This is a genomic window from Streptomyces sp. 142MFCol3.1, assembly GCF_000424945.1.
GTDB classification, from domain to species: Bacteria; Actinomycetota; Actinomycetes; order Streptomycetales; family Streptomycetaceae; genus Streptomyces; species Streptomyces siamensis.
This window is the reverse complement of sequence record NZ_AUKV01000051.1, coordinates 1-43388: the sequence shown is the minus strand read 5'-3', so window position 1 is coordinate 43388 and position 43388 is coordinate 1. Positions and strand designations below refer to the sequence as shown.

General features: G+C 67.8%; 40 protein-coding genes and 10 pseudogenes. 27 read left to right on the top strand and 23 right to left on the bottom strand.

The genetic code is table 11. From position 1 onward, the window contains the following. Nucleotides 1-381, bottom strand: a 381-nt coding sequence (locus H305_RS53750; RefSeq protein WP_028805544.1) for a hypothetical protein, incomplete at its 3' end; no start/stop codon positions are given. A gap of 262 nt (nt 382-643) precedes the next feature. After that, nucleotides 644-1126 carry a MarR family winged helix-turn-helix transcriptional regulator gene (locus tag H305_RS48580; RefSeq protein ID WP_037766984.1) on the bottom strand — a complete coding sequence of 161 codons (483 nt, stop codon included), beginning with the start codon at nt 1124-1126 and terminating at the stop codon, nt 644-646. 255 nt (nt 1127-1381) lie between these two features. Between H305_RS48580 and H305_RS48575 the strand changes: the two genes are divergently transcribed. From H305_RS48575 to H305_RS55475, 3 genes and pseudogenes are all read left to right on the top strand, one after another. Further along, entirely contained in the window at nt 1382-2110 is a 729-nt protein-coding gene (locus tag H305_RS48575) for a histidine phosphatase family protein (RefSeq protein ID WP_234021412.1), read from the top strand. Nucleotides 2111-2530: 420 nt separating this feature from the next. After that, a pseudogene (locus tag H305_RS56555) lies at nt 2531-3274 on the top strand (PQQ-binding-like beta-propeller repeat protein); the annotation flags it as partial. A 65-nt stretch (nt 3275-3339) separates the two neighbouring features. Further along, a complete protein-coding gene (locus H305_RS55475; protein WP_028805543.1) occupies nt 3340-3750 on the top strand; it encodes a PQQ-binding-like beta-propeller repeat protein in 411 nt (136 codons plus the stop codon). 4 nt (nt 3751-3754) lie between these two features. On the opposite strand, the gene H305_RS48570 is transcribed toward H305_RS55475, so the two are convergent. The 3 genes from H305_RS48570 to H305_RS0140810 form a co-directional block, all read right to left on the bottom strand. Then, nucleotides 3755-4042 carry an Imm7 family immunity protein gene (locus H305_RS48570; RefSeq protein ID WP_234021411.1) on the bottom strand — a complete coding sequence of 96 codons (288 nt, stop codon included), beginning with the start codon at nt 4040-4042 and terminating at the stop codon, nt 3755-3757. Between the two features lie 251 nt (nt 4043-4293). Then, nucleotides 4294-4695 (bottom strand): hypothetical protein, encoded by a 402-nt coding sequence (locus tag H305_RS0140815; protein ID WP_028805542.1) that lies wholly within the window; start codon nt 4693-4695, stop codon nt 4294-4296. 940 nt (nt 4696-5635) lie between these two features. Then, nucleotides 5636-5977 carry a hypothetical protein gene (locus tag H305_RS0140810; RefSeq protein WP_028805541.1) on the bottom strand — a complete coding sequence of 114 codons (342 nt, stop codon included), beginning with the start codon at nt 5975-5977 and terminating at the stop codon, nt 5636-5638. A gap of 887 nt (nt 5978-6864) precedes the next feature. Here H305_RS0140810 and H305_RS0140805 point away from each other — a divergent pair. Beyond that, complete coding sequence (locus tag H305_RS0140805; protein WP_028805540.1) at nt 6865-7527, top strand: Type 1 glutamine amidotransferase-like domain-containing protein; 663 nt, start codon at nt 6865-6867, stop codon at nt 7525-7527. Nucleotides 7528-7811: 284 nt separating this feature from the next. Here the strand turns inward: H305_RS0140805 and H305_RS0140800 are convergent, their stop codons facing one another. Then, the gene (locus H305_RS0140800; protein ID WP_028805539.1) at nt 7812-8117 is read right to left on the bottom strand and encodes a hypothetical protein; all 306 of its coding nucleotides are present in this window, start codon (nt 8115-8117) and stop codon (nt 7812-7814) included. 121 nt (nt 8118-8238) lie between these two features. Here H305_RS0140800 and H305_RS55470 point away from each other — a divergent pair. Then, a pseudogene (locus H305_RS55470) lies at nt 8239-8386 on the top strand (IS701 family transposase); the annotation flags it as partial. Nucleotides 8387-8419: 33 nt separating this feature from the next. Here H305_RS55470 and H305_RS0140795 read toward each other — a convergent pair. Both H305_RS0140795 and H305_RS0140790 read right to left on the bottom strand, forming a co-directional pair. Next, the gene (locus H305_RS0140795) at nt 8420-10645 is read right to left on the bottom strand and encodes a SpoIIE family protein phosphatase (RefSeq protein WP_051371527.1); all 2226 of its coding nucleotides are present in this window, start codon (nt 10643-10645) and stop codon (nt 8420-8422) included. A 149-nt stretch (nt 10646-10794) separates the two neighbouring features. Beyond that, nucleotides 10795-11682 carry a universal stress protein gene (locus H305_RS0140790; protein ID WP_028805537.1) on the bottom strand — a complete coding sequence of 296 codons (888 nt, stop codon included), beginning with the start codon at nt 11680-11682 and terminating at the stop codon, nt 10795-10797. Nucleotides 11683-11828: 146 nt separating this feature from the next. On the opposite strand from H305_RS0140790, the gene H305_RS53745 reads away from it, so the two are divergent. Further along, nucleotides 11829-12308, top strand: coding sequence for a hypothetical protein (locus tag H305_RS53745; protein ID WP_158690670.1), 480 nt, complete (start codon nt 11829-11831; stop codon nt 12306-12308). Here H305_RS53745 and H305_RS0140780 read toward each other — a convergent pair. Together H305_RS0140780 and H305_RS0140775 are read right to left on the bottom strand one after the other, a co-directional pair. Then, nucleotides 12295-12618: a hypothetical protein gene (locus tag H305_RS0140780; RefSeq protein WP_028805535.1), complete on the bottom strand. Its 324-nt coding sequence runs from the start codon at nt 12616-12618 to the stop codon at nt 12295-12297. The genes H305_RS53745 and H305_RS0140780 overlap by 14 nt on opposite strands. Before the next feature lie 444 nt (nt 12619-13062). Further along, nucleotides 13063-13398: an ankyrin repeat domain-containing protein gene (locus H305_RS0140775; protein ID WP_028805534.1), complete on the bottom strand. Its 336-nt coding sequence runs from the start codon at nt 13396-13398 to the stop codon at nt 13063-13065. A gap of 286 nt (nt 13399-13684) precedes the next feature. Here H305_RS0140775 and H305_RS0140770 point away from each other — a divergent pair, with 286 nt between their 5' ends. Next, nucleotides 13685-14242 carry an SMI1/KNR4 family protein gene (locus tag H305_RS0140770; protein WP_028805533.1) on the top strand — a complete coding sequence of 186 codons (558 nt, stop codon included), beginning with the start codon at nt 13685-13687 and terminating at the stop codon, nt 14240-14242. A 24-nt stretch (nt 14243-14266) separates the two neighbouring features. On the opposite strand, the gene H305_RS53740 is transcribed toward H305_RS0140770, so the two are convergent. Then, nucleotides 14267-14593 carry a hypothetical protein gene (locus H305_RS53740; RefSeq protein WP_158690669.1) on the bottom strand — a complete coding sequence of 109 codons (327 nt, stop codon included), beginning with the start codon at nt 14591-14593 and terminating at the stop codon, nt 14267-14269. A 90-nt stretch (nt 14594-14683) separates the two neighbouring features. Here H305_RS53740 and H305_RS0140765 point away from each other — a divergent pair, with 90 nt between their 5' ends. After that, the gene (locus H305_RS0140765) at nt 14684-15247 is read left to right on the top strand and encodes a DinB family protein (protein WP_028805532.1); all 564 of its coding nucleotides are present in this window, start codon (nt 14684-14686) and stop codon (nt 15245-15247) included. A 583-nt stretch (nt 15248-15830) separates the two neighbouring features. On the opposite strand, the pseudogene H305_RS56230 reads toward H305_RS0140765, so the two are convergent. Beyond that, nucleotides 15831-16169: pseudogene (locus H305_RS56230) on the bottom strand (helix-turn-helix domain-containing protein); the annotation flags it as partial. A gap of 69 nt (nt 16170-16238) precedes the next feature. Between H305_RS56230 and H305_RS0140750 the strand changes: the two are divergent. Then, the gene (locus H305_RS0140750) at nt 16239-16766 is read left to right on the top strand and encodes an SMI1/KNR4 family protein (RefSeq protein WP_037766978.1); all 528 of its coding nucleotides are present in this window, start codon (nt 16239-16241) and stop codon (nt 16764-16766) included. A 122-nt stretch (nt 16767-16888) separates the two neighbouring features. Here H305_RS0140750 and H305_RS0140745 read toward each other — a convergent pair whose 3' ends face one another. Continuing rightward, nucleotides 16889-17614: a hypothetical protein gene (locus tag H305_RS0140745; protein ID WP_158690668.1), complete on the bottom strand. Its 726-nt coding sequence runs from the start codon at nt 17612-17614 to the stop codon at nt 16889-16891. A 430-nt stretch (nt 17615-18044) separates the two neighbouring features. Further along, complete coding sequence (locus H305_RS0140740; RefSeq protein WP_028805528.1) at nt 18045-19301, bottom strand: PucR family transcriptional regulator; 1257 nt, start codon at nt 19299-19301, stop codon at nt 18045-18047. Nucleotides 19302-19622: 321 nt separating this feature from the next. Here H305_RS0140740 and H305_RS0140735 point away from each other — a divergent pair, with 321 nt between their 5' ends. The 8 genes from H305_RS0140735 (at nt 19623) to H305_RS0140700 (ending at nt 29784) form a co-directional block, all read left to right on the top strand. Then, nucleotides 19623-21452, top strand: a complete 1830-nt coding sequence (locus H305_RS0140735) for a GMC family oxidoreductase (RefSeq protein ID WP_051371519.1) — start codon at nt 19623-19625, stop codon at nt 21450-21452. A gap of 163 nt (nt 21453-21615) precedes the next feature. After that, nucleotides 21616-22158 (top strand): TetR/AcrR family transcriptional regulator, encoded by a 543-nt coding sequence (locus H305_RS48560; RefSeq protein WP_234021409.1) that lies wholly within the window; start codon nt 21616-21618, stop codon nt 22156-22158. A 101-nt stretch (nt 22159-22259) separates the two neighbouring features. After that, nucleotides 22260-23180: a TauD/TfdA dioxygenase family protein gene (locus tag H305_RS0140725; protein WP_028805526.1), complete on the top strand. Its 921-nt coding sequence runs from the start codon at nt 22260-22262 to the stop codon at nt 23178-23180. A 53-nt stretch (nt 23181-23233) separates the two neighbouring features. Further along, nucleotides 23234-24538, top strand: a complete 1305-nt coding sequence (locus tag H305_RS48555; RefSeq protein WP_037766951.1) for an MFS transporter — start codon at nt 23234-23236, stop codon at nt 24536-24538. Nucleotides 24539-24575: 37 nt separating this feature from the next. After that, nucleotides 24576-26282, top strand: coding sequence for an aldehyde dehydrogenase family protein (locus H305_RS0140715; protein ID WP_028805525.1), 1707 nt, complete (start codon nt 24576-24578; stop codon nt 26280-26282). An 18-nt stretch (nt 26283-26300) separates the two neighbouring features. Next, nucleotides 26301-27782 carry a long-chain-fatty-acid--CoA ligase gene (locus H305_RS0140710; RefSeq protein ID WP_028805524.1) on the top strand — a complete coding sequence of 494 codons (1482 nt, stop codon included), beginning with the start codon at nt 26301-26303 and terminating at the stop codon, nt 27780-27782. A 134-nt stretch (nt 27783-27916) separates the two neighbouring features. Further along, nucleotides 27917-28135 (top strand): hypothetical protein, encoded by a 219-nt coding sequence (locus H305_RS48550; RefSeq protein WP_234021408.1) that lies wholly within the window; start codon nt 27917-27919, stop codon nt 28133-28135. Then, nucleotides 28132-29784 (top strand): cation acetate symporter, encoded by a 1653-nt coding sequence (locus H305_RS0140700; RefSeq protein ID WP_078629492.1) that lies wholly within the window; start codon nt 28132-28134, stop codon nt 29782-29784. Before H305_RS48550 ends, H305_RS0140700 begins: the two co-directional genes overlap by 4 nt. Nucleotides 29785-30385: 601 nt before the next feature. Here H305_RS0140700 and H305_RS56550 read toward each other — a convergent pair. Beyond that, a complete protein-coding gene (locus H305_RS56550) occupies nt 30386-30910 on the bottom strand; it encodes a DDE-type integrase/transposase/recombinase (protein ID WP_420708210.1) in 525 nt (174 codons plus the stop codon). Beyond that, nucleotides 30855-31193: an integrase gene (locus H305_RS53730; RefSeq protein ID WP_158690666.1), complete on the bottom strand. Its 339-nt coding sequence runs from the start codon at nt 31191-31193 to the stop codon at nt 30855-30857. Before H305_RS53730 ends, H305_RS56550 begins: the two co-directional genes overlap by 56 nt. 231 nt (nt 31194-31424) lie before the next feature. Between H305_RS53730 and H305_RS51710 the strand changes: the two are divergent. Further along, a pseudogene (locus H305_RS51710) lies at nt 31425-31705 on the top strand (transposase); the annotation flags it as partial. A 136-nt stretch (nt 31706-31841) separates the two neighbouring features. Here the strand turns inward: H305_RS51710 and H305_RS51700 are convergent. Then, nucleotides 31842-32171: pseudogene (locus tag H305_RS51700) on the bottom strand (transposase); the annotation flags it as partial. 270 nt (nt 32172-32441) lie between these two features. Here H305_RS51700 and H305_RS0140680 point away from each other — a divergent pair. After that, nucleotides 32442-32963: a DinB family protein gene (locus H305_RS0140680; RefSeq protein WP_028805521.1), complete on the top strand. Its 522-nt coding sequence runs from the start codon at nt 32442-32444 to the stop codon at nt 32961-32963. A gap of 234 nt (nt 32964-33197) precedes the next feature. On the opposite strand, the gene H305_RS48535 is transcribed toward H305_RS0140680, so the two are convergent. Beyond that, nucleotides 33198-33467, bottom strand: coding sequence for a cadmium resistance transporter (locus H305_RS48535; RefSeq protein ID WP_267880816.1), 270 nt, complete (start codon nt 33465-33467; stop codon nt 33198-33200). 357 nt (nt 33468-33824) lie between these two features. Here H305_RS48535 and polX point away from each other — a divergent pair, with 357 nt between their 5' ends. Together polX and H305_RS51695 are read left to right on the top strand one after the other, a co-directional pair. Continuing rightward, nucleotides 33825-35552 (top strand): DNA polymerase/3'-5' exonuclease PolX, encoded by a 1728-nt coding sequence (gene polX, locus H305_RS0140670; RefSeq protein WP_028805520.1) that lies wholly within the window; start codon nt 33825-33827, stop codon nt 35550-35552. 95 nt (nt 35553-35647) lie between these two features. Next, nucleotides 35648-35779, top strand: coding sequence for a CBS domain-containing protein (locus H305_RS51695; protein ID WP_078629491.1), 132 nt, complete (start codon nt 35648-35650; stop codon nt 35777-35779). Nucleotides 35780-35803: 24 nt separating this feature from the next. Here H305_RS51695 and H305_RS0140660 read toward each other — a convergent pair whose 3' ends face one another. Both H305_RS0140660 and H305_RS0140655 read right to left on the bottom strand, forming a co-directional pair. After that, entirely contained in the window at nt 35804-36268 is a 465-nt protein-coding gene (locus H305_RS0140660; RefSeq protein ID WP_051371514.1) for a hypothetical protein, read from the bottom strand. After that, nucleotides 36265-36617, bottom strand: a pseudogene (locus H305_RS0140655) (transposase); the annotation flags it as partial. The gene H305_RS0140660 and the pseudogene H305_RS0140655, both read right to left, overlap by 4 nt. Here H305_RS0140655 and H305_RS48530 point away from each other — a divergent pair. Next, nucleotides 36615-36962, top strand: a pseudogene (locus H305_RS48530) (SAM-dependent methyltransferase); the annotation flags it as partial. The pseudogenes H305_RS0140655 and H305_RS48530 sit on opposite strands and share 3 nt — an antisense overlap. 161 nt (nt 36963-37123) lie before the next feature. Beyond that, on the top strand, nt 37124-37657 hold the full coding sequence (locus H305_RS0140645; RefSeq protein WP_028805516.1) for a TerD family protein: 534 nt from the start codon (nt 37124-37126) through the stop codon (nt 37655-37657). 129 nt (nt 37658-37786) lie between these two features. Here the strand turns inward: H305_RS0140645 and H305_RS53030 are convergent. Together H305_RS53030 and H305_RS55460 are read right to left on the bottom strand one after the other, a co-directional pair. Continuing rightward, nucleotides 37787-37906 (bottom strand): annotated as a pseudogene (locus H305_RS53030) (PucR family transcriptional regulator); the annotation flags it as partial. A gap of 424 nt (nt 37907-38330) precedes the next feature. Beyond that, nucleotides 38331-38453 (bottom strand): annotated as a pseudogene (locus H305_RS55460) (transposase); the annotation flags it as partial. A gap of 252 nt (nt 38454-38705) precedes the next feature. On the opposite strand from H305_RS55460, the gene H305_RS53725 reads away from it, so the two are divergent. Continuing rightward, nucleotides 38706-39266 carry a hypothetical protein gene (locus tag H305_RS53725; RefSeq protein WP_158690665.1) on the top strand — a complete coding sequence of 187 codons (561 nt, stop codon included), beginning with the start codon at nt 38706-38708 and terminating at the stop codon, nt 39264-39266. A 278-nt stretch (nt 39267-39544) separates the two neighbouring features. Here H305_RS53725 and H305_RS0140635 read toward each other — a convergent pair whose 3' ends face one another. Further along, complete coding sequence (locus tag H305_RS0140635) at nt 39545-40429, bottom strand: universal stress protein (RefSeq protein ID WP_028805514.1); 885 nt, start codon at nt 40427-40429, stop codon at nt 39545-39547. Nucleotides 40430-40782: 353 nt separating this feature from the next. Here H305_RS0140635 and H305_RS48525 point away from each other — a divergent pair, with 353 nt between their 5' ends. The 3 genes and pseudogenes from H305_RS48525 to H305_RS0140620 all read left to right on the top strand — a co-directional run. After that, nucleotides 40783-41169, top strand: a complete 387-nt coding sequence (locus H305_RS48525; RefSeq protein WP_078629490.1) for a cyclic nucleotide-binding/CBS domain-containing protein — start codon at nt 40783-40785, stop codon at nt 41167-41169. 368 nt (nt 41170-41537) lie between these two features. Further along, on the top strand, nt 41538-42248 hold the full coding sequence (locus tag H305_RS0140625) for a CBS domain-containing protein (RefSeq protein ID WP_028805513.1): 711 nt from the start codon (nt 41538-41540) through the stop codon (nt 42246-42248). Between the two features lie 701 nt (nt 42249-42949). Continuing rightward, nucleotides 42950-43388, top strand: a pseudogene (locus H305_RS0140620) (hypothetical protein); the annotation flags it as partial.

Below are 43388 nucleotides of genomic sequence, written 5' to 3'. Positions count from 1 at the left end.
GGCGGTCCACTGTCCGTGGTGGCGGTGGTAGACGCGGTGGCCGTCGTAGCGGAGCTGGTGGCCGTTGTCGTCGGAGCGCCAGTACGCGTAGCCCGAAGCGTCCCGCACGCCGTGCCATTCACGCTGCCCGTCCGAGAGGGACCATCCCTTGCCGATGCGGGAGAGGCCGCCGTGCTGGGCCACGCTGGCCGCGTGATCCTGGGCCGCGGCCTGGGCGGGGGTCGCGGCGGGGACGGTGACGACGGCGGTGGTGGGGCGAGCGTTGTGCTGGGCCGCGGGCAGGGTGGCTGCCGAGGCGGGGCCGGTGACGGCGACGAGGGTGCTGCCGGTCATGGTCACGGTGGCGGCGGCGAGGGCGAGGCGGGTCGTCAGCTTCTTCATGGTGGTGTCTCCTTGCTTCGCCCGGTGTGTGGTGCGGGCGGTGAACGATCGACGTGCGAGGCCGCGGGGCTCGTGGCCGGTACGGCTGAGCAACGTCATGCATTGACGCTAGCAGATCGTTGAGGCACGTCAATGAATGAGCGGGTGTGACTGTCGACTCACCGAAACCAAAACTGCCCGGGATGCCGCGGATCTGCGGAAGGGGGCATGGCAAAGGGGCCACGGGAATGCCCGTGGCCCCTGATTGCCTGGTGGCGGTCGGTCAGGTGCAGACGATCTCGCTCCCCGACGTCCTGACGCTCTTGGGTGTCCTGACCCGGGAGAGGAGGTTGCGGAGGGTCGTGAGCTCTTCGGGCGTGAAGTCGGCGAAGAGTTCCTTCTCCACGGCGGTGATGGCCTCCTGGGTCTGCGCCAGGACGCGGCTGCCTTCGTCGGTGAGTGCCACGATGTGGCGGCGCCGGTCGGCCGGATCGCGCCGGCGCTCGACGAAGTGCGTGTCCTCGAGATCGTTCAGGATCCCGCACAGGATGCTGGGATCCACCTCCAGGACCTCCGCCATGCCCTTCTGGCTCATGTGCCCCGACTCGCCCAGCAGCACCAGCGTCGCGCCTTGGCGGGGTGTCAGTCCGCACTGCTTGAAGGCGTGCTCGGTGCGGGCATAGGCGATGGCGCCGTGCCGGGCGAGCAGGAAGCCGAGGCGGTCGAGGGGTTCGGCCTCGACGGTGCCGGTCAGGTCCGCAGTCATCGTCACCCCACTTACCTTGTCTGTCGGCAAACTATTGCGCCAACGTAATCATCTATCGACATCGATGGTAGCAGCGCCTCAAGCCGCGTCATCGACCACCGCTACTCGGAGTAACACGTGGTGGCGCAGCGATGCCACTTGCCGAGGGCGGCTGGGTGGCGGGTCCCGTCGGCCGGTCGGCGGGTATGGTTCCGGCCGCCTGACGGATGTTGCAGCGGGAGGCTTTCACCGATCCTGGTGCGCATGAGTCACGGCGTGGCGCCGGGCCAGGAGGAGGTTGGTCTTATGACGATCCGCCTGACGTTGGTGAGTGCGCCCGGTGGCGACGCCGCCGTGGATCCACTCCTCGGTGACGCTCCTCTGGGTGAGCGCAGTGCGCGTATGGCCGGCGCCGGGGGAGCAGTGCTCCCTCTCCACGAGCTGGCCGTCCGCGCGCCCTCGATCCGTTGCTCGCAGACCGCGGACGCCCTCGGCCTGGTGGCAGCGGTCGAACCCGCGCTGCGCGATCTCGACCTCGGCACATGGTGCGGTCGCACCGTCGATGAAGTCGCCGCAGCCGACCCCGACGGGTTCAGCGCCTGGCTCACGGACCCGGATGCCACGCCACACGAAGGCGAGTCGGTGCGCCGGCTGTGCCGCCGCACAGCCGACTGGCTGAACAGCGTGACGCCCGACATGGGCCACGTAGTGGCCATCACCGAAGCAGCCGTGGTCCGGGCCGCCCTCATTCATGCTCTGGCCGTACCGTCGAGAGCCTTCTGGCATCTGGCTGTGCCGCCGCTGTCCCCGGTCTCTCTCACCTGGCGAGGTAGCCACTGGGACGTCCGGCTCGGCCACGTCACTGGCGCTCAGAGCCGGCGACGGGTCCTCGCGCCATCAGCGACGCTTGTAAGCGGCGGAAGTGATCAGTTCGCGGCGGCCCACCTGGGCGGCCGGAGACGATCGAGTTCGTTCCGGGAGACGGCTTTCGTCGGCTGCCGGTAAGCCCTCACGAGGGCACTCCGTCGTTCCCCAGGCGATCCACTCGGTCACGATCGGTTGGTGGGTGATCGACTGGCACAGCGCCCATGATGCGGCCGGCCGCCGGCCCGCGAAGACGGACTCGAGCGCGGCCCGGCGGCCCGCAGGGCCCCTCCGGCATAGGTCGGCTCCCACACCTGCTCAGCGTTCGGGAGCCGTCCACCTCGCTCGGCATACACCGTTTGCACAGCGGCCCGACTTGCCTGGCTCCTGCGCGGGGCGAAGATCCGTGGGCCGCCGGGTCACCGTGGCAGGTGGCAGGGCTTGGGGGGCAGTGATGGTGCGACGGATGAATCTGTTGGGTGAGCCGGGGGTGGGCTTGTCGGGTGGACCGGGCAGGCCAGTGCCGAGTCGTGAGGATGTGCAGAGGGCCCGCGGCCGGGTGTGGGGTGTGTTCCTTGTGCTGGTCCTCCTCGTGATCGGTGGGCTGGTGGACTGGAGTCGCGGTACGTGTTCACCGGAGCCCGCGGCCCCTTCCCGGCCGCGCTCGCCGCCGGTGCCCCGGTCACGCCTGGACAGGTCATACGGCGGCCGGGGGGTGAGCAGACCTTGGTGCACGGGCTGTCCCTGCGGTGGACGGATTCCGGTATGGCGGCGATGAACCTGCGGACCGGCAAGGAGTACCGGCGCTACGAGCGACGGGACTCGAACGACCCTGCTGTGTGGTCGTTCGGCGTGTCGGAGCGCACCGTGGCGGCTCGCTTCACGGACGGGAAGCTCGTCGCCATCGATCTGCGTACGAGCAGGCTGCTGTGGCAGGCGGAGATCAGGGCTGGCGACCGCCACAGGTCCGTGGAGCTCGTCGACGGCCAGGCAGTCACCGAGGATCCCGGCGCCGTACGCGCCTTCGACGAGCGGGTCGGCCGAAGTCTGTGGACGGCGCATACGCCTGACTCGTGTCCCGAGGTATTCCTCCATTCCGTGCACGCCCTAGCAGGCCACCTGAGCGCCGTCCACGTGATGTGCAATGCATCGTGTCGCGGCGACCGGGACGAGTTCGGACTGCTGCTCGGGGTCGACAACCGCACGGGCAAGGTTCTGTGGCGGCAGCGCACCGTGGACCCCGAGCAGACGGCCTGGGGCGGGCACACTCTCGTCGCTGCGGGCCCGGACCGCACGCAGACCGTGCAGTCGCTCGACATGAATCGTCAGAAGATCTCTTCACGCGCACTCTCCGGCGTGACGGGTGAGACGTGGTCGCTGCGGGCAGCGGCACCGTACTGGCCGGCACCGACCCGAAAGACGGTTCTGGGGACCACGACACGGTCCTGCGGGCCTACGACATCCGTGACGGACAGTCCTCCTGGCAGTTGCGGGCGCCGACCGGCCAGGAGTACGGGTTCCCGAAGATCGCCGACGGCCGGGTGTACGTCGTACGCCAGCCCTTCCTCACCGAGGGGGACACAGGCCGTCGGATACACGGCGACCTGCTCGTCCTCGACGCGGACACAGGGCGCCTGCTCCACACCCTGCGGCTGCCGTCCATGACCACGCCGGACGACTATGACTACTTCGTGAAGCTCGCCGTCGTCGATATCGCCGACGGCGCGGTGAGCATCGGCTGGCGAGACGGCGAGGGCGGCCTGCTGATCGCCACGGACTGATGCCTCAGTCCGTAATGGGATCTTCCACCGTCGGGATGTACGGGGACAGCAGCGCCTCCGTGTGCTGCGTGACCATGCCTCGAACGAGCTTCAGCACGCGCACGTTGTTCTCGTGACCCGGTTCCTCGTCATCGCGAAAGTGGAGGAGCCCGTAGGAACCTGGGGCTACCACGGCGACATGCTCGAACAGTTCGACCACGTCAGGCGACGAGCGGTGATTGGTAGAGCCGCCGGGGTGGATGAACGGCTCGCCGTTCATCCACCTGAGGTCAATCAAGTACGGGCTGTCCATTTGGCCAATGAAAAGGCGGGCTCATCGACGATCTGTCGCAGCCTAGGCTCATCGTCGTCATTGGCCGGGTCTCCCTGAGCGTGATCCACCCGTGGTACTCAAACATCCCACGATCGTAGTGAAATGGCCCGCTTCACCGTTCCGGCCGCAGCATGATCCCCCGGACACGCTTTATTGACACCCTCTGAGTGGGACCGCTCAAGACAAGCCGACGACCTTCACGCGACGCGCGGCCACCGGAGCGGAGGTAGTCAGTACCGGGCCTTCCAGCGGCTGCTGAGCGCGATCGCCCTCAGTTGGGGAATGGACAGCAGAGGCACGGCGCGAGTCGCCGGGAGGCCGAACGCCGGGGCGTTGACCTCGCTCACCACGATGCGCAGCCCGTCGGTGACGAGGACGTCCGCATCCCACTGGAAGGTGCCGCCGGCGCCACCGGCGACAGGGAGTCTGCGGGTCAGGACGCGGGTGCCATCGGGACGGACCGCTGCTCCGGCGAACAGCTGGGCGATCTCCGGGGAGCCGGGACTCCAGCGCTGGACGGTGACCGTGAGCAGACACTTGCCCTGCCCGTCGTTCACGGTCATGGAGGCGTATCCCTTCTCGGCACCGTATTCATCGGCAGCCTGCCAGCCTCTGGGCAGAAGCTGCTGCATCGCGGACAAGATCTCAGATCCCGACAGCACCGCGGTTACAGGAGGAGACGACTTCGGCGGGATCGGTACGGCATCGAGCACCGGTGACCACAGTTTCGACGTGACTATGGAGACAAGACGGCTCATGGGCAGCGCAAGGTTCGGTCGTACAGGAGAGCCGGTTGCGGCACTCGACTCGGTCACGCCGATCTGGCCGCCATCGCGGGTGGTCAAGACCGCCAGCCAGCGCCGCGCACCCTTCGGGTCGACCGCGTTCACGTAGCCCCGATTCGCCAGAAGGGTCGCACCGTGCGGCAGTTCGGAGCGGGTGCAGCGGTCATACGGGTAGCGGGCCCGATCCAGACAGTCCCTTGTATTCGGCGGTACGGGCAGGGACACACGCCCCACGGTGACCGAAATCCTGACCGCGCCCCGCCCATCGTCGTAAGTCAGGCCAGCGGACGGCCGGCCGCTCGCCTCGCTTCCCCGACCGGACGTCTGACTGATCTCACCGGGTGGGAGCAGCTGGCTGAGCAGTTGCACCATACGGGTGCCGGGTATCGGTCGGCGGGACTCCTCGGCCGCTCCACGCGCGGCGTAGGCCGCTGCCAGCGACACCACAATGGCGGTGGCGACGACAAGGGGCCTGCTCAGTAGTTGTCGTCTCGAGCGCTTCTTACTCAAGTTGCCAAGCCACTGGGACGTACCAGTGCCGACCGTGGCCGGCACCTGTGCTTTACGTTCGGACAACCTTCTCTGCCGTTCTAGTGTGCGCACACCAGGCTGTGCTGGCCGGTCGAATGACGGGACGTGCCCATGCCGGGCGAATAGGGGAGACGACCCCGGCCGCTGTAAGCCAGGACCGGGGCCGGCCCACAGCGGCCTCCTCGGCGCCCACGATCAGGACGGCGCCAGTCTCGTCGGCCCCGTGTTGGAGGTCATGCGAGGCTTGGGACCCGTGCTAGCACTTGACGACGTAGGTCAGCGGGTGGGAGCTGTTGAACGGACTGCCTACGTAGGCCCAGGAACCGCCGGACCAAAAGGTGTAGTTATAGGACTGGTCGCCTGCGTAGAACCCGCAGAACCTACTCCCGGTGTGATTGATCACGGAGTTGATCGGCGGGTAGTACTTGTACCACTCCGGATCCCCCACGTAGAACGAGTGCTGGGACCCGCTGTAGTAGGTGCCCTCGTACCAGTATGAGTACGACTCGCTCCAGGCATTGGCCGAAGGTGCCGCAACCAAGAGCCCGCCGAGGGCCAGGGAGGCCGCGGCAAGCAGGGATGTCAGCCGTTTGTGCATGAGTGTCCTTCCGGTGGGTGTTGAGTGTCGAGTGGCTCCTGCACGATCGGATCGCGCGGTGTTCCGTGAGCACAGAAGCAGCCACTGCGCTCAGGGCTCCGGACGATGCCGATGTCCTGCGCGCGGGCTACGAAGCCGTTCGGCGACCGCCAGGGAGATCAAGGCATCTCGGACGAGCGCTCAAACCGAGCCGGGCATGGTGGCGACGCTGCCCCCACCCGGAACGGATCCCCGGCCGAGGCCGAACTCTTGATCACTGTGCACCGTGGCGACGGCTGACCTGCGCGATTGCCAGCCTGCATTGCCCGATGGGGAAGAGATCAGGGGACGAAGAGGCAACGTTCCCCTCGGATTCGGAGTCCTTGGGCGCAGTGCTGGAGGGTGGGAAGACCAACAGGCCGTGCGCAGCGGTCGGCCGCACCGTATGGGCATCCGAAAACGGCACGAAGCGTGTCCGCCCATTCCGTCTCGCCCGTAAGCGCCGGCGTCCGTCCGCTCCCGGCTGTCACGGCGCCGCACCGCGCGTCCAACGCGCTGCGGCGGGCCGTCCAATCGGTCAGCCGAACCGATGACGCACTGCGTGTCCTTCAACGTGAAGGTGTCCAGACCGAAGTCGAACGATCTGCCGGCCACAGCCGCTTGCCGCGCTACGCCAAAGCAACACCTCGGCGTCCGTTCATGCGGATGAGCGGACGCCGTGCCTGCGCATCCTGGGTGCGTCGGTCGGTTGCACGTGCTGTACGGGACAGGACCGGGTGGAGAGATTGGGGGAGAATCACGCCCGGTGACCCGAGGGCCTCGGCAGAGGTGCCCGAACCACGATGAGTTCCAGCACGGTTTCCGGTCTTCAGATACACCCACCTTCCGCGTGCGAATTTGGAGACACCTTGAAGCTCTTGCTTACGTCAGGCGGCGTCACAAACACAAGCATCCACTCGGCGCTCGTGCAGCTTCTCGGCAAGCCCATCGCCGAGTGCCACGCTCTCTGCGTCCCGACAGCACAGTGGGGTCACCCGATGTGCGGTCCGACATCGGTGCGGGGCTTCGTGGCCGCCGAGTCCAGGTGGCAGCACCTGTCCGGCCTGGGCTGGGCATCGCTCGGTGTCCTCGAGCTCACCGCACTGCCCACCATCGGCGAGGAGCGATACGTCCCCTGGATCCGGGAGGCCGACGTGCTCCTGGTCGACGGTGGCGACGCGACGTATCTGTACCACTGGATGCGAGAGTCCGGGCTCGCCGATCTGCTGCCTTCGCTACCCGACACGGTCTGGGTGGGAGTGAGCGCCGGAAGCATGGTGATGACGCCCCGGATCGGAAGGTACTTCGTCGAGTGGCCGTCCGCGTCGGACGACCGCACACTGGGAGTCGTCGACTTCTCGATCTTCCCGCACCTGGACGCTTTCCCGCAGAACACCCTGGCCGACGCGGAGCGGTGGGCCGCAGACATCGGCGGGCCGGCCTACGCCATCGACGAACAGACGGCGATCAAGGTCGTCGACGGCTCAGTCGAGGTGGTCTCCGAAGGACAATGGACGAAGTTCGGGTCATAGCCGCCCGGCGTTGTGCTGCACTCTTGTCCGCGGCAGCACTCCCGGGCTTCGAACAGGCAAGGCGCGCGTGCTGCGCTGCCCGGGCCCGGTTGATCAGTCGCAGGAGAGGGTTGCCGGCGCCGCCGGGAGCTACGGTGCAGCTGAAGCGGGTTCGAGTGTCGATGAAAGTTCCAATCGGGGCTTTCCAGCTGTAGATCGCGATCTTGCTGGTCGAGTACCAGGTGCCGGGCCGGTCTGATCCCCGCCTCGATTGGTGCGGTCCGATGCGCTTGCTGCTGGACTGGTCAGGAGGAACTGTTGGCGTTGGCCGTGCCGTAGAAGCGGCCTTGGTCGCACAGGGCGTCGATCTCGGCGTTTTCTTCGTCGCTCAGTTGCGCATCCAGCGCGACGCTGATGATGCCTCGGGCGCGGGCCACTCGGCGAGCGACATCCCAGTCGGCGATGAATGTGCCGACTGTGTACTCGTCGGCGGTTCCGGATGCCTGGCGGGATCCGAGTCGGTCGAGGGAAACGACGAACTCGTTCAGGTCCTGCAGTACTGCGACGACCTCGCTGAGGGGCATGCGGATCTCTCGGGAGGACATGTCCATCAGCCGATTCAACTCCAGGGTTGATGCTCGGGCCCAGATCCTGATCTTGGTGGTCGGGGCCGGTCCGGGAACGGGTGAGGCCACCGGTGATCATCGGTGTGTGAAGACAGAAGATCAGGTGGTGGCCGCAGGTCACAGCATAGATCCTGCCCGCTGGCAGAAAGCGTTCGATCCTGACGGGCCGTATCGCGGGACGGTTCAGCCGGGTGGAACCTCGGCGCCGGGCACGGGCGTTCGCGCTCGGACTCTTGTCGGACCTGCCGCGCAAGCCGGCGCCTCGCCAGCCGTTGCGAGCAGAGGATTCAGCGAGGAACGGCGAGTTCACACCAGACCACCTTGCCGCGGCCGCTGGGTGAACTTCCCCACTCGCCGAGAGCGTCCACGATGATCAGGCCGCGGCCGTGTTCTGCCTGAGCATTCTCCTCCTCGCAAGCTGAGAGGGAGGAGGGTAGCGGTGGCGTCACGTCGGTATCACGGACCTCGAGACGGATCCGGTCCGGAAACAGACGCAGCCGCAGCTCTACGTAACTGTCGGCATGAGTCAGGGCGTTCGTCACGACTTCCGAGGCCATGAGTTGCAGGTCGTCCGTCAGCGCCTCCAAATTCCAGCTCTTCAGGCAGTCTCTGACGAACTCGCGGGCGGCTTTGACTCCGTGCAGATCGTGCCGCTGGATCTCCATCCGGTTGGCACGGTGCTGTGGGCCTGTGTCGGTGCAGAGGGCGAAGAGGAGGGCGACGTCATCTCTGCGTTCAGGGGGAGAGGGCACCATGGATGTGAGACGGTCCGCAAGGTCCTCCAGGCAGTGGTCGGCAGCGTTTTGGCTGGCGGAGGCGAGCATCCTGCCTGCGCTGGTGACCACGTCGGGCCCGTGTGCTTTGCTGAGGCCGTCGGTGTACAGAAACAGCACCGTGCCTGCTGAGAGGGTCTCCTCAAAGGCCTGATAGGGCACGGGTGATGGCACGCCCAGGGGAACGCCGATGAGCGAGTCGAGTGTTTCGATACAGCCGTCGGGACCGCGGATCAGGGGCGCCGGGTGACCGGCCAGGGCCACCTCGGCCGTCCCGTCGGCCGGATTCAAGTAGACGACACAACACGTGGCCATCAGTTCGCTTTCCAACTGACTGAGCATGGTGCTGGCGCGTGTCAGCACCGCCTCCGGTCTGTGGCCCTCGCTGACGTAGGCGAGTACTGCGCTACGCATCTGCCCCATGACCACGCAGCTTTCGATGGAGTGGCCCTCGACGTCACCGATGATCAGCCCGATACCTCCCGTCGGCAGGGCGACCACGTCGTACCAGTCGCCGCCGCTGTTTCCGGACGGAGCGGGCAGGTAACGAGCGGTGGTGACCACCTCCGGCAGGTCGGACAGGGCGCGGGGCAGCAGCCGCCTTTGCAGGCTCTCGGCGAGAGCGTGTTCGCCTTCGCTCAGAAGAGTCCGCTCCAGTGCCTGGCCAAGCGAATCAGCCATCATCATCATGACTGCCTGTGCTTCCGCACCGAAAAGCCGGTGCTCTGCCCACCCGAGGGAGCAGACACCGACCGGGTGCCCGCTCGCCCGCATAGGCAGGTGTGCCCACGCCTGATTGCCGTCGTCCTCTGCGTCGGGGTAGGCCCTGTGCAGGTCGCTGCGCTGCGGGAAGAAGTACGGGTCGGAGCCGCGCATGACGTCGGCCACAGGAGTAGCCCTGTTCTTGACAGCGCTGGATCCATGGAGCTGCCTGACCACTTTCGATGCCGGGCCGGAGTGTCCGACAACCCACAGTCTGCCGTCGGCGACGACCGTCACGATGAGGCTCTGCGCACCGAGAGAGCCCATCATTCGCGACCGGGCGGCTTCTACGACCCCGTGTGGGGTCACGACCGAGTTCAGTTCATCGGCCAGCTTGAGGACTTGGTAGACCCAGCTCAGGCCGGCCGAGCCGGGAACATCGGGCAGTCCCCACCGGGTCGCAGGTTCGGTCAGCGGGCTGCGTGGCTTGAACACAGGGAAGATCAGCGGTTGCCTCCCCGGTCGTATCGGCGTTCCGCCTGCAGCCAGAGCCGCCAGTTCGCGCGTCAAGTCCGCGCCCATTTCCCGGAGCCTCTTGCGCTGCTCCTCGCCGAGAACGCCGTCCCTCCAAGGGATCCGGCTGACAGCCAGCGCCCCGTACCGGTGGTCGGGGTCGGCCAGGGGGACGGCCACCACTGAGTACGGGGCTCGGACGGGACCCACGTCGTCCGGACGAACGCCCGGTTCTCCGATGATGGCCGTCCTTTCGGTCCGGCAGGCCAGAGCTGAAGCCCGCGGCCCATGCAGTGACATGCGCTCTGGCATATTGAAGACGGCCGGAGGTGTACCCCCGATCACTGCCGCGCTCAGCCATTTGCCGTCGTCCTCGAGCAGGTAGGCGATCCCGGCCACCGCGTCGAACTCGACCACCGCCTGGCGGATGGCAGAGACCAGCAACTTGTCCAAGGCCTCGGCGTTCGCCGAGGGATGTGCTGAGCGAGCGCTGCCCTCAGTGTTCTGTCCCACGATGCTGCTCATCCGTGACCCCGTTCCAAGCGGCGCAAGCGGCGACTATCACCCGGCCGGCCAGATCGATGGTCATCACAGCGGCACGACTTGTATTGCGTGGCGTACTGCGTCAATTTCAGCCTCCACTCCTGGCTGGCTTGGGCGGTGAACGGGTCGGGTCAGGGGTGGGCGACGACGGCCACGGGCGCGGCGCTGTGATGCAGGACCGCGTGCGTGACCGGACCGATGTGGCTGCTGACCGCCGAGCGGCGGATGCGGCGGCCGACCACGGCGAGGCAGGCGTCGGCGGAGGCCTCCACCGAGTGGTCCGCCGCGCGGCCGATGGTCTGGTGGGCGTGGACGTGCGCATCGGGGTGCTTCAGCTGCCACGGGCGCAGGGCCCTGGTGAGCGCCGCCGTATCGCGTTCCGCCGGCGCCGTCTTGATCAGATCCGGCAGGGCCATGCCGGAGCCGTGCACGTTCGGCGGCAGGGTCCAGCGGTGGATGACCCGCAGGCCGGCGGCCCGGTCTGCGGCGGCGTCGAAGGCGAACAGGTCCGCGCGGGGCCGGTCCAAGTCGAGGCCGAAGATGACGTCCCGGTATCCGTTGGTGGCCGATGCCAGCCCGTCGGCGTCCGGCAGGTGCTCGTTCTGGGTGGTCTTCCCGGCCCTGACCAGGACGACCGGGCGGTGCACGGCGGCGATGACCGCCAGCGCCGCGGAGCCGACGAGGAAGCCGGTGATGCCATTCAGGCCGCGGGACCCGAGCGCCAACACCTCGGCCGCGCCGACGGCGGCCGCGAGGACCGTCCACGGGCTGCCCGGCGACCTCTTCCGAGGTGACTCCGGTTGCGGGTACCGCTCACACAGGGCGACGACCGGATCCCGGGGAACACGTGCCGTCCAGGCTCGCATGCTCACGGGCCCGGCCAGGGGGGCGTTGGCACAGGCCTGCCGTTCCCGGGCGTGCAGCAACCGCAAGGACAGGCTACGCAGACCGGCCGCCCAGTCGGCGGCCGCCAAGTCCGCGGGGGCACCGTCCACCCCGGCGACGACACAGGACACCATGCGATGACCTCCTTGCGGGAGTCGGGGCGAGACCCGTGGAGCGCCTCTGCTCTCAGCGTTCCCTGATGGTCTGGCCGGCGGGATGGGCCGCAGGTCCCTGCGGGGGACCGGTCGGCCCATCCCGCCAACCGGGCGGCGACGACTTGGTGAGGTCCAGCAGCCGACGACCAGGTCGCCGTGGGCCTGCGTCACAGCGGCGTCCACGATGCAGGAGGCGGACCAGTGCAGCAGCGAGTCCGCGTTATTCACAGGACAAACGGCCGGACACCGAGCTGGCCGTCGGCGACACCTTCGCCTACGAGGACGGCCTCAGGGCCAAGGTCACCGGCATCAACAAGATCACGCAGTTCGGGGAGTACGGAGACAGGCCCGAGGCGGGCAAGACCGCCTTCCGTGTGAAATTCCAGGTCAGCAACAACACCGCGAAGCCGTACGACCTCGATAGCCTCAGCTGCAGCGCCGAAGGCTGCACCACCGGCGGTGAAACCGGATTCATCACCGTCGAGCCCGGCTCGAAGCAGGACGCGGGGCGCCTTGCCACCGGCCGCACCGGCGCCTTCACCTCCGAGTACTCCATCACGATGAGTGACGGCACCACCATCGTGTTCACGGTCATCCGTAAGTGAAGGCCTTGCAGGTCCGCGGTGCTGTGCGGAGTTCTTCGACTACGCGTACGGCATCCTGTTCGCGATAGGACGCCATGGAGAGCGTGGCTATACCGTCTTTGTTCCCCGCGATGCGCACCACGCTGCCGACTGGCGTGTAACGGCTGCCGCCCTCGACGGCATCGCCGACCGGTGCGCAGGTTGCCGGCTGTGTGTAGGTGTCGGAGATGGCCTTGAGGACGCCGTCGCCGACGCCGTCCGTACCCTCGCCGATCTTGCTGCTGGAGAACCCCGGGCCTAGATCACGATGTGAGGGGCAGAGTACGTCCACGACCGCGGCGATCCCCTCTCCGGGTCAGGGTCGGATGAATGCGCCGGGGCTGATCGCCCCTCGCGAGTGCCGCGGGAGACCACCAGCACCCACCCGCACCCCGGCACCCTGCACTGCTCGAGCTTTCCTCCATCTCAATCCGGCGATCTTGACGACGACACCCTGCCCACAAGAGCGCTGCTTCGCACCGGCGGCGCCGCTCATAACCGGGGGTGCTGTTGAGGCAGGGCTCTCGTCGGCCCGTCTCCGTTCCTCCGGTGGAATCCGTCGGCGAAATCGAAGGGTGCAGGAGCCAATGGCGTGCAGTTGCAGCCCTGTCGGGCCTCGCTGGCGCGCCGTTCGATGTCGACGCCGTGGGCGCGGGCGAGTTCCGTCGAGGCATTCGGCCCATCCTTGGCCGAGGGCGCGCAGTTTCGATACGGGTAGCCTTCGAGCCCTGCACCCTCATCCGCCTGCTCCGTCTCCCTGGCTGATGTGCTGCTGCAGCAGCCTGACCGCCAGGTAGTGGCCGTGGTCGGTGGCGACGTCCAACGGTGTTCGCCCATGAGGTGCTGGGAGTTGGGGGTCGGCGCCGAAGGCCAGGAGGACTGCGGTGGTGTGTACGGTCAGCGGGTCGCCGCTCTGCAGGGCGCCGTCGCTTTCCGCGTCGATGGCGTGTGTCAGAAGCGTCATGGTCCCGCACACCCCATCGGGGTCGACTCCCTCAGCCAGCAGCTGAGCCAGGGCTTCCGCGTCCTCGTTCTCCACCGCTTGATGGGCCGGTGTCCAGATGTTCTCCACGGTGGCATTCAAACGGTGCGCCCTTGTCCGGGGAGGTGCGGGAGAGGTTGCAGTGCGGCTGGTCTGTCCCAGACGCCGAGCAGCTCGTCGCGGCCAGTCTCATACCGATTGGTGCCAGAATCGCGCTGTTCTGTACTGCAGGCTTCGACGGGGCGCGCACAGCACCGGGCGCACCCGGGCACGAGGAAACCGTCGAGCGCGGTGCGACGGTGGGCGAGGCACGTCCGGGCAGGCGGCGGCACTCCCGGCGCGAGGCGGTGTCCGAGCTGGGTGCTATGTATGCCCCATGAACATTGATCAAGCTGACCCTGCTGAACTGGCCGCACTGCGTGAAGCGTTCGGCGTCGAGGACAGCGGCGAGTCAGCCCTTGGCTGGGAAGCAGTCCATGCCTTCGAAGCCGACCACAAGATCGTGCTGCCCGAGCCGTACCGTACGTTCGTCGCCGAGATAACCGACGGGTCGTCGTCCGGGCCGCCGGAGTACGGGCTGATATCGCTTGCGGAGATGCCGGCCGATCTGGACGACGGAGAGGAACGTGACCTGAGCAAGCCGTTCCCGCTGACGGAAGCGTGGATCTGGGAGGACGACGAGGACGTCGTCGAGGACGGCGATGAGCGCGTGGAGCGGGTGTACAACCACGGTTCGATCGTGCTCGGCACGGACGGATGTGGGTTGTACTGGCATCTCATCGTCACTGGCCCTCACCGGGGGCACATTTGGCAGGTCGGCGACGTCGGCGCCTCTCCTTTCGGAGATCCGTTCGGGTGCACCACCGCCGAGCCCGGCTTCACCGGCTGGGTCCGGCACTGGGCGGCGAACAAACCGTGGCACGACGCAACGTGACAGCGTAGGAGAGCGGCGAAGCTTTCAGGCCAGGTCTTCCCATGTCCAGGCATTGGCGGCATGCCCTGCGGGCTCGCGACCGAGCGGGAACTGCCCCTGATTGCCTTCGATGCTGATGAATCCATTGAGTCTTCGCCATCTTCGAACATGCAGGTAGGAGGCTCTGGCGTGGCGCTCGCTCGGGATGCTCATGCTGATCTCGGGCGGGAGGCTGCGGTCTTGATCATCCGTCATGTCATCGGTCGAGGCTGTCACATTTGGGTCATTGAACCCCGCCCGGTCGGCCGGGTTGTTCATGGCAAGCCGCTCGCGGCGGCGCGGCCCGAAGGGCACATCGGCCCCCAGTGTCATCTCCCGGTGCGGGACGCTCTCGCGGACCACGGCCGGCGACGGCGTCCGCGAGGGTCGCAGCCCGGTCTCCGTTGTATGTAGTGTGCGCAAATGACAAGAAGCGAGCGGCTCGCGGAGCAACTGGACTGGTACTGGCACAAGAACCTGCGGCCGCGGCTGGACGGTCTTACCGATGAGGAGTACTTCTGGGAGCCGGTGCGCGGCTGCTGGAGTATCCGCCCACGTGGCACGTCGGCCGCACCGATGGCGACAGGTTCGGGGGAATGGACGATGGACTACGTGTTCCCTGGCCCGGAGCCGGCGCCGGTGACCACGATTGCCTGGCGGCTGGCGCACATCATCGTCTCGTGCCTGGGCTATCGGGTCGGATGGTACTTCGGCGGCCAGGACGTCGACTCCGAGACATTCGCCTACGCGGGGACCGCTGACGAGGCGCTGAAACAGCTCGATGAGATGTATGGGAGATGGAACGCGGGGGTCCGCGAGCTCTCGGACGCTGACCTGGAGAAACCGCCCACGGTGGGTCCCGAGCGGTTTCCCATGGAGAACAGGGTCCTGCACGTCAACAGGGAGCTGATCCACCACGGCGCCGAGATTTCCCTGCTGCGCGACCTCTACCGCTGGCAGGACGGAGCCGTACCGCGCCGGATATGACTTTCCGGTAACCGGCGATCGAGCTTCGGAAACCTACGTGGACTCCGTGACGCTCCGTGGCTGCGAGCTTCAGTGAAGCTGCGCCCTCTCGAAGTTGGTCAGGGTGGTGGCGTGAGGGTCGTTCGGGGTGGTCATGCTGGTGTTGGGCGGATGTCTCGGGTGTAGCTCATCGGTCAGCGGGCTCCTTCGAGGTTCGTCAGGCCGAACAGGGCGCGCAGCAGGCTGGTCGCGCGGGCGGGATCGGTGCGGGGCTTGGTGAGTTGAGATGGGCGAAGCCGTGCTCGACCGGGGCGCGTGCGGCGGCGGGCGCCCCGGTTCGCTTGGTCATCCGGGTCGTCGTACAGGCCGAGGAAGTCGAGATCGGCCAGGGCGCCGAGGCCGGCGACACGTAGGTGGGACAAGATGCGTTCACGGGTGCGGCGGTGATGTCGTGAGTGCGGCCGGGTCGCCAACAGCCTCCGGGGGCACCTTGGTTACGCCCTTCCGTCCGTGCGGGCCGGTCACGGGCGGACGGTGGACTTCCCGTCGGGCCGTTTGTGCAGCCAGCCGCGGTCGGCCGGCACGAGCGGCGGCGACACAGGCAGGTCGAGAAAGGCAGGCCGTGCTCGGCCGGCTTGGGCTTGGCGGTCTTCTTGATCTCGCGCCGCTCGGGCAGCGTGAAGGTCCTCGGCCGGCCGCCCTTGTACTTGGGGTGGAGCGCCTCGAAGCCGTCGGTGTTGAAGTTGTGGATCACGTCGCGGACCCGGTCCGGGCGGGTGAACGTCACCGAGGCGATCTTGTCGGCGGGCAGGCCCTGCGCGGATAACAACACCATCTGGGCCCGCCGCCAGGTCACTACCGAACCGGTGCTCCGGCGGACAATCCGCACGAGCCGATTTCCCTCGTCCTCGTCAATGTCGCGCATTCGCAAACGTCCAGCCACGTGAGCATTGGCTCGTCTGCCCCGGACCGGACGGCGGACTTCGGGGCCGCGGATCCTACGATGCCGGGCATGGCAAGTTTTGACGATCTCCGGCGCTCCCTGTGGGACACCAGTAGTGACTACGGCGTGCAACCGCCCCTGATCGACCAGGCGATTCTGGAGGCGGAGCGGCTGCTGGACTTCACGCTGCCCGGCTCTCTGCTCGACATGCTGCGCAGTCAGAACGGCGGCCCGGTCGCGAAGAGCCGCGATGCCTTCCCCACCAACCAGCCGACCTCTTGGAGCTCCGACCACGTCCCCTTCAACAGTGTGATGGGCATCGGCCACCGCGAGCGAACGGTCTCCCTGCTCGACAGTCCATACCTGGTCGAAGAATGGGGGCTTCCCTCTGCGGTCGTGCTGGTCTCGGGTGACGGACCCTGCTGGATCGGGCTCGACTACCGGGCCTGCGGCCGACACGGAGAACCATCGGTCACCTGGTTTGACGCCGACTTCGATTCGGAGTTGGTCCTCGCCCCGGACTTCCGATCCTTCGTCGAGGGCCTCACCTCCGCCAGCGACTTCGAGAGCCTTCAGAGCGAAGCAACACCAGACTGAGCATCGTCGCGAGGCAAGGCCCCTGGCTGACCCACCGGCACTGTGCCATCGCCCGCCTCACCAGGGCGAACGTTGCTTGATGCGGCACTAGATTGTCCAGCGCGCAGGGCCGTCTGAAATGCTCAACTGCGTTGGGCATTCCTCAAGCGTGTGACCTGCTTCTCGATCAACTCGAAGGGGAACGAAGCTGGTTTGTTCACGTTCCGCGCGGTGTACGTTGCAATAGTGGTGCCCACCCGGATCACGACGTACTGATCGTTGCGAATCCGGCCGTCGATGGGGCTTTCGATACGGAAGCTCAAGGCTTGGTCGCCCACGTGGGGCGGGCTGCCAAGAACCAGTTTCGAGTGGTACTTCCCGACGAAACCGGTCCCGCTGAAGGATCTGCACGACTTCAACTCGTTGCGGAGCCGGTCGAAGGCCTGCTCTGCGACCGCACCCTTGTAGGCAGCGAGCGTTGAGCCACCGGGATAGATGTCGCCTTTCCAGTTGAAGATCTGGTCCACGACAGCTGGTGCATTCTCGCCGTCGCTGATGTCGAGTACACGCTGGCAGTCCGGATCTGAGACGGGAGGGAAGGTGTCGGCATCAGCGGTGTCGTCACGGACCGTCACATCGATAGCGCCCTCCCACGCCTGCGGCACCTCCCCGTCGTGGAAGGTGAGCGCCTTGAGATCTGCCGTGCTCAGCGTACGAGCGGCCTTGGCCGACGCCTTCGTACGCGCGGTCTGGTCCGGGGTTCCCGAACCCTGATGCGCGCCGCATGCGCTCACGCCCAACACCAGCGCGAACACCCCCGTCACGGCGGCAACACCCGATCTGGCCACCGGCGCTTCTCCCGTGCGCATTGATCCCCCTCCTTGAAGCGAGGGGCAGAGGATAGCTCTGGGACACATGGGGCCGCCAGAGCCGATCTTGAGTCTGACCAGGGGATCATCTTCGGCCAGGCGGAGGTTGCCGGTTCCTGGCTGCCCGCAGGGCGCTCTGATAGCGCCGCATGCCCGCTGAGGACGGTTGCGTCCAGGGAAGTGGTGTACGGGTTCGACCTGATCCGGTGGTTTGCTCCGGCATCGGGATGAGGCCCGCATAGATGAACGGCCACCGGCTGATCTTCGAAGTGTCGAAGGAGATCGGCACGATGACCGCACCCGACAGTGTGCCCCTGCACACCCTCGCGCGCCGCGGCGAGTCCCGATCTGCTGCGCGCGATGGTCAAGGCTGTCAACGCCAAGTCGGCGACCGACGTGGTGGGGCGATCGGCTGACCGATTGCCGACCCCTACGCAGGATTCTGACCAGCATTCCTCAGCGTGCGGTTGCCGAGGTGGTGCAGGAGTTCCAGGGCAAGGGACACAGCGAGGCGGTGTTCGGTGGCCGGGTGTCCTAGGAGTGTTTCGGCGCGGGCGATCCGGTGCAGCACCGTGTTGCGGTGGGTGTGCAGGCGTTCGGCTGTTCGCGGAGCGTTGCCGCCTTCGTCGAGGTAAACGCGCAGGGTGGTGCGGAGGGCCGCTTGCGCCGGGTCGTTGCCGCACAGGGGGCCCAGGGTGGAGGTGATGAACTCTTCCATGCGCTGCTCGTCCTGGCTGGCAAGTGCGACGGCCTCGATGTCGCGGTAGGCGGTGAGCTGTTCTCCGTCGGGGTTGCCGGCGAGGAGCCGCTGGGCGGCGAGCGCGGCAGCGTGGCTGCGCCTGAACCCGGTGACACCTTCGCGGGGAGGGCCGAGGGCTGCGCGAACCATGGGGGCGTCGTGGGCCATGGCGTTGCGCAGTGCCTGCACGTCCGGTTCGTGGCGGACGGCGATCCAGGCCCACAGGGTGCGGGTGCCGGCGGGCAGTGTCAGGGGCGGCCGGGTGCGGGCCGCAGTGGCGAGGATTCCAGCAGCCTGCTCGAGCATGCCGTGTACCTCACCCGGAGGGTCGGACCACAGCACCATGGCGATGTGCGGTCCGGTGACGTCGTAATTGAGTCGTTGGCCCGCTCGGTCGGCGCTGATAGGGGCTCCGTCGAGGAGGAGCCGAATCGTCTCGGCTCTGCGGGCCAGCGCGCCGGAGAGCAGATCCCGGCGTTCTTGCTGCATGCGCCTGATGACGGCGTCCAGCGCACCGTCGACATACTCGTACATCAGGGCCGAGGAGACCTGGAGCAGCTCGACCAGGTCACCGCGTGCCGGGACGGAGGCAGACGCGACGTCCATCCACCGCCGCCAGGCGACGTTCTGGCCACGGCGGTAGGACTGCACGAGGGCGTCGAGTTCGGCGCCTCGGCGCACTAGGGAGCGAGCCAGATCGAGGGTTTCCGGGGGCGCGTCCCGGGAGATCGGTTCGCCGGGGCGCCGCTGCATGGCGGTCAGCCAGCGCAGCACGTTCGCCCGGCTGCTGGCCCGGCTCTCCGCGGCGAGCGACGGGTCCTCGGCGAGGACTGGGGCCACCTCGAAGATCGCCGTGTCGATGTCCAGGAGGAGGGCGTCGACCTCGTCGAGGAGTCGCCCGGCGACCTGTTTGATCAAGGGCGCGACGTCTGAGGCAGTCGACTCCATGGGATCACGCTAGCCAGCGTTGTGGCGCCGGCACAACGGATGACTCTCATGCTGGGCGGCTGCACAGCCTCCGCGGTTGCCGGCAGGGCATACGGTGTGGCCGCACGACCAAGGGAGCCATCCCGCAGATCGGGGTAACAATCGTTGGCGCGGCTGCTCCCTGCGGGTCTGCTCTGCCTGACACCCACCCCTGACCGTCGCATCCTCCAGCAGCACTGTCCAAGTTCTCGGTCGGTACGTGCCCGGATGGGCCGCCGGCCCCCTCGCCGCAGCCCTGCCAACGGCGCGGGCCGCCCTCACCGCATCCCTCGGAGGCTGACCATGACGACCGCCGCGACTTTCCGCGACCACGATCAGTCGCCGGAGGACGACGCCTACGACTACGACGTCGTCGTGGTCGGCTCCGGCTTCGGCGGGGCGGTGTCCGCCCTGCGGCTGAGCGAGAAGGGCTACCGCGTCGTGGTCCTGGAGGCCGGTCGCCGATTCACCGCCGCCGACCTGCCGAAGAACTCCTGGGACCTGCGTAACTACGTATGGGCGCCCGCCCTCGGCCTCTACGGCATCCAGCGCATCCACCTGCTGCGCAACGTGCTCATCCTGGCCGGCGCAGGCGTCGGCGGAGGCTCCCTCAACTACGCCAACACTCTGTACGTGCCGCCGAAGGCGTTCTTCACCGATCACCAGTGGGGGCACATCACCGACTGGGAGCAGGAACTGGCCCCGTACTACGACCAGGCGCAGCGCATGCTCGGCGTGCGGCTCAACCCCACCGTCACCCGCTCCGACATACACCTGCAGGCGGTCGCAGAGAAGATGGGGGTGGGCGACAGCTTCCACATGACGCCGGTCGGCGTCTTCTTCGGCGACGGCAATGACGCGGACGGCGGGCGACGGGCTCAGCCGGGTGACGAGGCCCAGGACCCCTACTTCGGCGGTGCGGGACCTGCCCGCCGGGCCTGCACCGAGTGCGGGGAGTGCATGACCGGCTGCCGCCACGGGGCCAAGAACATGCTCACCGAGAACTACCTGCATCTGGCCGAACGCAACGGCGTCGAGATCCAGCCTCTCACGACCGTCACCCGCATCAGCGCACAGGACGCCGGCCACCTCATCGAGACCTGCCGCTCCGGCTCCCGCAGACGGGGAAAGCGCAGCCTCACCGCCCGCCACGTGGTCGTCGCCGCCGGCACCTACGGCACCCAGAGGCTCCTGCACACCCTCAAAGCCCGGGGAGACCTGCCGTACCTCTCCGACCGGCTTGGCCACCTCACCCGCACCAACTCCGAGGCCGTGGTCACCGCGCAGACCACCGACCGCCGCTACGGGCGGCGCGCCGACTTCACCAAGGGCGTGGCGATCACCTCGTCCATCCACCCCGACGAGCACACCCACATCGAGCCGGTCCGCTACGGCAAGGGCTCCAACGCCATGGGCCTGCTGGCAGTGCTGCAGGCGCCCGGCGGCGGCCGCGGCCCACGCTGGCTGCGCTTCCTCGCCACCTGCATCCGACACCCCGTTCTGCTCGCCCGCTCGCTGAGCAAGCGCCGCTGGTCGGAGCGGACCATCATCGCCCTGGTCATGCAGTCCCTGGACAGCTCCCTCACCGTTTCGCCGAAGAAGGTGCGCCGGGGCACGGCCAAGCTGACCTCCCGCCAGGGACACGGGACCCCCAACCCGAACTGGATCCCTGCCGCCGAAGAGGCGGCCCGCCTGCTCGCCCACGAGATCAACGGCTTCCCGGGCAGCTCGGTCGGCGAGATCTTCGACATCCCCCTGACCGCACACTTCATCGGCGGCTGCCCCATCGGTGACAGCCCCGACACCGGCGTCATCGATCCCTACCACCGTCTCTACGGGCACCCCGGCATCACCGTCGTCGACGGCTCTGCCATCTCCGCCAACCTCGGGGTCAACCCCTCCCTGACCATCACCGCCCAGGCCGAACGAGCCATGTCCCTGTGGCCCAACAAGGGCGAGGCCGACCCGCGTCCCGCCCAGGGCGAGCCGTACCGGCCCACCTCACCGGTCAAGCCGACTCGTCCTGCGGTGCCGGAGGCCGCCTTCGCGGCCCTGCGTCTTCCGTTCCTGCCTGTTCCCACGGTCAGGCCGAAGGCGGCCGAGGTCCGCAGCACGGAGGAGTCCTCGCAGTGACTCGCCGACGTGGACGACGCCCTGAGGCGAACCGATGCCGAGGTCGCCTCGGCGGCAATGCAGCGGCGCATGCGGGATGCAGCCTCAGGCATCCTGGTCCCATCCGCAAGCCTGCCGGCCGTGCGAGGCTGGGCGCGGGCCCGGCCGGCCGCGCGACGGGCGGGTGACGGGCGCTGTCCTGGGCGCGGTCATCGAGCTGGTGACGGAGCAGGGCATCGCGGCCATCACCATGGAGCCCGTTGCCGCGCGGGCCGGAGTGAGCAAGCCGGCCATCTACCGGCGCTGGCCGACGAAGCAGGCGCTGATCATTGCAGCGGCCGAGATGCGCATCGGTGAGCTGTCGGTGGCGGATCTGGGGGATGTGCGGGCGGAGTTGCGAGAGGTGCTCACCGCACGGCTGGCGGCCTACCGGCAGTCGGGTACGGACCGGTTGATGGCGGAGCTGATCGCTGCGGCTGCGGAGGATGGTGGCGCGCCGGGCGCGTATGCCGAATTCGTCGACCGGACGATGGGCGGGACGCGGACGATCTTGGCGCGCGGTATCGCCCGTGGCGAGGTCAGGCCTGACATCGAAATTCGCTCCGCAGCAACGCCCGTGGCGGCGGCGCTGGTCCACCGCCTCCTGGTGGAGCGCGAACTGCCCGATGAGCACCTGGTGGACGACCTGGTCGACCTCGTGGTCCGTGCTGGGGGCCGCCGGGCCTGATCCGGGCCCCTTCGAAAAAGTTCCCGACAAGCCCTTGTCCACCCGCAACCCAATATCGATACTGCCCGTAACGATTTTCCGGCGACCTCCAGGAGGCCCGCATGTCTGCCCTTGCCACACCCCGACCCGCCGTCGACAAGCCGCTGATGCACTACGGCCCGCGCAGGCTCGAGCGCACCGCGCCGAGCATGCCCGCATTCGCATACCAGCGGCTGCGGATCTCACCGCTCACCCCGCACATCGGCGCGGAGATCGACGGTGTCGACCTGTCGCAGCCGATCGGCGACGAGCTCGCCGAGGAGCTCAAGCAGGCCCTGCTGGAATGGAAGGTGATCTTCTTCCGCGACCAGCACACCTTCGACCCGGACGCCCAGCACGCCCTCGCCGGGATCTGGGGTGAGCCGGAGCCGAACCCGTTCTTCCCGAAGGGCGACACCGTCGGCGTATCCCGTCTGGCCAAGGACGCCATGAACGTCGGCGGCGAGAACATCTGGCACAGCGACCACTCCTTCATGGCCGCCCCCGCCCTGGGTTCCGTCCTTCGAGGGGTGGAGATCCCGCCCGCCGGCGGCGACACGATGTGGGCGGACATGGGTGCCGCGTACGACAACCTCAGCGACGCCATGAAGGAGCGCATCGAGGACCTCACCGCGGTGCACGACTGGGTGCCCAGCTGGGGTGCGCTGATGACGCCGGATCAGGTAGAGGCGCTGCGTGTCTCTCTGCCGCCGGTCGAACACCCGGTGGTCGTCCGGCACCCGCGCACGGGACGCCGGCTGCTGTACGTCAACGAGCCGTTCACCGTGCGGATCGTAGGTCTGTCCGACGAGGAGAGCCGCGAGCTGCTCGACGAGCTGGTGCTCCAGGCCCGCGTTCCCGAGTACCAGATCCGCTTCCGCTGGCAGCCCGACTCCGTCGCGATCTGGGACAACATCGCCACCCAGCACTACGCGATCAGCGACTACTTCCCACAGCGCCGGGTGATGGAGCGCATCGCGATCGCCGGCGTTCCGCTCTCCTGACCTCCGATCAACCACACTCCCTGCTCTCCAGCAGCACTCACCGCGGAGCCACCGTGACCGACACCGATGTCGCACCCGTCCAGCCCGCCAAGCCCCGGAAGAGACCGGGTGAGTCCAAGCGCCGTGCGTGGACTGTCACCTCGCTCCTCGTGGTCTTCATGATGGTCAACTTTGCCGACAAGTCCGTCCTCGGCCTGGCGGCCGGCCCGATCCGTCACGACCTCGGACTGTCGGCCACCGGCTTCGGGTTGGCGAACAGCGCCTTCTTCCTGCTGTTCTCCCTTTCCGGTGCAGCTGTGGGGCTGTTGGCCGACCGTGTCCCGCCCCGATGGCTCCTGCTGGTCATGGCCCTGCTGTGGTCGGTCGCGCAGACGCCGATGGCGCTGGGTGGCGGCATGGCCATGCTGGTCGCTTCACGGATCGTCCTGGGAGCAGCGGAGGGACCGGCCTTCCCGGTCGCCCAGCACAGTGCCCTGGCCTGGTTCCCCGACCATCGCCGCAACCTCCCCGGTGCCCTGATCACCGTCGGCACCGCCTCAGGTGTCGTGATCGCGGCACCGGGACTGACCTGGGTGATCCATCACCACGGCTGGCGCTCGGCCTTCGGAGTGGTTGCGGCGGTCGGCGTGCTGTGGGCGGTGGTGTGGGCCTTCACCGGCCGGGACGGCGGTCACGCGAGCCCCGCCCCGGACGGTACCGCGGGCGTCCTTCCCGGCTCCGGAGTCGTCGTTCCCTACCGCCGCATCCTCCGTACCCGTACCTGGATCGGCACGACGGCGGCCTACTTCGGAACCTACTGGTGCCTGGCCCTGCTACTGGTGTGGGTGCCCTCGTACCTGCACGACGGCCTGGGGTACCCCACCACTACTGCGGCGAGCCTGATCGCCGTGCTCTGGGCGGTCGGCGGGGCCGCTGTCCTCGGCCAAGCCGGGCTGACCGGCTGGCTGCTGAGGCGCGGCGTGAGCAGCCGATGGGCCCGTGCCCGTGTCGGCGGCATCACCCTGATCGCGGGGGCGCTGAGCTGCCTGGCCCTGCCTGTGGCCCAGCCCGGGCCCGTCACCGTGCTGCTACTGGTCATCACCTTCGGACTGTGCGGCGTGATGACGAACATCGCGGTCACCTCGATCGCCGAGCTCGCCCCGGAGCAGCGCCGGGGCGGCGCCCTGGGGGTGATGAACGCCGTGGTGACCACGGCAGGTCTCATCGCTCCCGTCCTGACCGGCCACCTGGTCGACACCCAGGGGGCGGACGGCTACCGGCACGCCTTGTTGTGGTCGGGTGTCGTACTCCTGCTCGGCGGCATGGCCGCCGTGACCCTCGTCGACCCCGCCCGGGACGCGCGCCGACTGGCCGCATGACCCCGTACACCCGTCCGTCCGCCCGCCAAGGAGTCACGTGAAGAGCACCACCCTCGAAACCGCCGCCCTCGACCGAGCCGTCGCCGACCTGCGCCGGAACGCCGAGTCCTGGTGCGCCACCCCGCTCGCCGAGCGCATCGCCCTGCTGGAACGGCTCATGCCCCGGATCCGCGCCGCCGCCGCCGACATGGCCGCGGCCGCCGCCCGGGCCAAGGGGTACGCGCCCGACTCCCCTTGGGCGGCCGAGGACTGGGCCGGCGGACCCTGGGCCCTCGCCCAGAACACCAGCGCCTACCTCCATGTCCTGCGCCGGATCGCCGCGGGAAAGGACCCGGTCGCGGTGGGGGCCGTACGGGAGCAGGGCGGCCGTGTTGCGGTCGGCGTCTTCCCCGCCACCGGATGGGACCGGGTGTTGCTCAGCGGATTCTCCGCCGAGGTGTGGATGCGCGACGGCATCACGCCCGAGCAGGTCCTGGCCGAGGCGGCCGGGGAGTACCGGGGCGCCGCGGGCCGGCCCGCGGTCGCGCTGGTGCTCGGGGCCGGGAACGTCGCCTCGATCACCGCGCTCGACATCCTGCACAAGCTGTACGCGGAGGGCCAGGTCGTCCTCGCCAAGATGAACCCGGTCAACGCCTATCTGCGTCCCTGCTTCGAGCAGGTCTTCGCCGACTTCATCGGGCGCGGCTGGGTCCGCTTCGTGGACGGCGGCGCAGCCGAAGGCGCCTACCTCACCGGCCACGACGGCGTGGACTCCCTGCATGTGACCGGGAGCGATCGCACCCACGACGCCATCGTGTGGGGCACCGACGAACATGCCGAGCAGCGCCGCCGTGACGACAGGCCGCTCGTCGACAAGCCGTTCACCAGCGAACTGGGCGGCGTCAGCCCGTGCATCGTGGTCCCCGGACCGTGGCGCGACGCGGACTTCCGCTTCCAGGCCGAGCACATCGTCACCAGCAAGATGAACAACTCCGGCCACAACTGCATCGCCAGCCAGGTCCTGGTGCTGCCCCGCGAGTGGGCCGGCGCCGAACGACTGCTGGACGAAATCCGCACCGTGCTGCGCGCACTGCCCCCGCGCACCGACTACTACCCCGGTGCCGAGCAGCGCCTGACGGCCGTCCGCGCCACACATCCCGCCGCCGAGGTCCACGGCGGCGACAGCCGCATCCTGGTGCCGGACATCACGCGCCACGACGACACGCTGATCACCGACGAGGTCTTCGCCAGCGCCCTCGGCGTCGTACGGCTTCCCGGCGACAGCCCGGACGAATTCCTCAACCATGCAGTCGACTTCGCCAACGACCGTCTACCCGGCACACTCGGCGCCACCCTGATCGTCCACCCGAAGACCGAGAAAGCCCATCCGGCCGCGGTCAAATCGGCCATCGCCAAGCTGCGCTACGGGACCCTGGGCGTCAACTGCTGGTCCGGTGTGGGCTTCCTCCTCGGCTACACGCCCTGGGGCGCGTTCCCCGGGCACACCCGCCAGGACATCGGCAGCGGCACCGGCTTCGTCCACAACGCCTTCATGCTCGAGGGCGTCGAGAAGACCGTGGTACGCGCACCGTTCGCCCCCGCCCCGCGGGGTCTGCTCACCGGCTCCCCGTCGCTGTCCCCGCGTCCGCCGTACTTCGTCACGAACCGTACCGGCCGCACCACGCTCGAGCGCGTCACCGGCTTCACCACCGCCCCCCGTATCGCCGAACTGCCCGCGATCTTCGCCTCCGCGCTGCGCGGATGATCAGGAACGAGTGCCCTCATGAACCTCAATGACTTCCTTGCCCGCGCCGCCGACGACCACGGCAACCGCCTTGCGGTCGAACTCGGCGACCGGAGGCTCACCTACGCCGAGCTCAACGCCCTGGCCGGTCGCACCGCCGCACTCCTCGCCGCCCACGGCGTCGCCCCCGGTGACCGGGTGGGGCTGATGCTGCCCAACCTGCCGGAGTTTCCCGTCCTCTACTACGGGATACTGCGCGCCGGTGGGGTCGTCGTGCCGATGAACCCGCTGCTCAAGCCGCGCGAGATCGCGCACTACGTACGCGACTCCGGCATGGCGCTGTTCCTCGTCTGGGACAGCGTGGCGGACCAGGCCCGGGCCGGCGCCGACGGCACCGGGACCCCGGTCGTGCCGATCGTGCCCAGCGCACTGGAGGACCTGCTCGAGGCGCATCCGGACCCGGCCCCGTCCACATCCAGGGATGACGGCGACCTCGCCGTCATCCTCTACACCTCCGGCACCACAGGCGTGCCCAAGGGCGCGATGCTCACCCACGCCAACCTGGCACGCAACGCCGAGATCACCGCGCGCACCCTGGCCCGTTTCACCCCCGACGACGTCGTGATGGGCTGCCTGCCGCTGTTCCACGCGTTCGGCCAGGCGTGCGCCATGAACGCCGCCGTGGTGGCGGGCGCCAGGCTCACCCTGCTCGCCCGCTTCGACGCCGCCGAGGCGCTGCGCACCATCGAGGAGCAAGGGGTCACGGTCTTCGAGGGCGTACCGACCATGTACTCCGCCATGCTCGCCGAGCGCCTGAACGACCCCCACGAGCACGACACGAGCTCACTGCGCCTGTCCGTCTCCGGCGGAGCTTCCCTCCCGGTCGAGGTCCTGCACGTCTTCGAGACCGTCTTCGCCTGCACCGTCCTGGAGGGCTTCGGCATGTCCGAGACCTCCCCGGTGGCCTCGTTCAACCACCCGGACCGGCCCCGCAAGCCCGGCTCCGTCGGCACCCCCATCGAGGGCGTCGAGATGTGCGTCCTCAACCCTCAGGACGGCGTCGGCGAACTGTGCGTACGCGGCCACAACGTGATGGCCGGCTACTGGGGGCGCCCCGACGCGACAGCGGAGACCGTCGTGGACGGCTGGCTGCGCACGGGAGACCTGGCACGCGTCGACGACGACGGCTACTACTACATCGTCGACCGCAAGAAGGACCTGATCATCCGCGGTGGCTTCAACGTCTACCCGCGCGAGATCGAGGAGGTCCTCTACGAACACCCCGGCGTGGCCGAAGCCGCCGTGATCGGCGTCCCGCACGCCACCCTCGGCGAGGAGGTCGCCGCGGTGGTCGCCCTGCGGCCCGGCAGCGAGTCGTGCGACGACGAACTGCGGGAGTTCGTCCGCCAGCGCGTCGCGCCGTACAAGTACCCGCGCGAGATCAGGATCGTCGACGCCCTGCCCAAGGGACCGACCGGCAAGATCCTCAAGAGGCAGATCACCCTCCCGGAGGCCGACTGATCCCCGGCCGCACCGCCACGTCCTCTCGTATCCCACCCCTACCTTCCTGCGCCGCCCAACACCGTACGGAGACCTCCATGACCCACCCGATCGCCGCCCGCCTTCATCATCGTCGACGGCCTTACCGCCCAGGTGTGTCCTTCGCTCTGGTCAACGGGTCGGCGTTGGTCGTGCACGTGCTGTTGGCCTGTTCCACAGCCGAGTTGTTGGCCACCCGCGTCTGGCGAGAGACCAGCATCGGCGAACTGACCCTGCTCCTCCAGGGCTCCCTGCTGGTGTGGACGGCGGCGCGGTACGACCGCCGCGCGGACCGAGGCCCGGCTCCTCACGCGTACGGGGAGGAAAGCAGATGACTCCGCGGATCCTGCTCGCCGCGCCCGGCGCCCTGGACAGCGACACGCGGAGCTTCGTCCTGGTGGGCTTTCTGATGTTCATCGTCCCCATCCTGCTGATCTGCGCCCTCAGCGGCCCCGAGAGGGACCGGATCAACGACTTCTACACAGCGGGCCGCAGGCTGAAGCCCCTGCGCGGGGCCCTCGTCCTCTCCGGCGTCTACCTGCCCGCGGCCGCGGTGCTCGGCACCACGGGAAGTGTCGCCCTGTTCGGCTACGACGGGCTCTTCATCACCCTGTGCACCGTACTGTCACTGGGCGTGCTCCTCCTGCTGGCACGCCCCCTGCGCGAGCACGCCGGTTACACCCTGGGCGACATGTTCGCCCTGCGGGCTCCAGGGACGGGGGTGAGGATCGCAACCGCCGTCGTGACCTTGAGCGTGTGCGTCCCCGTTCTGGTGGTGCAGCTCTCCGGCGTGGGCGTGACCACCACGGCGCTGCTGGGAATGACCGGACCCGGCGCCGAGAGGACAGCCATCGTCATGATCGGCGCACTGGTCGTCTGCGCCACGGCGTTCGGCGGCATGCGGGGCACGATCGTCATTCAGGTGATCAAAACGGTGGTGCTGCTCGGTGCTGCCCTGACGGTCGCAGCGGTGGTGCTCCATCGCTTTCACTGGAGTGCCGATTCCTTGATCGACGCCGCCGGGCAGGGCAGCGGCCGGCCCGCCGGCTACATGCGTCCAGGCCTCCGTTATGCCGCGAGCAACGGCCCCGAAAGCACGCTCGACTTCATCGGCCTAGTCATCACCATCGTGCTGGGAGTGGCCTGCCTGCCACACGTCACCATGCAGCTCAGCACCGCTGCCGACGGAGCCTCCGCGCGCCGTACGGTGCGCCACACCATCGGCATCGTCGGCACGTTCTGCCTCACTACCGCTGTGATGGGTTTCGCGGGCGTCGCATTGATCGGCGCACCGGCGATCATTGCCGCGGACCCCAGCGGCAACAGTACCCTGCTGCTGCTCATTGGCCACCTGGCAGGAGGCTCGTCCGCCCAGACGAACGGGTCGCTTCTCGTCGTCCTGGTTTCCTGCGCCGTGTTCCTCACGACGTTGGCCGCCGTGGCGAGCATCACCCTGGCGGCCGCGGGGGCCATCGCCCACGACCTGTACACGAAGGCGCTGCGCCGAGGGCGCACGACCGAGGGCCGGGAGGTGTCCGCAGCCCGCCTCTCCTCCGCCGGGGTCGGAATCCTGAGCATCGTGCTGGCGGTGGGGGTGCAGGGATGGAACGTCCTGTTCCTGACGTCGATGTCCCTGGCGATAGCGGCCTCCTGTCTGCTTCCTGCGCTGGTGTACTCGCTCTTCTGGGGCGGCTACACCAAAGCCGGGCTGCTCTGGACGCTGTACGGGGGTTTGGGCTGCGCCGTCGGACTGCAGATCGGCAGCCCCGTCTTCTCCGGTACTCCCTTGGCGCTCTTCCCCCAGTGGCACATCGACTGGTTCCCGCTGGAGACGGTCGTCCTCATCTCGATTCCCGTCGGCTTCCTGTTCGGCTGGCTGGGCAGCGTCGTGGGAAGGCAAGGAAGGACGGACGGGCACGGAGGTCCGGAACAGCCGAACAGCCGATGGGAGCCTCCGGTCACGGAGCACGACTGGGCCACGTGACCTCACGACAGCCGGAGCGCGTGATCCGGCCGCGAGGGCAGAGGCATCGCTGGCCCGAACTCGGCGTACCCGCAGGGTAGTTCGCTCCTCCGGTAGCCGTCCACCACGGCGGTCGTTGCCAGGGTGCGATCACGTGGTGCTGCCAGGCGGCCTTCGCCTCCCCGGTTCGGCACGAAGCCGGTTCGTCTGCTCCCACATGACTCCCTCAGCTGCCGGGCGGTCAGCTCGCCATCCTCCTGCCACCCCGTCACCGACGGCACCGGCACTTCCACCGAAAAGACGTACAGAACACGCCGTCATTGCTGCAACGCAGCCGACTTCCAGCCTGACAAGCCGTCAAGCACGTCGTGGGCGTCGACTCTGCGGGTCAGGCGGCCAAGCCTCTCATGTGGGATTGCCCGGCAGCATCCGGAACCCGGACACAGACGGTACAGAGCCTGGCCGCCGAAGCGTCCTCTTCCGCTGCCGGGGATGCCGAGGACGGCCCTGGTGACGCCGCGAATGTGGCGCCGATCGGCGTCGAGGCAGCGGCTGACGGCAGTGAGCTCCGGCTGGCGCCGGGCCAGGGACTGCCGGCGGATCCCGCAACGACGTTCCCCGTCTACATCGACCCGCAGACCTGCACCCCCAAGGCGGGGGAGTGGACGATGGTCTCGAGGTACTGCCTGGACTCAACCGGTCGTTGCAACACCGGCTTATCGGAGCAAGAGCGGCTGCTCGTTGAATGCATCGGAGACCTCGGCTTCGGACGCAGCACCCCGTCCGCTGCCTCTTGACGACGCACCGTCCAACACCTCCATGCGTACGAGGTGTTGCGACGACCAGTTGAATCCGCCCCCTGCGATCCGCGATCGCTGTGCAGGATGCATCCGCCGATGTGTTCACGCCGGGCAACAGCGTTGTTCAGGGCTGCGACGGCCAGGCGGGACTTCATCCGTGTGTCGATCGAGTAGCCGACGATCCTCTTGCTGAAGACGGCCTTGACCGCACAGACATACAACTTGCCTTCGCTGGTGGCGTGTTCGGTGATATCGGCGAGCCACACCCGATTCGGGCGGGTCGCTGTGCAGTCACGGCGGACCGAGGTCGTCGTGACCCGGCAGGCCGGCCTTCTTGATACGGCCACGCTTCTTGCCGAACACGCTCCACCAGCTGTTGTCCCGGCAGATCCGCCACGCGGTCCGGTCGGCCATACCGGATCCCGCGCTGCGGGCCTCGTCGGCCAGGAACCGGTAGCCGAACTCCGGATCCACGCGGTGAGCGTCGAACAACGCGTTCGCGCGCGTGGCCTGCTCGAACTCGGCATCGGTCACCGGCCGCTCAAGCCAGCGGTAGTAGGGCTGGCGGGCAAGCTTCAGAACCCGGCACGTGACCGTGACAGGGATTCCGCCCGTGGCCAGCTCTTTCACGAGCGGGTAGACGCCATCCCCCCGACAGCCCTGGCTCCACCCTGCCGGACCGGGTGTATCAGCGCACCGGACCGCTGACCGCGTCAGAGCTGGCCCGGTGTTCGGTCGACAGTCCGACGGCCACCACGCTCCAATTGGTGACACCGGGCCGCGCGCCAGGTCCAGAGGAGGTGGCCGGCGCCGAGGAGCCCAGTAGGACGCCTCCGCCATTGGCCACCAGATCCGTGTTCGATGCGGTGGCGGCCGTGCGGGTTGTGGGAGCTGTTCCAGCGGGTGGTTCCGGCGGCACCGTCGCGGCCTCAGGGCGGTGGCAGGCGCTGGCATGGTGACCGTGAAGTGCTGGCGTCTTCGTGGCGACGTCGGGCTGCACGTGGCAGCAGCTGCCGACCGCCTCGTTCGGTCCTTCCGGAGCAACGGCTCATCGACGCTTCACCGAGTAGACGAAGGCCCGCGTGTGGGCCAAACTCCATCGCCTGGTCCTCGACGAACTCGGATCCTGCGGCCAGTTGGACTCGTTCGGTGACCGGCCCACCGACCACCACGCCGCCCGCCCACCGGCAAATGCGGCTCCAGACGGAGCCACTCCTCATTTGTCAGATCACCACGGCCCACGACCAACTACACGGCCACGGACACCGGGACACTCATAAGGCCGTGGACGGGGTGGTCGAGTGCCCAGCGGGTGACCACGGTGTCGTGTCGGGTGGTGGCCATGACGTGGACGACGTCGGCCTGCTCGAGTTCGAACCGCCAGCCCTTGCTGAAGCCATAGGCGGCATCCGCCGTCACCCAGCCGAACCGAATCCTGTCCCTGATCGCTCGTCGGACCATCGCCTTGGCCATAGCCACCTTCGTCTCGAAGGGGACGCTGTCATCGATGCCTGCCCGCCGACAGCGCTGACGGTCGTCCGTCCAGGACGTAGGCAGGTACAACCGGCGGTCGAGCAGCGTGCGTTTGCGGCTGGTGGCGTAGGCGAGAGCTGATTCACGCGGCTCCGACCTGTACCCGTCTGCGTGCAGGAGTGCGACAGTGGCTGAAGACTGGTCGTGTGGACTTCCCGGTGGCCATCTCTCTCGCCGAGCTCATCCCGACGCTGCCTGTCGGGACGGGCCGGCAGTACGAGATGAAGTGGACAGGTTTTGAGCCGTCCGCTCTCCGCGACGTTCCCTGATCGAGTCTTGGTGCTGAGTGCCCCAGCGGCGGGCATCATGGGGCACCGGCTCAGTGCCCGAACTTGGGAGGGAACGATGGACCGGGAAGTCGTTCATGTAGTGCTGCGGCAGGCCGGCGCAACGTTCCACCGTCTTCTGGACTCGGCGACCGCTGATGACATGGGCCGCCGCAGCGATGGAACCCGTTGGACCAATGAGCAGTTGCTGTACCACATGCTGTTCGGATACATCGTCGTGTTGGCGCTGCTGCCCCTGGTGCGCCTGTTCGGCCGTCTTCCGCCGGGCGTGAGCCGTACTTGGGCGCGTTTGCTCAATGCCTTGACGCGCCCGTTCGACGTGATCAACTACTGGGGGGCCGTGGGCGGTGCCCGGGTGTACAACTATCGCCGTATGGGCGCGAAGTTCGATCGCACCATCGCGGCCCTGTCCCGCCGGCTGGAGGCCGAGCCGGATGCTCAGTTGGCGCGGACGATGCACTTTCCGGTGCGGTGGGATCCGTTTTTCAAGGACGTGATGACCCTCGAAGACGTGTACCGGTATCCCACCCAGCACTTCGACTTCCACCGTGTTCAGCTCACCCTGGGCACGCCGTCCTGACCTGTATTGAGAGTCGCGACGCTGGACGGCCGCCGCAGGTGGGCGGCCGTTTGGGGCGTGTGCAAGCTCGGGCGGCGGTAGCCGGAGGCTGCCTTGGCTTCGATCAGCGGTGGTCTCCGTCGGCGTGCGGCAGGCGCTGTCGCAGCAGCACGTCTCTGCACCGGCAGCTGACCGTGCACGGGTCCCGCTGCCGCATGGCCCGCGCGGTCTGCACCTGTGATGTGCCATCCGGGGTCACAGGCCGAAGGCGCTGCCCTCGATGAGGATGAGCAGGCCTATTGGGATCAGGACCAGGGGCAGCAGGACGTGGCCCCAGCGGGCGAGCGCCTTGGCGCTGACGGGTCGGGTGGCGAAGTACTTGCCCGCGAGGCATCCCGCGGCCACCAGCACGAGGAACACCGCGGCGTACACGCTCATCCCGCGGATGCCGGCCGTGGAGAAGACGGGCACGTGGACGCCGATGTCGTCTCCGCCGTTGGCGAAGGTGACCGCGGCGACCTCCAGCGGGCTCGGACGCCGCCGGACCGGTGCAGTTCACCGCAATCGCGGCGGATCCTGGTGATGCGCTCATCCGGCCGCCGCATGTGGCTCGCCAGGCTCCCTTCCGCTCCCCTCCACTGTCGGGCATGCGCACTGCATGGGCATGCGGATGGGACCGGGCGGAGCAGTGGCGAACCGCATGACTCGTCAGACCTCTCGCTGCCCGGATCCTCCTCACTTTCAGTACACCCTCGGTCCTGCGCCTTCGCGCACCGGAGGGCCGGAGTACTTCAAAGTACGACCGCCTCCGTCCGCAGTAGTGCCATCGGGCACATACCGTCAACTGGCATGTCGGACAGATCGGTTTCTAGACTGTGAGACGTGGTCCGGCCCAATGAGGAGGTCGAGGCGCTCCTGCAGGAGTACGCGGACCTCATCGCCATCACCGGAGGCGATGCGTTCAAGACGCGCGCCTACGAGAAGGCCGCGCGCGCGATCGGCGGCTATCCCGCAGATGTCTCCCACCTGGATGCCGCGGGTCTGAAGGAAATCCCGGGCGTCGGCAAGTCGATCGCCGAGAAGGTCATCGAGTACTTCCGAACCGGCCATGTCACGGTGGTCGAGGAGACGCGGGCCAGGATTCCCGCAGGGGTACGGCAGCTCATCACCATCCCCACCCTCGGCCCCAAGAAGGCGATGACCCTCTACGAGGAACTGCACATCTCCTCGGTGAGCGAACTGGCCGACGCCATCGAGGCGGAGAAGCTGCGCGACCTGAAGGGTTTCGGGGAGAAGACCGAGGAGAACATCCTGCACGGCATCGCCCTCATGCAGCAGGCAGGAGGGCGGATTCCGCTGGGCACCGCCATGGAGGCCGCCGAGGACATCGTCGCCGAGCTCTCCCACATCAACGGCTGCGAGCACTGCGCGTACGCCGGATCGCTGCGCCGTATGAAGGAAACCATCGGCGACATCGACATCCTCGTCGCCGCCGGCCGGTCGGCACCCTTCATGGACGCACTCACCGATCTGCCCTCCACCGCCGAGGTCATCGCACACGGTGAGAAGAAGACCTCGGTCCGTACCGCCAAGGGCCTCCAGGTCGACCTGCGCGTGGTGCGACCGGACGCGTGGGGTGCCGGGCTGCAGTACTTCACCGGCTCGAAGGCGCACAACATCCGCACCCGGACGATCGCCGTCCATCTGGGGTTGAAGCTCTCCGAATACGGCCTGTTCGAAACCGAGGGCGGGAAGCGGGTCGCCTCTCGCTCCGAGGACGAGGTGTACGCCAGGCTCGGCCTGCCCTGGATCCCGCCCACGCTGCGCGAGGACCGAGGGGAGATCGAGGCCGGGTTGCGCGGCGAGCTGCCCGAGGTGGTGACGCAGAGCGACATCAAAGGCGATCTGCACACCCACACCGATCTCACCGACGGCCTCGCCCCACTGCAGGAGATGGTGGCAGCGGCCGCCGAGCGGGGTTACGCGTACTACGCGGTCACGGACCACGCACCGAACCTGTACATGCAGCGAATGACCGACGAGAAGATCCTCGCCCAGCGCGAGCAGATGCGGTCGCTGGGCGGCAGACACCAAGGGATGCGGCTGCTGCACGGCACGGAGCTCAACATCGGACCCGATGGGGAATTGGACTGGCCCGACGAGTTCCTCCAGGGCTTCGACATCTGCGTGGCCTCGGTGCACTCCCACTTCAACCTCGGCCGGAAGGCGATGACCCGGCGGATCGTACGCGCCTGCGAGAACCCCCACGTCAACGTCATCGGCCACCCCACCACCCGTCTGATCGGCAAACGGCCAGGCATCGACGCCGACTTCGACGAGGTGTTCGCCGCCTGCGCCCGCACCGGCACGGCCCTGGAGGTCAACGCCCAGCCCGACCGCCTCGACCTGGGCGACGAGGACATTCTCCGGGCCAGAAGCCACGGGGCGAAGTTCGCCCTCGACACCGACGCCCACTCGATCCCCCAGCTCGCATACCTCCGCTACGGAATCGGCACGGCACAACGCGGATGGCTCACTCCGGACGATGTGATCAACACGTGGCCCCTGCGGCGGTTGCGCCGGTTCCTACGCAAAGACCGCGCGGACTGAGGCCGCACGCGCCGTGCCCTACAGGCATCGCATGCCCCTCCACCGGGGAGCTGCCACCGCCTCCAACCCGTCTGCACCTGAGGGTCGCAGACCTCATGACGACAGCCGTGGTTCGCGTGCAGCGTGACACGGATTTCAAGGACATCGCCATGCGGCTCGCGGAGCACGACATCACTGCGACGCCGGTCGTCGACGAGCAGGATCGCCCGATCGGTGTGGAGCAATAGTCAAGAGATGTGGGTGCGCTGATTTCACTCACTGTGGTGGGTGAGGCCGATCCTGGCGGTGTTGCGGATCCGCTTCGTGCGGCCGACTTCGGCGAGGAGCTCGACGGCCTCGTTGTTCGTCCCGGCGGCGGTCTTGAGCTGGAGCCAGTTGGATGACGCGCGCAGGTCGTCCGGCTGCCAGGGCAGCTTGAGCGTGATGGCGCGGAAGAGCGACCACTCCCGCAGGCGTTGGACCAGGAAGGGGTGGTCGATCGTGGCCTGGGCCATCGTCTGCGCCCACTCCTCGTAGGCGGGGCCGGGGTAGAGGTTGGCGGCTCGACGGTCCAGGTGCCGCAGCACGGCGGATTGGGCCATCGTCTGGTCCGGATCTGTGAGTATGCGGCTGACCAGGTCGACCTCGTCCGGGTCGGCAACGTGCCCCAGCTTGTCGAGGTAGGCCGCGAAGCGGACATGCACGTCCGGATTGAGCAGGATGTCGTGGACGTTCATGCGGCCTGCTCCTCGCGCTCGACCAGGGCCGTTATCGAACCGTGCGCCGGCGCGGACCAGGGACACCAGGTGGACTCCGGTGATCGCGCGCCATCGCGCCTGGGCGGACTCTACCGAGCTTGAAGACCATCGCGAGGGCGGCCGCCGGGCTGCCCGCGCCGCGGGTGACCTTGGTGCGGAGCTTGACCGTGGAGAACGTGGACTCGATGGGGTTGGTGGTCCGTAGGTGGATCCAGTGTTCTGCGGGGAAGTCGTAGAGCGCGAGTAGTTCGTCCCGGTCCTCGGTGATCTTCGCGACGGCCTTGGGGAACTTTGCGCCGTAGGTCTTCGCGAACGCCTCGATCGGAACACCACGGCCTTCGACGTTCCGTGGGCCCGTGCACAGCACGAGCGCATCGCGCGTTGCTGCGGGACGAAACCGCGGCGCGCCACGCGCCCCGACGACAGCGATGCCGTCCGGCTGGCGGGCCTGAGAGGTCTGCGGGTCACACGCCGCCAGGTGCGCTGGACCTGGGCGGTCTCCCTCGACATGCACCTGGCCAACATCGGCAGCCGCTCGGCGTTCCTCGTCCTGGACGAGGAACGCCGGCGTACGTTCTTCGACGGTGAACGGAAGCTGCTGGGCGAAGCCTTCCCGGATGCCACGGTCGAGGAGAGCTACCTGGTTGATCTGCTGGTGGCCGCGCGCCCGTGATCTTGTGTGGTGTGCCGGGCCCGAATGGTGATGGGCGCCGGTACCTCGGTCGCGGCTCGGCGACTTCGGGGAGAATCGAGCTAAGGAGGTGTCAAGAGCCCGTTCAGAACACATACTTGACGTTGCGGGGTGTCTCGCGATGTCTGACGGGGAGTGGCAGGGTGAGCGGTGTCGGTGAGGGGCTGGGCAGGGCCGAGGTGAAGCTTCGGTGGGACCCGAGTCCTTACGGGGAGCCGCCTCGGCATCTCGACATCATCGCCGCGACCTATGCGGTGGACGATCTCTATGGGCGGCCCGTGTACGTCGTCCACACTGAGAGCCGGTCGCCGGACGGCACGATCACCATGAGTCGGCACAGCGAGACCGGGATGGGCTTCGGGTTCGTCGAGGTGATGTTGCTGGAGTTCGACCGGATGTCGCCCCGGTACGGGCGGGTGGTGGTCGGAGTGGCGATCCACCAGGACGGCGGCCCCCGTACCTTTGGTGACCTGTCGAACGCCGGGGTTGTCGTCGTCGAGGGGTACCGAGATCTGCTCGTGGACGATTTCGCGCAGGTCGCCGATGCGACGGCGGCGACGGTGGCGGAGTTCGGAAGAGACACGTCCGGGCGGTGGGGATTCCGCGAGATGGTCCGGGGGTTCGACGCCGACCCGGTGCTGTTCGCCGCGGAGATGGGCAGCACCCGGCAGCAGTGACGTTGGATCGCTGCCGACAGCCGCAGGTCGGTGGTTCGCGCGGTTGCAGGTGCCGTCGGGTTCCCCATGGCCGGGTACGAGTCGCCTTCGGGGGCTTCGTTCTGCTGCCCCGCCTGAAGGCCGCCGCTGTCACAGCTCTTCGGTCGGCCAGTCCAGGAGCCTGGCGTCGATGACGGCGGTCTGGAGTTTGTAACGGTGCGCGGGATCGGCCGGGTTGGCGCCGGTAAGCTGGTGGATGCGGTTTAGGCGCAATACCGGTGATGTAGGTAGTTTTCTGGCGTCTGCTGGTTGTTTTGGTGCGTGGGACCAGTGTGATTGCCGCGGTGGGTGGTCGGGGCGGGTTGCGGTGGTGCGTGTGTTTGAGGTGCCAGTTGGTCATCTTGCGTTTGATGACACGGGGGTTGGAGCGTCGTCTGCAGGGTGGCAGGAGTCGTTCCAGAAGCTCACGGATGGTGTGGGTCAGGGCTCGGTTGAGTCGTGAGGGGGGAAGCGCCGCCTGGTCGGTGACGTGGCGGCGGGCGATGCGGAGGGTGCGGGTGAAGGACAGCTGGTCCGGGTCGAGGCCGGCTTGGTGGGCGGCCCCGTGCATGATGTCCCGAAGTGCGTGGTGGACGAGGAGGAAACCGTAGATTTCCTGCTCGACGCCATCGGGGTATTGCGAGCGGAGGACGAGACGGTGTCCGCCCTGATGGGTCTTGATCTCGTCCAGCGTGTTCTCGATCTCCCACCGCTGGCGGTAGAGGCCCGCCAGGTCGGTGGCTGAAGCCTCCGTCAGGTCGCAGACGGTCGTGATCAACCGGTAGATCGTGTCGTCGTTGCGGCCGAGCGTGTACTCGATGACCCGGACCCGGGCCGGATCGGTGGAGACGGTTCTCTTGGTCGAAAATCACCTACCAGGGGCTTCACCACGTTGTCAGCCCAACCCCCAGACCTCTGCGGCAGCTTGGAAGAGATCAGTGCTGTTTGAATGACAAATCGCACAACGTGCGGTCTCTTCGCAGTCGAGGAATACTGGTAGTGCGAAAGCCGTCTTGTGGGGAGAATAGTCGTGGCAGAAAGCAGAGAGCCCACGCGGGAAGAGAAAATCCAGGATGCACTTAGTGCCGCGCCGCGTTTTATCGCTGAGACGGCAATGGTCCTGGATTCGGACATGAAAACGGTCCTCAGGGAAGGGTCACCTGACTGGATCTGCATGCCCACTCCTCCCGGCCAACCAGCCCCAGGCCCAATGTGCCTTGACCCAACGTGGATGCAGTTTGCTGAGGAGGTCATGCAGGGCAAGACGCCAACGATCGACCGTGTCGGGATCTCCTACATGCTGATGGGCGAAACCGGTGCGGATTTCGATGACATCATGGCCACACAGCCTCCAGCAGGGAAGGACTGGTATCGAGCCGGGCCACACGAGATGTTCTGTTTCCCTAAAGGAACCGGTCACATCCTGAAGGGCATTGGACATGATCCCTCGTCGGGACAACCTTATGTGAGGCCGGTTCGAGGGGCAGAGCCCATGCTCGTCGTCCCCATCGCCAAGCCGGGCGAAGCGGTTTGCGGCTGTCGAAGCGACTGTCCCTGTTGCCAGAACTCGGCTGAAACTGGCTCTGAATGAGTGTCGTGTCCTGGCGAGTTTCGCGCCCGCGGTTGACGCTGTTTGCGCCCTGGGGTCGCGCCGTGCCCGCCGGTACCACCGAAACTTGACGCGACAGCGCGCGTTTTCCAGCGACCTGTCCGATGCCCGCTGGGAGTTGATCGGGCCTCACGTTCACCGCCTTGCGGGTCGAGCGCAGAGGAAAGGGCCTGGACAGGGCTGCCGACGGGGCGTGGCTGTGCGTCGCCGGTAGCGTGGACTGTACCCGGGAGTGCGCGCCCCGCCTTCCGCCGAGCGGGCTACTGATCGTGCGCGTGCGGGACGGTGATGACCGGGCAGCGTGCGTGGTGCAGTACGCCCTGACTGACGGAGCCCAACAGCATGCCGGCGAAGCCGCCGTGCCCACGTGTGCCCACGACCAGGCCGAGGGCGTGTTCGGACGCCTTGGCAAGGACCTGTACCGGGTGGCCATGCACGACCTCGTGATGCAGTTCCACCTCCGGATGGGTGGCGCCACGCCCGGCAACCGTCTCCGACAGCAGCCGCCGGCATTCCTGGACGGCCGCGTCCTCGTCCTGGACTCCGAGATGCGGAGGCTGCCACACGTACAGGGCCCGCAGGACCGCGCCGCGCAGGGCGGCCTCCTCGAACGCGAGGTCGACGGCGGCCGCGGAATGAGGGCTGCCGTCGACCCCGACCACGAAGTACTGCGGCTGCTGGGTGATGTGCTCCGACTCCGGTACGACCACCACGGGGCAGGGTGCGTGCGCGATGAGCGGCAGCGTCACGGCGGCGGAGGTGAAGAGTTCCTGGAGAGCACTCAGGTGCCAGGAACCGAGCACGACCTCCTTGGCGTGCTGCGCCTGCTCACGCAGCACCCACGCCGGATGCCCCTCCGCCAACAGCCCGGACACCTGGACCCGACGATGCCGGGACTCGACGAAGGACACCGCGTCCTTCAGCAGGCGGTCCCCCTCCGCGTGCAGCGCCTCGTTCCACTCCTCCCAGGACGGGTGTCCGCCCGTCGGCCGGTAGCCGGGGGTCGGAAGGTTCTGCGCGAGGACCAGCAGCAGCGGCAGACGGCGCCGGTCGGCCGCGTCGGCGGCCCAGGCGAGCGCCATGCGTTTGCCCGGCTCGGAGTCGAGGCCGACCACGATCGGGGTACGTCCTTCCGTACGCGTCATCGACGACCCCCAGTGGCCATGAGGCCCTCCTCGCGCCAGAAACGTCACTTTCCATACTTATCGAGCCAGCTCCTCTGTGCACGGCCAGCGTCCCTCTCCCGGGCAGATCAGCCTCCCAGCCCCTGAGCCGGACACGGCGGCACCGTTCGTGCAGCGGCGGCCTCGCAAGCTCGTTCCCCCCCCCGGGATGGGCCTTCCGTCACCGCTGCGAGCCGGCTCACCGGTCGCGTGAGGCCGGCGAGCAGGCGGCCCAGAGACGTTGTCGAACATCGGGTCGGCGCCGACACTGCGGCTCCGCCGCCCAGCGCGGGAATCGCTGTTGTCGGCGGACGCTACCGAGGGCGGGGATCAAGGTGCAGATCCAGCGTGTGATGAACACGCCGCCGGCCAGTGTGCTTGCAACGGTGTGTCTTGAGGATGCGGCGCGGCACATGGCCGATGCCGGAGTCGGTGCCCTGCCTGTGGTGGACGGCGACGATGTGATCGGTATCGTGACCGATCGAGATCTTGTGGTGCGGGCGATGGCCCGCAGGCTGCCGCAGCAGACCAGGGTCGAAGCAATCAGGTCCCCCCCGAGGACCGTGGAGGCTGATACGGCTGTCGCGTTCGCGATCATCAAAATGCCTGCGGCCCAGGTGCGTCACCTTCCCGTAGTGGCCGAAGGGCGCTTTGTCGGCATGGTCTCCTTCGACGACCTGTTCCGGCAGTTGACGCAGGAACTGGGGGATCTGGCGGCGTGATCGACACCGCCCGGAAGGTACCCGAGACCTTTCACGGTACGAAGCAGGTGCCGTTGCTCGACAACTGAAACCCGTCATGCACACCCATCAGCGCGCATAAACACATCGGGCATACGCAGAGGGGACCAGCCGCTTCTTGTGGGTCCGAATTACGCGGTGCACGGTTTCTGGCGCGCTTCCCTCGCGCCTCACGCCCTCCGACGTTCGCGGCCGGTGGGGAATTGCTGCGGCCAGACGGTCCCGTTTCATACCCGTATTCGGGACCATCGGCCCCCGCAGCGACCGCACACAGAAGAAGACACTGGAGAGGTGGGGGTGAGTGAGCTGGCGTCCATCGCGCGACGCGCAGGCAGGAAGGAGGTACGACGATGACCGCTCAGCACAGCACCGTCAGTGAGGTGATGACACGAGATGTCGTCACCGTCCGGCCAGATACCTCGTTCAAAGAGATCACGTCCGTCCTGTCCAGCCATGGCATCAGTGCCGTGCCCGTGGCCGACGAGCACGGTGCGCCGATGGGGCTGGTGTCCGAAGCCGATCTGCTCGGCAAGCAGGTCGAACAGCCCGAGAAGTACGGTGGGCAGGCGGCACCGCCCAGGTGGCCGCACGAGAGGGCCAAGGCACGCGCGGAGCACGCCGCCGGGCTGATGACTTCCCCCGTGGCCACCGCTCACGCCGACTGGTCGGTCGCCCAAGCGGCCCGTGAGATGAACCGCCACCACGTCAAGCGACTGGTGGTCGTGGACGAGACAGACCACATCATCGGCATCGTCAGCCGCCCGGACCTGCTACGCGTCTTCCTGCGCCCCGACGAGGAGATACGCGAGGAGATACATGACGAAGTCCTGACAGCGATACTGCGGCTGAGTGGACAGGAGGTGCAGGTCCAGGTTCACGATGGCGTCGTCACCCTGCGTGGTGAGGTCGAGAAGCGCAGCACCGCCGAGATCGCCGAACGGCTCGCCAAGGGAGTGGACGGCGTGGTCACGGTCAGGCCGATGATCGACTACGCCATCGACGACAGGGCCGTCGAGGGCCGGCCTCAGCCGGGCACCGCCCATCGAACCCCGCTGCGGTGACACGTAGGGCCTATGCGGGCGCGTGTGGCGGAACCAGGGTGGTGTACGCACTCCGGAGAGCGCTTGCGTGCACAGCCGATCGGCGAGGAGCCCATGTCAGGTGCGCACCAACAAGGGGTCGAGGGGTTCGTCATGGTGGAGGCGGCGATGGCGTCCGTGAGCAGCGGGGGCCACCGACGGGATCCGGACCGGCCGGACGGGGTGCAAGGGTGTCGGTGATGATGAGGCTCTGTGAAATCGGCCAGTGCTGCTCTTCGTTTCCCACTCGGTTGCTGTCAGCAACGGGCCGGGCCGCCCGACCGTGCAGTTTGCGGGCTGCGCCCGGCCGGTCAAGGGCGCCTACGGCGGCGCTCCGCCGCGCTGGCCTGCGGCCACCCTGGACAGTCTGCACTGGCCCTGGACCTGGCTGGCTATCGGGCGGCCCCTCCCGAGTGGCGCCCGTCTGGCTGTGTAGGTGATGACAGCGGTTCTCCGTGGAATCCGAGAGCACCGTGGGCCCTCCGCTCGCTGGACTGCCCGGCCCCTGGTCATTGCCGCTCGGCAGACTCGTATCGTCTGCTGGTGATCAAGCGGCAACGGGGGAGGACATGGGCAGTCAGGAGATGCATCGGAAAGTGCATGCCCCGCTGAAGCGGGCGGGCCTGGAGGTGCTCGAAGGCGGCGTGCCAGGCACTGCCTTGCCAGTGTCCGTAATGAGCGCGATGGCCAGTTGCACCCACGAGGAGACGGGCCGGCGGGATGCTTTCGTCGGCTTCGACGACCCGCAGCTCATCGAGCACGCCAATCGAGGCTGGTACGCGTTGGCGACCTCCTTCGGCCTGTTCGACGCCAGCCGCGAGTTCCTGCTCGCCCTCCCTGCCCATCGCTACAACTCGCGGGTAGACCTGTACCAGCCTCGTATATGGCGCCGGGTTCGTCTGCTCGACGCCTGGGACGTCATGGGCGCGGCGTGCGCGATCCGCCGGGGAAGATCCGTACTCGGATATGACGAGTGTCTGCTCGGCTCGCGATCCGGACGTCCGGAATTTGCGATGCTCTCGCTCGACAGCACTGTCGCCGTGGTCGGAACAACCTGGCAGGACGGCATCGGCTCCCTGGCCGTGCCCAACCCGGGAGACACGGAGCCCGTACGCCGCCTGA

What these genes read in the sequence shown, in the direction of transcription:
- H305_RS0140625 (WP_028805513.1), top strand. Translation starts at nt 41,538, where the DNA reads ATGACCGCTCAGCACAGCACCGTCAGTGAGGTGATGACACGAGATGTC.
- H305_RS0140815 (WP_028805542.1), bottom strand. Translation starts at nt 4,695, where the DNA reads ATGCAGCAGCTTCTGCCCAGAGGCTGGCAGGCTGCCGATGAATACGGT.
- H305_RS0140710 (WP_028805524.1), top strand. Translation starts at nt 26,301, where the DNA reads ATGAACCTCAATGACTTCCTTGCCCGCGCCGCCGACGACCACGGCAAC.
- H305_RS0140700 (WP_078629492.1), top strand. Translation starts at nt 28,132, where the DNA reads ATGACTCCGCGGATCCTGCTCGCCGCGCCCGGCGCCCTGGACAGCGAC.
- H305_RS0140750 (WP_037766978.1), top strand. Translation starts at nt 16,239, where the DNA reads ATGGCAAGTTTTGACGATCTCCGGCGCTCCCTGTGGGACACCAGTAGT.
- H305_RS0140790 (WP_028805537.1), bottom strand. Translation starts at nt 11,682, where the DNA reads ATGGTGTCCTGTGTCGTCGCCGGGGTGGACGGTGCCCCCGCGGACTTG.
- H305_RS0140770 (WP_028805533.1), top strand. Translation starts at nt 13,685, where the DNA reads ATGAACATTGATCAAGCTGACCCTGCTGAACTGGCCGCACTGCGTGAA.
- H305_RS48570 (WP_234021411.1), bottom strand. Translation starts at nt 4,042, where the DNA reads ATGGACAGCCCGTACTTGATTGACCTCAGGTGGATGAACGGCGAGCCG.
- H305_RS48580 (WP_037766984.1), bottom strand. Translation starts at nt 1,126, where the DNA reads ATGACTGCGGACCTGACCGGCACCGTCGAGGCCGAACCCCTCGACCGC.
- H305_RS0140735 (WP_051371519.1), top strand. Translation starts at nt 19,623, where the DNA reads ATGACGACCGCCGCGACTTTCCGCGACCACGATCAGTCGCCGGAGGAC.
- H305_RS51695 (WP_078629491.1), top strand. Translation starts at nt 35,648, where the DNA reads ATGACGACAGCCGTGGTTCGCGTGCAGCGTGACACGGATTTCAAGGAC.
- H305_RS0140810 (WP_028805541.1), bottom strand. Translation starts at nt 5,977, where the DNA reads ATGCACAAACGGCTGACATCCCTGCTTGCCGCGGCCTCCCTGGCCCTC.
- H305_RS0140660 (WP_051371514.1), bottom strand. Translation starts at nt 36,268, where the DNA reads ATGAACGTCCACGACATCCTGCTCAATCCGGACGTGCATGTCCGCTTC.
- H305_RS0140725 (WP_028805526.1), top strand. Translation starts at nt 22,260, where the DNA reads ATGTCTGCCCTTGCCACACCCCGACCCGCCGTCGACAAGCCGCTGATG.
- H305_RS53740 (WP_158690669.1), bottom strand. Translation starts at nt 14,593, where the DNA reads ATGACACTGGGGGCCGATGTGCCCTTCGGGCCGCGCCGCCGCGAGCGG.
- H305_RS0140680 (WP_028805521.1), top strand. Translation starts at nt 32,442, where the DNA reads ATGGACCGGGAAGTCGTTCATGTAGTGCTGCGGCAGGCCGGCGCAACG.
- H305_RS0140745 (WP_158690668.1), bottom strand. Translation starts at nt 17,614, where the DNA reads ATGCGCACGGGAGAAGCGCCGGTGGCCAGATCGGGTGTTGCCGCCGTG.
- H305_RS0140635 (WP_028805514.1), bottom strand. Translation starts at nt 40,429, where the DNA reads ATGACGCGTACGGAAGGACGTACCCCGATCGTGGTCGGCCTCGACTCC.
- H305_RS0140795 (WP_051371527.1), bottom strand. Translation starts at nt 10,645, where the DNA reads ATGAGCAGCATCGTGGGACAGAACACTGAGGGCAGCGCTCGCTCAGCA.
- H305_RS0140740 (WP_028805528.1), bottom strand. Translation starts at nt 19,301, where the DNA reads ATGGAGTCGACTGCCTCAGACGTCGCGCCCTTGATCAAACAGGTCGCC.
- H305_RS0140800 (WP_028805539.1), bottom strand. Translation starts at nt 8,117, where the DNA reads ATGGACATGTCCTCCCGAGAGATCCGCATGCCCCTCAGCGAGGTCGTC.
- H305_RS0140765 (WP_028805532.1), top strand. Translation starts at nt 14,684, where the DNA reads ATGACAAGAAGCGAGCGGCTCGCGGAGCAACTGGACTGGTACTGGCAC.